Here is a 55,030-nt window from a genome sequence, read left to right as displayed (position 1 = left end):
GTATCAAACAAAAATGTGCTGCAACAGGAGTGCGTCTTTTAAGATGGGATACCATCTGTTTTATGAAACATTACTACAAAGTTCGTGTCCCAAAGAATGAACATATCCAGAACATCATTTCATCTGTCGATTTAAAAGAAGATGTTGTTTATTCATTTTTAAAAAGAATCGAATTCAACAGTCGCTTCAAATATTATTCTTTATACGTTAGATGATTTATATCATTCATTTTCAGAAAATATATGAAAACTATGGTATGATATTCATGAGGTGAACTAATGAATAAGTTAGAACAAGCACGTACACAAATTGATGCGATCGATCGTGAAATGGCCAAGCTGTATGAAGCACGATTGGATGCTGTTAAGGATGTGATTGCGTATAAAATAGAAAATGATTTACCAATTCTAGATTCGGGTAGAGAGCAGGTTGTGATTGAGAAGAATTTACAGTTTATTCAAAATCCGGATTATAAAGAATATTATGAGTCTTTTATAAAGTTCATTATGAAAGAATCGAAGGCCTATCAAAGAACGTTGCAGTCTCATGATAAAGTTGGATATTGTGGAGTTGAAGGTGCCTTTGGGCATATGGTGAGCGAGAAGTTGTTTCCTTCCAATCCAAAAGTGGGCGTTTCTAGTTTTGAGGAAGTCTTTCAAATGGTTGTCCATTCAGACGTACAATATGGTGTGATTCCTTTTGAGAATACGAATTCTGGATTGGTTGGAGAAGTCTTAGATTTATTAATGGAATATCCAGTGTATATTCAGTCAATTTATGATCAAAAGATTGAACAATGTTTACTTGGAATTCCGGGCAGTACATTAAAAGATGTGGAGTGGGTCTATTCGAAGGATCAAGCACTTTCACAGTCTAAAGAATTTTTAAAGGAATTAAATGTACAAACTGTGGCCTATCCAAATACGGCGATGGCAGCTCAATATATTTCAGCACAACAGGATGTGCATAAAGCAGCTATTGGTGCTAAGGAAAATGCAGAGTTGTATGGCTTAAAGGTGTTGGCTACAAACATTCAAGAAAATGCGACTAACACAACGCGATTCTTAGTAATTGGATTAAAGCCACAAATGCAGGGCAATCGCTTTAGTATGGTTCTATCGGTTAAACATGAGAGTGGCGCTTTGGCAAAGATCATTGATTGTATTGCCAAGAATGGATTGAATATGGAAAGTATTCAGTCTAGACCGATGAAAAATAAACCTTTTGAGTATTTCTTCTTTGTCGAAATTGAAGGGGATATGTCAAAGGCAAATGATTGTATTCGAGAGGTACAGTCTGTGTGTGAAAGTGTAAAAGTATTGGGAGCATATACTTTAAAGGAGGAAAAATAAGTATGAATTTTGTGAAGGAAAGTGTCAATCAAACACCAATCGTAGATACTGTATTCTCAATTGTTGCCAAGGCAAAAGAGGCTAAGGCTAAGGTGGGAAGTGAAAATGTTGTAGATGCGACAATCGGTTCTTTATATGATGAAGAGGGAACTTTGGTTGCCTTAGACAGTGTATTTAGTTCATTAAAAAACTTGGATAATAAGGTATTGGCAGCTTATGCAGCTAGTTTTACAGGAAATCCAGACTTTAGACAAAAAGTATATGACTGGGTATTGAATGGAAATTCACACTTAGAACATGAAGTTATCGCAACACCTGGAGGAACCGGTGCCGTTGGTATGACTTTACAAGAGTGTTTGGATGAGGGACAAACAGTTGTCTTGCCAGAAATCGCATGGGGATCTTATGCACTAATGGCGCAGATGCACAATTTGGATGTGGAAAAGTATAGTTTATTTGAAGAAGATCACTTTAATTTAAACTCTTTTAAATCGGCATGTAAAAATGTGATGGAAAAACAAAATCGTTTAGTCATTGTGATCAATGATCCTTGTCACAATCCAACTGGTTATTCTTTGAGTGAAGACGAATGGAAAGAAGTGATCTCTTTCTTGAATGAATGTTCAAAAACACATGCCGTAGTATTGTTGAATGATATTGCGTATATTGATTTCTCTTCTAGACAAGAAAAGGCGAAAGAATACTTTGCGCAGTTTGATCAAATTGAGAAAAATTTTGTCGTAATTGTCGCATTTAGTTTATCAAAATCAATGACAAGTTATGGCCTTCGTTGTGGAGCTGCCATTGTGTTAGGACAAGATAAAGAAGCAGTTCGACAAGTAAAGATCGTGTTTGAAAAGGATGCGCGTGCGACTTGGTCAAATATCAACAATGGAGCTATGGCTACATTTGTAGATGTATTAGACAATCATAAAGATGCGTATGATAAAGAAAGATTGCACTATGTAAATTTATTAAAAGAACGTGGAGATATCTTTGTCAAAGAAGCGAAGGAAGTGGGATTAAAACATTATCCTTACAAAGAAGGATTCTTCGTAACTTTATCTATGGATAATGAAACACGTGACAAATTCCATGAGGCATTAATGGAAAACAACATTTTTACCGTCAAAGTAAATTTGGGTATTCGTGTTGCGATTTGTTCTTTATCGGTTGAAAAGACAAAGGGACTCGCAAAAAAGATGAAGGATATTTTGGATACAGTAGCTTAATACTGTATCTTTTTTTTCATCCACATATGTGGGACTCCTTCATCATCATCGATTTGACCAAACGGAATATAGCCTTGTTTTTCATAGAATGGGCTGACACGAACTTGTGCGTGTACTACAATTAAGTCTCCGTTTAATTTTTTGATTTCATTTTCGGCACTTTCAAGTAGTAAATTACCAATATGCTGGTTCCGATATTCCTTTAATACAGCCACCCTTCCAATGGTGTAGTGATTGTTTTCTTTGAAGAATCGGCATGTTCCGATGGGTTTTCCTTCGGCAAAGACAACGATATGATGACTAATAGTGTCAATATCATCAAATTCATTTTCAAAGCCTTGTTCTTTCATGAATACTTCAATACGAATATTTTTGGCTTCTTGTGGCAAGGTTGTAAAAATTTTTGTGTACATATTATTCCTCTTTCTTTCTGATACATTAACAACTCAAAAATAGAAAGTCAAATTTGTGGTATAATAAGGAGAAAGTTAGGTGGGTTGCGTATGCATATTTTTGAAGAGTCTTTAAATCGTTTTATTAAAAATTCATGGATATATTATGAGGCAAATGATCCTTATTATGCAGGTAAGATTGAGCGTATTTCAATTGAAAGAGTGCATGATCGGATTTTATATTATGAAGTAAAGGCTATTATTCAAACACGTTGGAATGAGGAAATTATTAACTTTAGAGTGAATGAATATGGTACGATATTAACTACAAATTGTACTTGCTCACAAGAGACACATAAAGGGTGTGTGCATTTAGTAAGTGTAGTGCGTGCCATTAATGCGATCAATCCCCAGACTTTTCCGTTTTGCGTGGAGTATCAACAATATATTGAAGAAAAAAATCGTCAGGAAGAATTGGAAAGAAAGCGTCGTAGAATTCATAGTTTGAATCAGGCGGCATTTGATTTTCTGAAAGAAAAACAAGAAGATAAAGTTAACAATTTCTTTAAAGAAAACGAGAATCGAATTCGTTTGACGTTGCATCCTTCAAATTCGTATTATTATGATCAGACGGCATTTAAATTAAAGATTCAAGTGAATCGTGCATATACAGTAAAGAATATTCAAACTTTAATGCGAGGCTTTTTTGAAAAGAAATTGGAATCTTTTGGAAAAAACACACAGATTTATTTAAATCCAGAAGATTTGGATGAGCCAAGTCAAAAGATTTATTCATTTTTGATGAAATATACTTTTTCAAAAGATTGGCAAAAAGACGGGGAAATCTATTCGGAATGTCTGGATGATTTCTTTGATTTAAATGTATCTTTGCCTAATGACTATACCGAATTTAAAACGGATGAAAAAGATATAAAATTAGTTATAAAATTGGTTGAATATGATGATTGTTTCGAACTCAATGTAGATTTGGATGATAATTTTCTAATTGGTAATAAACATTTCTATGTAGTGGATTATAAAAATATTACGCGATATACATTGGATGCGGATGGCTTTTTAGCTTCACTTGCGTATAATGTTTCGCAAGAAGATGGTTGGTTGATTAAAAAAAGTGAATTTAGAGCTTTTTACTTACAATGCTTGCAACCATATATGGATTATATTCAATTAGAAACGAATGTAGATGTAGAAAAATATGCGACTGTAATTGAGAATATTCGTGTGTATTCAGATCTTGAAAATGCGAATATGATTGTATGGGGAAACTATCTAGAGAATAATCAAAAAAAGAGTTTCTTCACAAATACAGATTCCAACCAAATCGCTAGTATAGAAGCAATTATTTCGCATTATGCGGTCAAGATTGAAGATAATAAGGCTGTATTTAAAGGTCGAAGTGATGCGTTATATAATTTTTTGGATTATGGAATTCCTTTGATTCAAAAACAAGCGGATGTGTATGTGTCTGAGGAATTGAAACGTTTAAAGAATCGTCGCAGTATGAATTTAAGTGTAAAGGTCTATGTTCAAAATGATTTATTGAAGATGGAACTAGATAGTGATGTGAACGCAGATGAATTGTCGCATATTTTAAATGCGTATCGAAAGAAGAAAAAGTTTTATCAGTTAAAGAATGGTGAAATGATTGATTTGGAAGATACAGGTTTAGAACAGTTGAATGAATTGGCTTCTACAATGAATTTAACGACAAAGGATTTCAGGAAGGAAACAATTGAAAAACCAGCATATCAGGCTTTCCATTTAATGGATGTGGATTCAGAATTGGATGTTCGTAATGATGATTCGGTTACAGAATATACAGATCGATTAATGAAAGTGAAAGAACAAACGATTCAATTGAAGGATGAGTATAAATCTTTATTGCGCACGTATCAGCAGCAGGGCATTCAATGGTTGTATGATTTGAAAAACATGAATTTAAATGGAATTCTTGCCGATGATATGGGGCTTGGAAAAACCATTCAGGTATTGGTGTTTTATGAACAGTTTGTTTCAAAGGATAAACCGAGTTTGATTGTATGTCCAAGTAGTCTTATGTATAACTGGATGTCTGAAATTGAAAAGTTTAAGATTGGTGTGGACGCTGTTTGTGTTACGGGAACGCAAGAAGTTCGTAAAGAGATTATTCAGGAAAATCACGAACTCTATATTACGACATATGATTATTTGCGTAGGGACGTTGAATTGTATATGCCTATGGAATTTGAATATATTGTTCTAGATGAGGCACAGTTTATTAAGAATCCTAAGACAAAGAATGCGCAAAGTGTAAAGGTTTTAAAAAGTAAACATCGTTTGGCATTAACAGGAACGCCAATTGAGAACAGTTTAAGTGAATTATGGAGTATCTTTGATTTCTTGTTGCCAGGCTATCTATATAGTTTGAATTATTTCACAAAGAATTTTGAGAAACCCATTCAGATGGGGGATGATGACAGGCAGTCCAAACTTCAAAAGTTGGTGTCGCCATTTATTTTGCGTAGAACGAAAAAACAAGTGTTGAAGGATTTACCGGATAAGGTTGAGAAAGATATGTGGTTAAACTTTAGTCCGGAGGAAAAGCAGTTGTATCTTGCAAATCTTGCCCAAGTCAATGAGCAGCTTCAGCAACAATTAGAATTGGAACAAGTGGATTCGATTTTGATCATCGCGATGATGACGCGTCTTCGTCAGATTTGTTGCGAACCAAGAATGTTATATGAAAACTATAAGGGTGAGAGTACAAAGTTTACAATGTGTCTTGAATTGATTGAGACATTAAAAGAGAATGGTAAGAAAGTCTTGTTGTTTTCAAGTTTCACAAGTATTTTTGATTCCTTTATCGAAGAGTTTAATCAGCGAGGCATCAAATACCATATGATTACGGGTGCAGTTGATAAGAAGAAGCGTAAAGAAGAAGTAGATGCTTTTCAGAGTGATGATTCGGACGTATTCTTAATTTCATTAAAGGCTGGTGGAACTGGACTAAATCTGACTAAGGCACAAGCTGTGATTCATTATGATCCTTGGTGGAATGTGAGTGCGCAAAATCAAGCAACAGATCGTGCGTATCGTATTGGTCAGACAAAGAATGTGTTAGTGTATCAGTTGTTGATGAAGAACACAATAGAAGCGAAAATCTATGAGATGCAGAAGCGCAAAAAAGAGATGAGTGATATATTTGTCGAAAATTCAAATGGTGGCATTTCGACTTTATCCAAGGAAGAATTGAGGGATTTATTCTCTATGGAATAGGAACTATATAATTTTTTGAAATATATAGTTCTTTTTTATGAAAGTGTGTTAAAATAGAAGTAATGAAAGGGATTACAAAACGGTGATAAAATGAATAGAAGTGCAGGAATCTTATGTCCTGTTTTCTCTATCCCTGCAAATCAAGGGATTGGTGATTTAGGGCAAAAAACAATTCGAATGATAGATATTATTGCGGATGCAGGGTATACCATATGGCAAATCTTGCCTTTGCAGATGACAGGCCCCACTCATTCTCCATATCAGACATATTCTAGTTTTGCGGGGGATCCTATCTATATTAACTTGGATCGTTTGTGTGAAATGGGGTTGTTGACGCAAAGCTCAATTGTGAATTGTAATAAGTTTAAAGACTTTGTTGAATATGACAAGATTCGTGAATTCAAGGAATCTTATTTTCAAAAGGCCTTTAAAGTTTTTAAAAAGGAATTTGATTCATTTAAAGAAGATTTTGAAGCATTTAAGCGTGATGCGTTTTGGCTAGAGGATTGGTCTGCCTACTCTTTATTTAAGAGTTTTTATAATGGGGCTCCATGGTTTGAGTGGGAAGATGAATATAAGAACTGGCCAGAAAATCGTGATATTGATTTGGATGATTATAAAGATGAGATTTTTTATATTGAATTTTTACAGTTTGTTTTTTATAAACAATTGGATGAAATTCAAATGTATGCGCACGCAAGAAATCTTAAAATCATGGGAGATATGCCATTCTATGTAGATTTAGATAGTGCGGATGTATGGTGCAACCGTAAAGCTTTCTTATTGGATGAAGAAGGAAAACCAGAATATATTGCGGGTTGTCCACCAGATTATTTTAGTGAAACTGGGCAACGTTGGGGAATGCCAATTTATGATTTTGATGCGCAGGAAAAAAATGGATATCTTTTCTGGTGCAATCGTATGAGTTGGATGAATCGTTGTTACGACATGGTGAGAATCGATCATTTTAGAGCGTTTGATACATATTGGAAGATTCCAGAATCTTGTCCTACTGCCATTGAGGGAAAATGGATCTTGGGCCCTGCTCATAAATTGATGGATGCGATTTTAAAGGCATGCCCAAACATTGTCTTAGTGGCAGAAGATTTAGGTTTGATTCGTCCTGAGGTTATTGAACTTGAGGAAGATTATGGAATTCCAGGAATGGATGTTTTATTGTTTAGAATGGAAGCTAAACAATTAAAGAAAAAGGCAAAGAAAAACTCTGTATTATATACAGGAACACATGATAATGCGACATGCAATGAGGATTATCATACGTATGATTCAAATAAGCGTATTAGTTTGCGTCGTTTCTTTAAAAACCAAGGCTATTCAAGCCGTGCCTTTAATGAAATGTTGTGTCAGTTTGCGTTAGATAGTAATGCAGATACAGTAATTCTTCCTATTTGGGATATTTGTGGATATAAAGAAGAGGCTAGAATCAATACACCTGGAACAGTATCAAACAAAAACTGGACTTGGAAGTTAAAAGATTTTAAGACATTTCCAGATAAGGTAATGAAGACAAAAGAATGGATTGAAAAATCGAATCGCTAAGGGGCAGTCTTGCTCCTTTTCTTGTGTATTGTTAAAATAAGATGGAGGTGGAAACAATGAAAAAGTTAATAACGATTTTATGTTCGTTTGTTCTATGTATATCTTTGTTTGGGTGTCAAAAAGAGACAAAGGATTATATCGCAAAGATTGAAGTGAAGGACTATGGAACAATTACATTAAAGTTGGATGGGAAAACAGCTCCAATTACTGTACAAAACTTTGTAGATCTTGCCAAATCCGGCTTTTATGATGGATTGACATTCCATCGAATTATTGAAGGATTCATGATTCAGGGTGGTGATCCTAACGGAAATGGTACGGGAGGATCGGATAAAACCATTAAGGGTGAATTTAAGGATAATGGTGTAAAAAATAATATTAAACACAAGCGTGGTGTTATTTCTATGGCAAGAAGCTCAGATTATGATTCAGCCAGTTCACAATTCTTTATTATGCAAGAAGACAATGATTCATTAGATGGGCAATATGCTGCCTTTGGACATGTCACAAAGGGAATGAAGGTTGTGGACAAGATTTGTGAAGATGCAGATCCAATGGATGATAATGGAACAATTGCACAAAGTAAGCAGCCGGTTATTAAAACAATTACAGTATCTGAAATTAACGACTAGAGTAATCTAGTTGTTTTTTTTTGATTTGACATCTTGAGTTAGTCAGTGTAAACTCAATTTGTTTCAACTAACTGAGGTGCGTTATGATCAATAAAAAATTATTATTTTCAGTTAAGGAAAGTATTCCTTATATTAAAAAGAATGTTATGTATCAATGGATTGGACTTATTTGTAACGTATGTTCTACGGCCTGTTTATGTTTGATTATCACAAAACAAGATAATTATTTTCTTTATATTGGAATGATTTTAGTCTGTTTAATTATTCGATATATTGTAAATCAAAAGGCAATTGAGATGTCGTATTCATCGAGTCATATTGTAAAAGAAACATTGCGTACTCAATTGTATAAGAAGCTATCTAAAATTGGAATTGGATATACAAATAAATGGAGTACGGCAGAAATTGTGCAATTATCAACTGAAGGTATCGAACAATTAGAAACCTATTTTGCCAGTTATATTCCGCAATTCTTTTATTCTTTAATTGCACCAATGACTTTATTTATTGTCATTTCTTTTATGAATTTTAAAGCCGCTTTGGTTTTACTTGTTTGTGTTCCGCTAATTCCAATGTCGATTGTATTTGTACAAAAGTTTGCGAAAAGATTATTAAATCGTTATTGGGGGCAATACACAAAATTAGGGGATAGTTTTCTAGAAAATCTTCAAGGATTGACTACACTTAAAATATATGAAGCAGATGGTTATTATCATAAGAAGATGAATGTGGAAAGTGAAAATTTTCGTAAGATCACAATGCGTGTTTTGACAATGCAGTTAAATTCCATTACTGTCATGGATCTAGTTGCCTATGGAGGAAGTGCATTGGGCATTGTCTTTGCGTTAACGAGCTCGCAAGATTTATTTCAAACATTATTTATTATTTTGATTTCAGCAGAATTCTTTATTCCTATGCGCCAATTGGGGTCTTATTTTCATATTGCGATGAATGGTATGGCGGCTAGTGATAAATTGTTTGGAATATTAGAGATGGAAACAGAAGAGAAACAAGAAGTAGATTTAAAGGATTGTTTCCTTTCTGCATCCAATCTTCATTTTGGCTATACGGATCAGGAAGTTTTACATGGAATAAATTTTAAAGCTCATAATGGAATGATTGGTTTTGTGGGTGAGAGTGGTAGTGGAAAAAGTACGATTGCCTCTTTACTGATGGGACAATATTCGAATTATAGGGGTGAATTAAAGTTATCTGGCTATGAAATCAAAGATATAAACGTCTATCCATATATGACTTTAGTTTCTTTAGAAAGCTACTTGTTTAGTGGAAGTCTTAGAGATAATTTAGCTATGGCTAAAGATGTGTCTGATAAAGAAATGAATATAGTTTTAGAAAAAGTAGGTATCTTTGATTATGTGAATGAACAAGGTGGATTGGATATGCGTATTTTAGAGGGTGGTAAAAATCTATCTGGAGGACAAAGACAACGCTTAGTTTTGGCAAGAGCGTTATTGAAGGATTCACCCATCTATATTATGGATGAGGCAACAAGTAATATTGATGTAGAGAGCGAAAATAAAATCATGGAAGTATTATATGAATTGTCAAAAGAAAAGCTTGTGCTTTGTATTTCGCATCGTCTGGCAAATCTAATTCATGCAGATGCGATTTATTGTTTGAAAGATGGAGATATTGTAGAGAGTGGAACACATGAGGGGTTGCTTCAACAGAATGGTGTGTATTGTGAGTTGTTTAATACGCAAAAAGAATTAGAAAGATATGGTGCCTAATATGAGTACAATTCAAATATTTTCACGTTTAATTAAACTTGTATTTCCCTTAACAGGATTTATGATTTGTGCCATTTTAATGGGGGCTGCAGGCTTTTTATGTGCCATCTTTATTCCTGTTCTATCAAGTATGGCATTGGTGAAGGATCCTACGTTTAGTTTTCATACGATTGTGATCTTGTTGTTTGTGTGTGCCCTTTTAAGAGGAATCTTACGTTATGCAGAGCAGGCATGTAATCACTATATTGCGTTTAAATTACTAGCTCGAATTCGTGATCAGGTATTTGGGACATTAAGAAAGTTGTGCCCTGCAAAATTAGAAGTAAAAGATAAAGGAAGTTTAATTTCTTTGATTACTTCCGATATTGAATTGTTAGAAGTGTTCTATGCACATACGATTTCACCAATTTGTATTGCGTTTGTCACAAGCTTAGTTTGTATCATTATCCAAATACAGTTTGATTGGATCTATGGAATCTATTCGTTTTTAGCCTATGTTTTAGTGGGTATAGTTTTACCAATTTATATTTCCAAACATTCAAGACATATTGGTGTAGAATATCGAAAAGAAGCTGCCAATCTAAATAGTTATGTATTAGAGAGTATGCGTGGCTTAAAGGAAAGTATGCAGTATATGGATACGGATAGTCGTTTATTGGGCTTGAATGAGAGAACTTCTATTTTGGCTACACGCGAAAAGGAATTGAAGCATTTTCAGGCAAAGACAGTTTCATTAACGAACCTATGCGTTGTCTTATTATCTTTAGGTTTATGTCTGATTCATGTATCTATGAATAGTTCAATGGAATCCACAATTGTATCGAGTGTTCTTCAAATTTCTTCTTTTGGACCTGTCATCGCACTTGCAAATTTAGGTTCAACTTTATCACAGACAATTGGGGCTGGACAAAGAGTTATTTCTTTATTGGATGAAACACCTATGGTTGAAGAGGTAGTAAATGGTAATGAAGCTAAATTTAATAAATTAGATATTTCAAATGTAGATTTTGCGTATGACGAAGAACAAATCTTAAAAAATATGAATTTGAGTATTCGAGAAAATGAAGTGATTGGAATTCAAGGTAAGAGTGGTAGTGGAAAGAGTACTTTATTAAAATTGTTGATGCGTTTTTGGAATGTTTCAAAGGGAGAAATCTTAGTAGATGGGATTGATATTAAGAGTTTAAATACTTCTAATTTAAGAAAGAATGAAGGATATGTAACGCAGGAAACGATTCTTTTCCATGATACGATAGAAAATAATTTAAGAGTCGCTAAGCAAGATGCGACGATGGAAGAAGTTCAAGAGGCTTGCAAAAAAGCGAATATTCATGAGTATATTCAATCTTTGCCAAATGGCTATAAAACATTAGTGGAAGAACTTGGTAGTTCTTTATCGGGTGGAGAAAGACAAAGAATAGGCCTAGCACGTATGTTTTTACATGATGCGAAACTTGTTTTATTGGATGAGCCAACGAGTAATTTGGATAGCTTAAATGAGGGGGCTATCTTAAAATCAATTTATGAAGAAAGAAAAGATAAGACCATTGTTTTTGTATCACACCGTGAATCAACTCTTGCACATTGTGATCGTGTGATTCATATGGAATCTGAAAGGGTCAGCTAATGGATAAGCGTGAAAAAGAAATGCGTACAGTGTATGAGATGATACATTTGTATTGCAGAAAGAATCATAAAGATAAAGAGTTGTGTTCAGAGTGTTTGGCTTTGTATGAATACGCAAGAATGCGTATTGAAAAGTGTCCTTTTATGGAAACAAAGACGTTTTGTTCGCAATGCAAGGTGCATTGTTACAAGTTGGATAAAAGAGAAAAGATACGTAAGGTGATGCGTTTTTCTGGACCTAGAATGTTGTTTTATCATCCTATCATGGCGATTCGTCATTTGTACTACCAAATTACAGATAAATAGAAAAAATATGCATGTTGATCGAAAACATCTTCGAAAAATATGCATTTTTGTTTAAAATAACATCGAAAAATATGCATAAAAGTAAAAAAATATCCTCGAAAAATATGCAAAAATGATATAATGTGACTAGGAGGTATTTATGTTAAGAAGAAAGTTTTATGATACATTGTTGAAGTGGTCAAAAGAAAAAAATCAAGAGTGTTTATTGGTTCGTGGTGCAAGACAAATTGGTAAGACATATATTATTGATTATTTTGGAAAGAATAATTATAAGAGTTATATTTATTTAAATTTTATCGAGAATCCACAATTAAAGACTATATTTGAAAATTCATTATCAGCAGAAGAAATATTTTCGAGAATGACATTGGTGATGCCTCATATACGATTTATTGAAGGGGATACATTGATTTTCTTGGATGAAATTCAAGAATGTCCGAATGCACGTACGGCATTGAAATTTTTGGCATTAGATAACAGATATGATGTAATCGCAAGTGGTTCATTATTGGGTATCAGTTATAAAGAAGTAACGAGCATACCTGTTGGCTATGAGTTGTCGGTTACAATGTATGGTTTAGATTTTGAAGAGTTCTTGTGGGCAAAAGGATACAATGAAAATACGTTGGAGTTGTTAAAAAAATATTATGATTCAAAAGAGAGAATTCCTGAGGAAATACACAATCAATTCATGCGATTGATTCGTGAGTATATTGTCGTAGGTGGAATGCCTGCAGTTGTGCAAACATATTTAGACTCGAATCATTTTGGACAAGTACAAAAAGTTCAGGAACAAATTATTTCAAGCTATATGGATGATATTTCAAAATATGCTTCTTCATCTGAAAAGCCAAAGGTAAAAAATTGTTACATGTCGGTTACGAAGCAACTCGCAAAAGAGAATAAAAAATTTCAGTTTTCTGTTGTGGAATCTAAGGCTACCGCAAGAAAATTTGAAAATAGTATTGAGTGGTTAAGAGATGCTGGGCTTGTATGGCTTTGTAAAAATGTATCTGCCTGTCAATTTCCTTTAGTTGGATATGAAAATGATAAATTCTACAAGATGTATTTAACAGATTTAGGCTTGCTAGTGGCAATGTATGGTTTTGAAATGAAATCGGCTATATTAGATGATACTTTAACAGGGCCAGTAAAGGGTGGTATATATGAAAATCTAATAGCGGATATTTTAATGAAAAGTCGTCATTCGCTTCATTATTACCAAAATAAGAACCTAGAAATAGAATTCTTGATTGAACAAAACACAAAAGTAATTCCAGTCGAAGTAAAGGCAGGAAATAATCGTTCACAATCAATGGATCAATTGTTGAAAAATGAAAATATTCCTTATGGATATAAATTTGTGAATGGAAATTGTGGAATTAATGGTAAAAAAATAACTCTTCCATTATACTTAGCTATGTATGTAGATTAGGTTGGGGTAAAAAATGAGAGAAAATGTTGAAAAGTATATTGAGTTAATTATAGGAAGTATCTTACTTTCGTTAGGGATTTATTTGTTTGTGACACCGAATGGAATCAACTTTGGTGGTGCCATTGGTATTGCACAGATTATTGAGTATTTTATTGTAAAGATGGTGCCAAGTCTTGGACATATGAATTTGGTGGGTATCATTAACTTTATGATCAATATTCCTTTGTTCATTATGGGCTTTAAAATTATGAATAAAGAATTTTGTATCAAGACTGTCATTAGTTTAGTGGTTCAAACCATTACATTATCTATTTTGCCAAAACAATCTTTTGTGATTATGCCAGACATGCTTTCAAATTGTATCTTTGGAGCCTTAATGTGTGGTATTGGAGTAGGACTTGCTTTACAAAGTAGTGGATGTTGCGGTGGTATGGATATTGCCGGTGTATGTTTATCGAAGACAAAACCAGGCTTTTCTGTAGGCAAGCTATCGATTATTATTAATTCGATCTTATTTACAATTTGTGCCTTTATTTTTGATTTACAGACATCACTCTATTCCATTATCTTTGTGGCTATTCTTTATTTTATTAGTGATCGTATCCACTATCAAAATATCAATATGACTGTATTGATTTTTACAAAGAAAGAAAATATGAAGAATGTAATTATGGAAAGAACAGGACGCGGTGTAACGTACTGGATGGGTAAGGGTGCTTATACAGATACAGAACAGTATATTTTATTTTGTGCTGTCAATAAATATGAGATTCGTAACTTCAAAAAAATTGTCAATGAAATTGATCCAAAGGCCTTTGTGACAATTAGCGAGGATCAAGAAATTGATGGTGGATTTGAAAAGAGATTATGATGTAGTAAAAACTACCTACAAACCCTGCAAGAGTTGGTGTAGGTAGCTTTTTTGTTTTCCAAAGAAAAAGGAACGATTAGTTCGCTCCTTCATTGTATTTAGCTTCGATTTCTTTGGCAATCTTTTTACCTTCCATTACAGCACTACCAATTGTTTTTGGCCCTGTAAAGGCATCTCCAATAATGAATACATTATCTAATGTAGAGGCGTGTGTATCCGTTGTTTTTAAATTGTTATTTAATGGAGTGAAGTCTACTTTTTGACCAATAGCCATCGCAACTAGATCACAATCTATTGTGAATAATGAATCTTTTACTTCGTGGCAGCTTGCTCTTCCAGATTCATCCATTTCTCCAAGTTCCATTTTCGCAACTTGAACACCACAAACATTTCCGTTTTCATCCTTTAAAATGTCTTTGATGTTGTTTAAGAAGACAATCTTAACACCTTCTTTTTCACAGGCTTTGATTTCTGCAGGACTTGCAGGCATTTCCTGTAAAGATCTACGATATACGATTGTGACATCGTCAATGATACGAACTAATGATCTTGCACAATCCATCGCAACATTTCCACCACCCCAAACAATGGCCTTTTTATATTTTTTGAAGTCTTCTTGTTTGTGATTGATATTTAAATCGTAAAGTAATGTTAAGCCGGCAACGACGCCATTACCTGTTTCAAAACCAAAAGTATTTTCAATTTGGGCACCAATCGCTACAACCACATAATCATAGTTTGTTTGTAATTCTTTAAACATAGTTTGATCCACAAAAGTATTAAAATGGAATTTAACACCGGCTTCAATCAATCCGTTATAGGCTTTTTCTAAGAAAATTTTCGGCATACGATATTCAGGAATACCTGTATAAATGGCTCCACCAATTTCAGCTTCCTTATCAAAAATATCAATCTGGTACTCATTTTCTGTTTTAACTAATTCTTGAGCCAATGTATAGCCAGCAGGACCGGCTCCAATAATGGCAATCTTTCTTGTCATAAATTAAATTCCTCCATCTTTTTCGCTATTATATCATAAACTATTTCTTTAAGTACGAAAGAGCTCGTTTGTTTACGTTTTTTACGACAATCTCAAGTTCACGAGCTGAGATTCTTTTTGCACCATTGGCTAAGATCGCATTTTGAATCAAGCCATCACTTGTCGCAACTGATAATTCATATTTCTTTTTTAAGTCGTGTACAGCCTTTTCAATATAGCTGTCTGCTGTTTGATTATATCTCGTATAAATAATGTCTAGATTTCCTTGATTAAAATGTGAACCTGTATTGTTTTTTACGCGATATCCATCAAATACTAAGATGACTTTGATACGCTTATATCCTTGATAATTCGAGATTCGATTGATCAATTCATCACGTGCAGATTCAATGTTTACTTTGGCAATATCTTTTAAATCTTGCCAGTCATAAATCATATTGTAGCCGTCAATCATTAAACATTCTGGCTTTTTATTTTCGACATGAATCTGATTTAAATTCATATCAACCTTCGCTTTTTTCTTGATTGGCTTTTCAGCTTTCTTGTTGTTTCCACCAAGTGAATTAAATACTTTCTTTAATTCTTCTTCACGAACTGTATGTTTTACATAAGAAGTATAGGAAGTTGCGTTGGCTTCTTTAATTTGGATGTGCATATGCTCCTTGACTTCATCCCAAGGCACAAAATAACCTGCTCCATGTTCGCAGAATACAGATCCGGTTGGATTGTTTAAATCGGCTTCACTATCATAATTTGTTTCTTCAATGATCTTTTCTTGATCAAAACACTCATGATAGTCTTCTAATTCACAGATAAATTGGCCTTTTCCTTTTGTGTATGCGATGACATCTTTTTGATAGTCCATCAACTCACGAACGGGTCCCGTTCCTTTTATGTGGACAAGATTGTTCATGTCTTCTTCAATTTTAAATGAGCAATGCTTGTTTTCTAAATCAAACAAGGCTTTTGAAACATGTTGATTTTCAACGACTAATTCAAAACTATAATAAGGTTCTAATAATACAGATTCTGCTTCTTTTAGACCTTGTCTTATAGCACGATAGGTTGCTTGTCGAAAATCCCCACCTTCTGTATGTTTTAAATGGGCTTTACCGGCCACTAAAGTGATTTTTATATCGGTAATTGGCGATCCAGTTAATACACCTTTGTGTTGTTTCTCTTTTAAATGCGTTAAAATCAGATTTTGCCAATTTAAAGCTAAATCGTCATTGGAACAGTTTGATTCAAACACAAGTCCTTTACCTCTAGGTAATGGTTCAAGTTTTAAGTGTACTTCGGCATAGTGCCTTAAAGGCTCAAAGTGACCGACTCCAATAACTGTATTTTGAATGGTTTCTTTAAATAAGACTTTACCTGTTGTAAAACCAACTTTAACTTTAGATCTTTTCTCAATTTCTTTTTGAAGAATTTCCATTTGAATGGATCCCATTAGCCTTAAAAAGATTTGTTTCGTCTGCTCATCATATTCAATTTGTAGCTGCGGATCTTCTTGAGCAAGTACACTGCAGTAGCGCATCATAGTAAGTGCATCTACACCTTCGGGAAGTAGGAGTTGGTAATTCATATAGGCATTTAAGAGTGGTTTTGTCGTGTCAGATTCAAAGCCTAGCCCTTGACCTACTTCATACTTGTTCAATCCTTTTAGTGCACAAATCATTCCTGGATAAGCGGTTTGTACCATTTCAAATTGTTTTCCGTTATACAAACGAATTTGATCTACCTTTTCATCTGTACCAACTTTATCTTTGGCATTTAAAACACCACCCGTAATCTTTACGTGGGTTAAACGATTGCCTTGGTCATCACTTGAAATCTTGTATACACGAGCCCCAAAATCTTCAGGGTACTCTTGGATAAAAGATAAATCGATAATCGCATCCATTAAATCTTCAATGCCTTGGATTTTTAAGGCAGAACCAAAGAATACGGGGAAGCATTCTCTTTTAAAAATGGCTTGTTGAAGAAGTGATGAATCGACTTCTTCGGTTTCTAGATAGTGATTCATGATATCTTCATTCAACATGGACAGTTCATCTTCAGCATCTTTTGATTTAAAATTGATACAGTTGGATGAGAAATGCACTTTAAGATCATTCATAAGCTCTTCTTGTGTCTTATAGCTGATATCCATTTTATTAATAAAGATCAACGTAGGAATCTTATAGTGTTTTAAGCATTTCCAAATGGTAGAAGTGTGAGATTGAATACTGTCTTGTCCGTTGATTAAAAGAATGGCTAAATCTAATACTTGAAGACTTCTTTCCATTTCGCTTGAAAAATCGACATGGCCTGGTGTGTCAATCAAATAGATTTCACTATCTTTCCAATGAAAGTGAGCTTCTTTTGAATAAATTGTAATGCCTCTTTCTCTTTCTTGATTATCATAATCCAAATAGGCATCTTGATGGTCGACACGTCCTAATTTTCGGATTGTTTTTGATGTATAAAGCATACTTTCGATACAAGTAGTTTTTCCTGCATCGACATGTGCTAATATTCCAGTTACTATTCGTTTCATAAATATCATTTTATCATGTTGACGCAAATGATAAAATAGAGATAGATTTTTTCGGAGGAAAAATATGAAAGTCTTAATGTTGAATGGTAGTCCACATGACAGTGGAGTGAATGATTTGGCTTTGCGTGAAATGGAAGCTGTATTTAAAGAAAGTGGGGTTGAAACCGAAACTGTACAAGTTGGAAACTTAGCTGTTCGTGGTTGCTCAGCTTGTGGTGCTTGTACGAAACTTGGCAAGTGTGTATATGATGATATTGTCAATGAATTGTTACCCAAATTTGAAGAAGCGGATGGATTGGTTGTTTCAAGTCCTGTATATTATGCCAGCGCGAATGCGACATTGATTGCAGTATTGGATCGTTTGTTCTATATTTCTCGTTTTGATAAGACAATGAAGGTGGGGGCTAGTGTTGTTTCTTGTCGTCGTGGCGGAGCGAGTGCTACTTTTGATGAATTAAATAAGTATTTTACAATCAGTGGTATGCCTGTTGTATCGAGTCAATATTGGAATTCAATTCATGGAAATAATGCACAAGAAGCCAATCAGGATGAAGAGGGTAAACAAACAATGCGTGCTTTAGCTCGTAATATGACGTTCTTGATGAAAAGTATTGCCTTAGGTAAAGAGGCGTATGGTTTGCCTGAAAAAGAAATTAGAAAGGGTACGAATTTTATTCGTTAAAAGGTGATCGCATGGTGAATTTAAGACATCCAGATAATATATTTTATGATCGCGAAGGCGATTTATTCATAATCACAACGGATTTAGATGGTCGTCAGGAAGTGGTTTGTAAGACCAATCTTGAATGTGTGAGTGATGTTTTGGCAAGATTACTAGATATCAATTTTAAAAAGGTTCTAGACAGTGATGATCGTTTACGTATGTTAGGTGATTTAGAACAATTTGCGTGTGTATATGCACTGAAACTAATGACATATAAGACGGTAAAGGGACTTTATTTAGAGTTTCCTACTTTAGCTAAATATCAAGGTACAGCTCTAATTAGTCCACGCACAGTCATTGACAATCGTAATGATGGCTACAACAATAAGTATCACTTAATGTTGGTGAATGTTATCTATACATCTATGATTCATGCGACTGTTAAGTATGCAGGTTCAAATCAGGAGGCTGCACACATGAAAGAAGTGTTTGAAACGGTTTTACCAGATGATAAGGGTCTGATTGAAACGTTGAATGATTTCTATGATGGTGCTATCAATGAAGCGGATTTAACGGATATTATTAAGAATATTCAAAACGAAAACACGACAAAAGCTTAAAAAATCGTTTTCATCGACCGATTTTCGATTTTTGGTCGAGTACAAACACATAAAACATCTCTATGTTTAACGTGGAGGTGTTTTTTTTTATGAAACAAATTGTGCAATTCATTGAAGATAATAATATTTCAGAGGAAGAAGTTGCCAAAGCAGCCCATATGTCTTTGCGTAATTTTAGAAGGCAAATTCATTCCGAGGATCGTACGCAAACGCGTATTGTGCTTATTCTTGCAGATTATAATCATCAGTCCATTGATTCGATTTTCTTTGATCAAATGTATAATCAGCCCGTTAATTTAGAAGGCTTAACATGGACTCAGGTTCAAGATATTATGAAATTGATTCATCCCGAATTGTTTACAGATATTAAAAGAAGTTCGAAATTTAAGAATTTTGAATACAATTTAAAAAATGACATGGGTGATCGTATGCGTTTTATACGGGAAGTTGTTTTTTCACTTTCACAAACTCAATTTGGCAAATATATGGAAGTAACGAGAAATACTGCTAAGTATTGGGATGAGGGACAGATCAATGTGGATAAGATTTTAAAAATATCGCAAAGAACAAACATCAGTATGGACTTTATGATTCGTGATAATTATCCGTTGACTTTACAGACACAAGGTATGAGTGAGGCTTTATATTTGGCGGTTATGACAAATTGTGTATTGTATCGTTTGAGAAATATGAAACAGTAAAATTAATTTAACTTTAGAGCATGAAAAAAATGCTCTTTTTTTTCTTGCATAATTGAGGGTTTCCTATATAATAGATTTGTTCTTTTAATGAAACAAAAAGTTTAGTATAAAAAACAAATTAGGGGTGATTGAATGAAAATAGGCAAAAAACTAAAAGAGCTTCGAACCCAGAATGGGTTGACTTTGGAAGAACTTGCGAATCGTAGTGAATTAACGAAAGGCTTTTTATCGCAGTTAGAGCGCGACTTAACAAGTCCAAACATTTCTGCATTGGAGAATATATTGGAAGCTTTAGGTACCAATTTGGCAGATTTCTTTCAATCAAGCAAGGAAGAGCAGATTGTTTTCCATACGCAGGATTTTTTTGTGAATGAGCAAGATGATTTGGTTACGGAATATATTATTCCTAATGCCCAGAAGAATCAGATGGAACCTCTTTTATTGACTTTAAAACCGGGCGCAAAGTCACAGGAAGTCAAGGCTCATGAGGGAGAGGAATTTGGCTATATTTTAAAGGGCAGTGTTGTTTTAGTTGTTGGTAATAAAAGGTTAAAAGTTAAATCAAAAGAAACCTTCTATATTACAGGTAAGGAAGGGCATTATTTAGAAAACGTATCGAGTGTGGATGCCAAAGTATTATGGGTATCTACACCGCCTGTATTTTAATTGACAAGGAGAGAACATACATGGAACAGGAAAAGAATAAATTAATTCAATTTCGCCACATCGTAAAAGAATTTGATGGTCAAGTTGTGTTAAAGGGTATTGATTTAGATATATATGAAAATGAGTTTGTCACACTATTAGGGCCTAGTGGTTGTGGAAAAACAACTTTATTACGTATTTTAGGTGGTTTTTTAGAACCTAGCGAAGGACAAGTCATCTTAAATGGAGAAGATATTTGTGAAGTGCCAGCCTATAAGCGTGAGTTGAATACGGTTTTCCAAAAATATGCACTATTCCCTCATATGAATGTGTATGACAATATTGCGTTTGGATTGAAAATTAAAAAGATGAGTAAGGACGTTATTGATCAAAAGGTCATGAAAATGTTGAAGTTGATTGGTCTTGAAGGATTTGAAAATAAAGATGTTACTTTACTATCTGGTGGTCAGCAGCAGCGTGTTGCGATTGCGCGTGCCTTAGTTAATGAGCCAAGCGTATTATTGTTGGATGAACCTTTGAGTGCGTTGGATTTAAAGCTTCGTAAAGAAATGCAGTATGAATTAAAGAAGATTCAACAAGAAGTAGGAATCACATTTATCTTCGTTACGCATGATCAGGAAGAAGCACTAACAATGTCAGATAAGATTGTTATCATGAAGGATGGCGAGATTCAGCAGGTTGGTAGTCCAGAAGACATTTATAATGAACCAGTCAATCAATATGTTGCGAAGTTCATTGGGGAAAGTAATATTATTCCAGCACGTATGGTTTGCGATAAGAAAGTACGTTTTGATGATATTACATTTGACTGTGTCGATGTAGGATATAAAGAAAATGAACCAGTGGATGTCGTAATTCGCCCAGAAGATATTGATATTGTGGATGTGAAGGATGGCAAGATGACTGGTGAAGTTGAGAGCGTATTATTTAAGGGTGTTCACTATGAAATCATGGTGGAAACTGTTCCTGGTACGCATGTCACGGTAAATATGCACGTAAACAAGAACTATGCGATCACAAGCGAAGATGGAAAAGAAAAGATTTCTGCCAACGACTTCTATCTAGACTTAGAAGATATGAAGGATATTGATGATAAAGAAATCATTGCGCGTGCCGATGCACAGGCTTGGAATCCTGAAACAGATGAGTTTATTTCAATTCATGATATTGATACAGATTTAAAACAGGAAGTAGGAGAATATACTGTTACTTTCTCAACAAATAATAAAACTTCAATTACCCGTAAGATTTGGGTCGTAGATCAAAGAGTTGTTGAAAATAAGAAGGCCAATGAAGCCGTTTCTGCGTTTAACTTCTTTAAAACAGTGGATGAAATCAAGGAATCCATGGCTATTGATACAGACTTGAAGACTTGGGCAAATGCACAGGGCTGGAAGTTGGATGACGAAAATGAAACAGTAGATCTAGATGTAGATTATGATTTTGATCCTGAAACAATTAAGGAAGGTGTCTATAAGGTAACTTTCTGGACGACGGGTCGTGAATTCAAGATTCATACAACGGATTATGTAGAGGAAGGAAAAGAGGTCGGACTTACTTTCTTTGCGGAAGATATCCATGTTATGGAGAAAATGGGATTCTAGAAAATGAAAAAATTTCAACAATTAGCAATCCCTTATATTGTGTGGGCTTGCATCATGTTGTTGCTTCCGATGTTGCTGATTGCGTTTTATTCAATCATTCAGCAAGGCAACAGTATTGTGCACTTTAAGCTTACATTAGATAACTATGTTCGTTTCTTTACAGACAAAGATTTCTTGTTGATTTTATGGCGTTCTTTATGGATTGCCATTAAGACAACCATTATTTGTTTGTTGATCGGATATCCAATCGCATACTTTATTTCTAAGAATAGTCCTAAAGTTCAACAAATCTTAGTTCTTGCGATTACTCTTCCTACATGGATCAACATGCTTGTAAGAACATATGCATGGATTGGTATTTTATCAAGTGATGGAATTATTAGTAGCTTTTTAGGCTTGTTTGGAATTCATACAGAACTTTTATATACAGAAGCTGCTGTATTGATTGGTATGGTGTATAACTTCTTGCCATTTATGATTCTGCAGATCAACACGGCTTTAACGAAGATGGATAAATCTTTATTAGAGGCGGCTCAGGATTTGGGCGCTAATAAATTCCAGACGTTCTGGAAGGTTATTTTCCCACTTTCATTACCGGGCGTAGTTTCAGGTATCACATTAGTGTTCTTACCTGCCGTAAGTTCATTCTTCATTCCTAAATTATTGGGTGGAGGACAATTCTTCTTGATTGGTAACGTCATTGAAAATCAGTTCATTACTGTAGGAGAATGGAACTTTGGTTCAGCTATCTCAATGATCATGGCTATGATCATGATGCTTCTAATGATGCTTGTAAGGAAATTGGAAGAGCGTAATAAGGAGGAAAAATAGGCATGTCGAAAGATAAGAGAGTATTAGGTAAAGTAGGCATGGCTTTATTATTGGTGTTCTTTTATGCACCAATATTATTCATGATTATTTTTTCCTTCAATAGTTCAAAATCGTTAACACACTTTACAGGGTTCTCATTATGTTGGTATGAGGCTATGCTTAAAAACCACGGTATGATGGAATCTTTGTATGTCACAATTATTATTGCCTTATTGGCGACAATTATTTCTACGATCATTGGTACGATTACGGCGATTGGTTTATCAAAGTCAAAGAAAGTATTGCGTGCTTTTGTCAGTCAGGTCAATGATTTTCCAATCATGAACCCTGAAATTGTTACTGCCATTGGATTGATGCTTCTATTTATTACTTTCCAAATTGAAAAGGGATTTGTGACATTATTATTAGCACATATTGCTTTCTGTATTCCATATGTTATTTTGAGTATTATGCCTAAGATCAAATCATTAGATCCAAACTTGGCCGATGCTGCAATGGATTTAGGCGCTACGCCTTGGCAAGCTTTGGTGAAAGTTATTGTACCTCAAATTATGCCGGGTATTGTTTCGGGTGCTTTGATTGCGTTCACAATGTCATTTGATGATTTTGTTATTTCATATTTCGTGACGGGTCAAGGTGTAAAGAATTTGAGTATTATGGTGTATACAATGTCTAAGCGTATTAATCCAAGTGTAAATGCGATTAGTACATTGGTTGTATTGCTGATCACAATCACTCTAACAATCGTGAATATCTTGCCAATGATTCGTAAAAAGACAAGTCCTTCAAAACAAAATAAACCTTGGAAATGGGCTGTTGCAGGTGTTGTGGTAGTTGGTTTAGTGGCCTCTTTATTTGGCTTGAATAAATCAGCTGGTAGTCAGCCTTATGCAGGACAAACTTTACATGTATATAACTGGGGTGAATATACAGGTGAAAATATCATTTCAGGTTTTGAAGAGTTAACGGGAGCTAAGGTTATCATGGATAACTTTGATTCAAACGAACAGATGTATATTAAGGTTGCCAATGGCGATGCGTATGATGTATTGGTTCCAAGTGATTATATGATTCAAAGAATGATGCAGGAAAAAATGCTTCAAAAATTAGAGCCAGAAACTCGCAAAGAATGTTTAGGTGAATTGGTGGATGCGATCAAAGGTCTTCCGTATGATCCAAAGAATGAATATTCAATTCCTTATTTCTGGGGTACTGTTGGTATCGTATACGATAAGACAAAAGTATCTGAAGAAGATTTGGAAAAAGATGGATGGGATATTTTCTTAGATCAGAAATTTAAGGGAGATATCTATCTATATGATTCAGAAAGAGATTCATTTATGATGGCATTAAAAGCTCTTGGTTATTCAATGAATACGACAAGTCAAGATGAATTAAATGCAGCATATAACTGGTTGATTCAATGTGTTCAGACAATGGATCCAGAAATTGTAACAGATGAAATTATTGATAATATGGCACAAGCTAGAAAGGCTTTAGGACTTATTTATTCTGGAGATGCAGCTTATGTCATGTCAGAAAATGAAAATATGGGATTCTATATGCCAAAGAGTGGAACAAACTTATGGTCAGATGCGATGGTTATTCCTAAGAATGCGAAGAATCCTAAGCTTGCGAATGAGTTTATTCGTTATATTACAAGCTATGATGCAGCTATGGATAATTCGAGTTATGTTGGATATACTTCACCAAATAAAGAAGTTACGGAAGAACTTGGTGGTAAAGGCGGAGATTATGATGGTATCAACGCATATACACCTCGTGCTGGTTACGATAAAGATGAAGTATTCCAATATGATGAAACTACACGTAAGATCATTGCGGATTTGTGGTCTAGAGTAAAAGTTGCGGCAAGTAACGCACATTAGTCGAAGAAAATTTCTTCGACTTTTTTTCTTTCTTATAATAGAATGAATGCATGAATCCGATTATTTTTATTTTATTATGCTTTGCTGCTTTAGGCTTACTTGACAAGATGTTTAAGAATCGACTTGGACTAGCCACTTCTTTTGATCGAGGCATTATCACGATGGGTGATTTTATGATGAGCGTTGGGGGCTTTTATTGTATAGCGATTGCGTTTTTAAATGGTCATGCCACTCTTTTCAAAAATAAAGAAATGATTATTTCGAGTTTGTTGGCGCCAGATCTTGGAGGTTATTCCATTATAGAGTCTATGACACATTCTGAAAGTGTGCTTATCTTTTGCGGTGTATTATTAACGTCCACTTTAGGATGCTTAATTAGTTTTCAATTGCCAATCTTTTTAAAGGAACTGGATAAAGATGATTTGAATCACTATTTAAAAGGAGTTGTGTATGGTATTTTAGGTTTATTACCTATTCTTATTGGTTGTGGCTTTTTATTGCGTATTGATCATTTTTTGATTGTGTTTTTACCCGTAATTCTTATTTGTGCTATTTTGATAGGACTATTCTTTATTTCTTTTCAAACGTTGATTGTCGTATTGACATTATTTTCTAAGCTTGTACAATTCGTAGGATACATCTTCTTTTTTCTAGTTTGTTTGACTTTCTTTTTCAACATGAACTTCACAAATGCGACATTGATCAATGAAGCTTTGCGCATTGTATTTCAAATGAGTATTATTGTTTGTGGTTCTTTGGTGTTTTGTGAAATTATATTAAGAAAGTTTTCGAATCAGATTGAAAGAGTAGGTCAAATACTAAATATTGATAAATATTCAGTGATGGGAATTATCTTATCTTTTGGAACAAGTATTGCGATGTTACCATTATTTAGTAAAATGAACAGGAAGGGTAAGATTTTAAATGCTGCCTTTTCTTTGAGTGGGGCATTTGTGTTTGGTGGACAACTCGGTTTTATTGCCTCAGTCAATCCTGCAAGTGTGACTTGGTTTGTGGTTGTGAAACTGGTAGCTGGAATATTAGGTTTAGTTATAGCGAATGTAATGGAGGAATGATTATGAATTATATGGAATTGATGGAAAAAAGTCGTGAAGTGATGGGGACAAAATTATGTAAGTCTTGTCCTGTATGTGATGGAAGGGCATGTCGAAATACGATTCCGGGTCCTGGTGCTAAAGGAATTGGGGATGTTGCGATGCGTAACTATGATGCTTGGAAAAACATTCGTGTGAATATGGATACAATTACAGATAATGAGCCAGTAAGTACAGAATTAGAACTATTTGGTCATACATTTAAATATCCGATTTTTGCAGGTCCTGTAGGAGCTGTAGCCATGCACTATTCAGATGCATATGATGATAATGGATACAATGATATTTTAGTTCGAGGTTGTATGGATGCTGGTATTTGTGCGTTTACAGGAGATGGAAAAGATCCTAGTATAATGGAAAATGCGACACGAATTATTAAAGAGAATAATGGGTATGGTATTCCAACCGTTAAACCTTGGAGTTTAGAGACTTATTTGGAAAAGCTAAATTTAGCTTTAAACAGTAATGCCTTTGCGGTAGCTATGGATGTAGATGCAGCTGGACTTCCTTTCTTAAAGGGGTGTCAGCCTCCTGCAGGAAGAATGAATACAGAACAATTAAAGGCAATCATTTCAAATACACCAGTACCATTTATTGTGAAGGGTGTTATGAGTGTGAAGGGAGCTTTAAAGGCAAAAGAAGCAGGAGCTAGTGCAATTGTGGTTTCGAATCATGGTGGTCGAGTTCAAGATCAGACACCTGCAACGGCTGAAGTACTCGAAGAGATTGTAAAAGCTGTAGATGGCAGTATGAAAATCTTTGTGGATGGTGGACTTCGTAATGGTGTCGATATTTTTAAGGCTTTGGCATTAGGTGCGGATGCCGTTATTGTAGCTCGTCCATTTGTGAATGCGATTTATGGAGCAAAAGAAGAAGGCATTCAAGTCTTAGTGGATAAACTTGGCAGTGAACTTCAAGATACTATGGAGATGTGTGGGGCTAAAAGCTTAAAAGACATTACTCGTGATATGGTAAGATAGGCAGCTTAATTGCTGTCTTTTTTTGATGCTTCAGAAAAAATGTGTTAAACATGTGTCTAAAACTACAGAAAAATGTGTAAAAATATCCATTTACTTGATAAGTAAAGGTTTTTTAAAAGGTATCAGTTTTAATTTCTGATACCTTTTCTTAATGAAATGATTGCAAGTACTGCGTTGATCAAGCACCATGCTGACCAAATATATAGGTCTGAATAGTTTCCTGCAAGTACAAAGCCTGTTAATGTAGCTAAACCAAATAGAATAATAAGTGCAATGTTGGTTCCTTTTGAATTGTTCTTTCTAGATACAATCGATACAATTCCTCCACAAAGCATGCATATACTAACAACAAGTCCTGCACTTCCACTTACTTGTCCACTTTCTTCTAGGGCGTTGGCAAGGCCTGCTATCATACTTTGGAATACGACAAATACACTTAATACAATGGAAATGATTCCACTGACTAGTTTCCATGTTTTCATAAAAAAAATCCCCTTTCTTAAGTATATTTATAACTTAAAAATGGGGATAATTGGTATGCTCGTGGCATACATTAATGGCGAGTGATGTTTAAAATGTGATTTAAAAGTCGTGGGACTAAGAAAGAAATGTAGATTACGGATCCTATTGATAAAATTTCTAACATAAATAATCGCCTCTTTCTTACACCTTTATTGTAGAATTTTAAATGTTTAAACGGTGTTAAAGAATGAGGCGTCATGTTAAGATTTCATTAAAAACGAAGGAATTTTTGTACGTCTGAATTTTGCGCAAGAATAAGAATGTTTTCAGATTCCTGGAAAGTATGTTCAGCACTAGGAAGTGGGTCTAGAATTCCATTGATTTTTGTAGCTAGAATGTTGATATGGTATTTTCTACGAATATCGAGTTCTAACATGGTTTTTCCAATCCAAGCGGTTGGTACGGCAATTTCATAAATGGAATATTCTGGAGTAAGTTGTACGTAGTCAAAGATGTTTTCGCTTGAAAAACGTACGGCGGCCCAGTTACCAATTTGTTTTTCAGGATATACAACTTCATCGGCTCCATTGCGCAATAAGAATTTAGCGTGTACATCGCGCACGGCTCTTGCGACAACAAGTTTTGATCCGTGATCTTTTAATAGGGCTGTTGTTTCGAGTGAACTTTGAAAGTCATCTCCAATGGCTACAACGCAAAGATCAAAGTTCGATACGCCTAGTGAGTCAATAAAGCTTTCGTCGGTAGAATCTCCGATTTGTGCGTTTGTGACATAAGAAAGGACTTTGTTGATTTTTTCTTCATTTTTATCAATGGCCAAAACGTCATGTCCTAAATCATATAGTTTTTGTGCCATGTGACGTCCAAAACGTCCCATACCAATAATTAATACTGATTTCATATGTTCCTCCTGTTATCCAATTGTGATATTTTCTTGTGGTAAATTTGCGTTTGCGACAACTTGATGTTTAGAAATAGCTAAAAGTAAAGTTAAGCCTCCAATTCTTCCAAAGAACATCAAGAAAATTAAAATACAATGTGATGCACTTGATAATGTAGGTGTGATTCCTAATGTTAATCCGACTGTACCAATGGCAGAGGCCGCTTCAAATAGGGCATCAAGAATGGGTAATTGATCGAAGGCTGAAATAAGAAAAGCTCCTGTAAAGAATAATACCATAAACAACATAAATAGGGCAGTCGCATTGTTTAATGTGTCCATGGAAATGCGTCTTCCAAAACATTGAGGGTTTTGTTTATGATTGAATACAGCACGAATACTTAGAATCAATACGGCTAGTGTTGTTGTTTTAAATCCTCCGGCCGTACCTTGTGGACTTCCTCCTATTAACATTAATAATGTCATAAAGAAAATGCTGCTTTGATTCATTTTGTTTAAATCAATCGTATTAAATCCGGCTGTTCTTGGGGATACGGCTTGGAAAATGGAAACGTTGATTTGATCGGCTAGACGCATATTCCAATGGCTAAAGTCATTGATAAAGAAATAGAGTGTACTGATGATCAACAATGTTGCAGTAGTAAATAATACAACTTTGGATTGTAGTGAATATTTATGTAAATGATGTTTGTATTCAACAACATCTTTCCAGACAAAGAAGCCTAAACCACCAAGTACGATTAGTGCTGCAATGACGTTGGATACTAAAATATCGCCGGCATATCCTGTTAAAGATGAGTAGGCTTGGTTTGTACCCATTAGATCAAAGCCTGCGTTACAAAAGGCTGAGATGGAATGGAATATGGAATACCATAGGCCTTTGACAAGTCCAAAACGCGGTAAGAAGCGTATGCCTAATAAGATGGTACCTAGTGCTTCGACACATATTGTAGCTTTTAGAATCCATTTTGTGTTTCGGATAATACCCCCTAGTTTTGGGGCAGAAATAGATTGTTGCATAAAATATCTTTGTTTAAAACCAATTTTCTTGCCTCCAAGAACAAAGAGTAGAATGGCCATCGTAATGACGCCCATACCTCCAATTTGAATCAGAATCAAGATAATGAGTTGTCCAAAGGGGGACCAATATTGTGCTGTGTCATGCATAATCAGTCCGGTTACGCAGGAGGCACTGGTTGAAGTGAATAATGCATCTAAAAAGGGTGCGCCCTTACCATCGTTTGTGGAAAATGGAAGCATAAGCAGGCAGGCACCGATAAATATCATAGTCGCAAAACTGAGGATAATCATTTGTCCTGGGGTAATGCGTTTCATACGTTTTTTAAACATAAAACCACCTATCCTAATATCTTAAAACATTCTACACTAGTCTGTATTAAGATTACATAAAGTATTTTAACACTATGTTAAGACAATGTTAAGATGGACGATTCTTGATGATTCTTTGTGGGCTTGTGTTATACTAATTTTATGGCGAATGTATTAATATGTTTATCGGCTTCTAAATATAATTCTAGAGTTATTGATAAGGGAGCTCAAATTGCAAAAAGCAATCATGCAGTATTGAGTGCTATTTTTGTGCAAACTCCAAAATATGAGGGGATAAGTGCGGCATCAAAGAGTTGTTTACGTGAAAATATTAAGTATGCGGAGAGTAAAGGGGCAAAAGTAACGATTCTTTATGGACAGGATGTATTGCCTCAGCTTGTGGAATATGTGGGTGTTTCTCAGGTGGATTGTGTTGTTTTAGAAAAGAATTTGGCGAAACAAGCATTGTTTAAGTTGAAAGATATTGATGTATATTCTGTGAATTATCCGCAGGATTATCGTCGCATGTTTCATTTTAATTTTAATCTTTTGAGTTTTTCATTGAAAGATACATTAAAAATGATGGGGATTCTTTTTCTTTGTACGCTTATTGGCAAGGGATTTATGCACTTTCAATTCTTGATTACAACGCCTATTATGATCTATATCTTGGGCATTGTATTTGTATCCATTTGGACAAGTGGATATATCTATAGTTTATTGGCGTCTTTATTTTCAGTGTTATGCTTTAACTTTTTCTTTACATATCCCTACTTTTCTTTGCTGAGTGATCCAAGCTATATTACGACATACATTGTTATGTTTGTGGTGGCCATGTCATCTAGTTCATTAATGACAAGATTAAAGAAACAATCTTTCGAAAATGCCAAACAAGTGTATCGTACGCAAGTCTTATTGGAGATGAGCCAGATGCTTCAAAAGGCGAATGATATGAATGCAATCTATGCTTCGATGTTAAAACAGCTGCATAAATTATTGGATACGGATTTAGTGTTGTATCCACATAATGATGAGCCTATTCTATTAGGACAGTGTCCTGTAGAAACGGATATTGTGGCTTGGGTTTATAAAAATAGGCATGAGGCTGGAAAGACAACGAGTTATCATTCGGATTCGATGTGTTTATATTTGCCTATTAATGGAACGCACGAAGTATTAGGTGTGGTTGGAATTGTATTAAAAGATAAGATAGATTCTTTTGAAAAAAATTTGTGGCTTGCGATATTGGACGAGTGTGGTATGGCTTTAGAGAAGGAAATGATTCGTTTAGAAAATCTAAAGATTGAGCAGCAAGCCAAACAAGAGGCGTTGCGAGCCGATTTATTACGTATGATTTCGCATGATTTAAGAACGCCACTGACTAGTATTTCAGGTAATGCCGGTTTATTGTTGGAAAACGAGAATGCGTTCTCACAAGAAAAGAAGAAGGAATTGTATCAAGATATTTATAATGATGCGATGTGGTTGTATGATTTGGTGGAAAACTTATTGTTTATAACGAGAATTGAAAATGGTACGATGCAGTTGAATTTACAACCAGAAATGATTGAGGATATTTTTAGAGAGGCCATTCATCATTTGGGTCGTAATAAACGCAAACATAATATTTCTATGCATTTAGAGGATGATTTATTGATGGCTAATATGGATGCACGCTTGATTATTCAGGTTTTAGTGAATTTAATAAATAATGCGATCAAATATACGCCTGAAAATTCAAATATTACTTTGAATGCTAGGCGGGTTGAGGATAAAATTTTAATTGAAGTTCAAGATGATGGAAATGGTGTTTTACATCCAGATCAATTGTTTGAGATGTTCTATACGGAAAACAATCGAGGTGGAGATACAAGACGTGGCATGGGTCTAGGTCTATCTTTGTGTAAGTCAATTATTCAATCGCATGGTGGTACGATTTGGGTTGAGAATGTAACGCCTCATGGAGCTTGTTTTAAGTTTGTATTGGATGCAGTGGAGGTAAAGTTGTATGAATAAAGTTCAAATCTTAGTAATTGAAGATGATATTGCGGTTGGGAATTTGATTACGACAACTCTAGAGATGGAAAATTATCAGTTTCGTCTGGCAAAAACAGCGAAGCAAGGAATCATGAATGTGCTTTCTTATAATCCTGACATTATGCTTCTAGACTTAGGTTTACCGGATATGGATGGTTTGGAAGTTATAAAGAAGGTTCGTTCTTGGTCAAATATTCCAATTATTGTGGTTTCGGCAAGAAGTGAAGATCAAGATAAAGTGAAAGCTTTAGATTTAGGGGCCGATGATTATTTGACAAAACCATTTTCAGTGGATGAATTGTTGGCTAGACTTCGTGTAACGATTCGAAGATTGAATAATAGCCAGACGAAAAGTGTAAATGAGAGTGTATATGAAAATGGAAATTTGACAATCAACTATGCGCAGGGTTGTGTATATGAGAATGGGCATGAAATCCATTTAACACCGATTGAATATAAATTGTTGTGCGTTTTAGCTAAAAATACCGATAAGGTTTTAACACATAATTATATCATGCAAGAAGTGTGGGGAAGCGTTCAGGGTACAGAGACTCCAAGTCTTCGTGTGTTTATGGCTACATTGCGTAAAAAGATTGAGCCAGACACTTCAAATCCTAAATATATTCAGACGCATGTGGGGGTTGGATATCGCATGTTGCGGCAAACAGAAAAAGCAGATCAAACGAGCGAATCACTATCTTAATAATGGTAGGGTTCGCTTTTAATGTGTGCCGGGCACGGCATGAGTCCAGTTGGAGATAAACCAAGTAAAGTGAGCAATGATATATTTAAAGCAACTTAGAGAAGTATAGATAAAAAATGTTTATAATTATTCAAAAAATAAAAAGGAGAGTAAGACGATAAAATCAGAACTGTCTTACTCTTTAATGAAGTTTATTAGTGTCTTCGCATATTGAAATAGAGTGAAATAATAATTGTGATAACTCCAAATGTGATTAGTGCCATAATGGTTTTATTGATGCATAGAAGGATCAATATACTAAATAGGCTGACAATCGCAAATAGGAATAGTTCAATTTTTAATAGAATGGGATACATCAACAATGAATCGCGAAAACTGATTTTTTCGTATTGTGGTTCATTGTTTTTTAATAGTCTTTTTTCATATATAAATAGAATTTGGCTAAAGAGCACGACAAAAACAAGGTATATGATATTAAAAAAGATTTCTTTTGAGAAGAGTGCACTGCACGTTAAAAACATGACAAGAATGGTTCCAATTCTTGGCAGGTACACGTAATAATTATATTTCATAGAGTATTTTCCTTTCTTTTATTATGCCACAAATCATATCACTTGAAATATACCTATATGGGGTATATCATTATATCGAGGTGAGATTAATGAGTGAGTGTTGTCATAAAAAGCATAAGCCTAGAGATGAGAAAGAAATCAAACAATTGACGAATCGTCTTCATCGTATGGTAGGACAATTAAATGGAATTGAAAATATGTTGAAGGAGAATCGTTATTGTGGCGACATCTTAGTGCAGGTAGCGGCTGTAGAGAGTGCTTTGCAGGCATTTGGATACATTGTTTTGCAGGAACACTTAAATACTTGTGTTGTTGAGGATGTGCAAAATGGAAATACAGAAATCATGAGTGAGGTTATGGATTTAGTAAAGAAGTTAAAGTAGGTGGTTTTAATGGAAGAAAAATTTGATGTGACAGGCATGACATGTGCGGCTTGTCAGGCTAATGTAACTCGTGTTGTGAGTAAGTTAGATGGTGTGAGTCATTGTGATGTCTCTTTATTATCGAATTCAATGAAGGTTGAATTTGATCAAGATAAGGTGAATGAACAAATGATTTGTGAAGCTGTAAAACAGATTGGCTATGGAGCTAGTGTGCATGGTCAAAAGACAGAGGTTCGTAAAGAATGGCAGGATCGGCAAAATCGAGTGGAATCGGATCAAAGAAGTGCTAAACAAAGATTGATTTTGAGTTTAGTTTTGTTGATTCCTTTACTTCTGATTGCGATGGGTCCTATGGTGGGCCTTCCTATTTTAGAGGGTATGGAATGGATGATGGTTTCAGCCTTAACACAGCTGATTCTATGTCTATTTATATTGTTTATTCAAAGACATTTCTTTATTACAGGTTTTAAGGCTTTAATTAAAAAGTCGGCCAATATGGATTCTTTAGTTGCGATGGGTTCAGGTGCAAGCTTTGTGTATGGCTTAGTCGGTATTTATCAGATGGCCTATTATTTTGGCGTGCAGAATATAGAAATGGCCCATATGGCTATGCATTCTTTATACTTTGAGTCGGCCGCAACAATTGTGACTTTGGTTAGTGTTGGAAAGTATTTGGAGTCTAGATCCAAGGCGAAAACGAGTGATGCCTTAGATAAGTTGGTAGACTTAGCGCCAAAAAATGCGACGATCTTAAGGGATGGTAAAGAAATTGTTGTATCGAGTGAAAGTATTCGAATTCATGATATAGTTGTGATTCGTCCGGGACAAAGAATTCCGGTAGATGGTAAAGTCATTTCGGGTACAGGTTATGTGGATCAGTCGGCGATTACGGGTGAGAGTCTTCCGGTAGAAAAGAATGTAGGGGATTCAGTCATTTCAGCTACTATGAATGAGAATGGTACTTTTCAGTTTGAAGCTGAAAAAGTAGGTGAAGATACAACTTTGGCTAAGATCATTCAGCTAGTCGATGATGCAGGTAATTCAAAGGCCCCTATTGCTCGTTTGGCAGATAAAGTGAGTGGAGTGTTTGTTCCTGTTGTGATTGTCATCGCATTGATTACATTTGTCGCATGGTTAATAAGTGGTCAAACAATTCAATTTGCGTTATCCAATGCGATTAGTGTACTCGTAATTTCTTGTCCTTGTGCCTTAGGTTTAGCTACGCCAGTTGCGATTATGGTAGGTACGGGTAAGGCTGCGGAAAATGGGATTTTAATTAAGTCGGCTGCCATATTAGAACAGCTACATTCGATTGATACGATTGTATTGGATAAGACGGGTACGATTACTTCAGGAAAGCCAAGTGTTCAAGGTATTAAGGTATATACAAATATTAGTATGAATGACTTTATTTCAATGGCGGCAAGCTTAGAGAGTGGTTCTTTACATCCTTTGGGACAGGCCATTGTGGAGTATGCGAAAGATAAAAATATAAATCTTCAACAACCAGAAAATTTCACAAACATTTCGGGTCGTGGTATTCAGGCTAAGCTAAATGGACATGTGTATTTGGCAGGAAATAAAAGGTTATTAGAAGAGAAAAATATTCAAATAAATCAAAATGTTTTATCAGACTTAGATGCTTATGCAAGTTTAGGTCAAACTCCATTGATTTTTGTGGAAGATCAAAATGTGATCGGTTTAATTAGTGTGGCGGATACCATTCGTAGTACGAGTCAGGTTGCATTAGAACAATTTAAAAAGAAGAATATGCATGTGGTTATGTTGACTGGAGACAATCAAAAAACAGCGAATGCGATTGGTAAATCTTTAAGTGTGGATGAAGTGATTAGTGATGTGTTGCCACAAGATAAGGAGAGTGTAATTCGTAAACTTCAAGAACAAGGTAAGAAGGTTATGATGGTGGGTGATGGTATCAATGATGCGCCTGCATTAATGCGTGCAGATATTGGAGTAGCGATTGGTGCTGGAACCGATATTGCCTTGGATAGTGCGGATGTGATTTTGATGAAAAGCTCTTTATTGGATGTAGTGACGGCAATCGATTTATCAAATGACGTCATCAAGAATATCAAGATGAATTTATTCTGGGCTTTCTTCTATAACATTCTAGGAATTCCAGTTGCGGCAGGCCTATTGTATCCGGCATTTGGACTTCGATTATCACCAATGATTGGTTCTGCATGTATGTCTTTGAGTAGTGTTTGTGTTGTCACAAACGCATTGCGACTTCGTTATTTTAAGCCTAGCATTCAAAGTGAAGAAATAGAAACATACACAATGCATATTGATGGTATGTCTTGTGGACATTGTGCATGGTTAGTAGAGGATGCTTTAAAGAAGGTTCCAAATGTAAAAGAAGTTCGTGTGGATTATAATTTGGGTAAGGCCGATATTGACTATGTGCAACAAGTAAATAAGGTGGCTTTAAAACAAGCAGTTGAAGATGCGGGTTATATTCCCGTTGAATATAAGGAGGAAAAGAAAATGAAAAAAGTAGTAACAGTAGATGGTATGATGTGCATGCATTGTGTGGCACATGTAAAGGATGCTTTAAGTAAAGTAGAAGGTGTAAGTGATGTAGTGGTTAGTTTAGATGAAAAAACAGCTACATTAAACTGCACGGAGAATGTCACAGATCAGATGTTGAGTGATGCCGTGACAAATGCGGGATACACAGTTATTTCAGTAAAATAACGAATCATAAAAATAAATAAAGTCAAGACTTGTAAGCGGATTCAGAATATTCTATGATAAACGTCGAGGGAGACGCAAAATGGAATGTTTTATTGATGGAAAATCCACTTGCGAAAGAACTTTCTGGAATCGCTTGAATGTTTTGGCTAACTTTCAGCAGAAAGAAATGATAATGGATGGTTTGAAGGTTCGTGTCGCAGAAAGTATGTATTGGATTCAACCAAAGAAAGGATAGTTCGTTTGAATTATTCTTTTTTTGTCAGTTGGATGATATGAAAAGCTCAATATTTACTTTAAGTAAAGTGTAAATAGATATTTTTAACATAGATAAAATGTTGTATGGTATTTTGATTATATTGGGATTTATTTGACAGTTGGATTACATGAAAGTCTTAATATATACTTTATATAAAACTTAAATGACTGTTATTAGAACTAATAAATGTTGTTTGGGATTATAATATTTCTTTTGAGTTAACTTTTAAAAATCAAAGTATTCATTGATGTAACCATTTACAAATGACAGAAAATAAAACAAAAAGTGTGTTGACAAAACTGATTTTTTGATTATTATATAAGTGTACTTGGATTGTTACTGAGTTGAGATCAGGCAAGACCCCATAAGCTAGTGATTGAGTATTGCTAGTAGTGGGTCTTTTTTTGTTGGAGGAGATTAAAATGAAAATTGTTAAAATATTTAATAACAATGCGGTGGCCACCATCTCAAAAAACAAAGAAGATCTTATTTTAACGGGTTCGGGTATAGGTTTTCAAAAAAAATTGGGGACGAAGTAGATCCTGGTAAGATAGAAAAGAAGTATTATTACCAAGGTGGAGAAAATAATGCGATGTTTCAATTTTTTATGCGAACACCTGTTGAATATTTCAAGGTTTCACAAGAAATAATGGATATTGCAGCAAGACGTTTGAAGGTGGAATTAAAGCCACAAATTATTATTACTTTAACTGATCATATTGTTTTTGCAATTGAAAGATTAGAGAATAAAATTGAGCTTCCCAATTTAGTTCTTCCAGAAATAAAAACTTTGTATAAAGAAGAGTATAAGATTAGTTTAATTGGATTGGGAATTGTTAGAAGAAAAATTGGTGTGAATTTGCCCGAAGACGAAGCTGGCTATATTGCTTTACATATATTAAATGGTATAAAATCATATGACGATCAGTCTGTGTTAGAAACTTTACAAATGATTAATGGTTGTATTGAATTAATTCAGGATACGCTTCATACTCATTTTGACCAAGATTCAATGGATTATACACGCTTAACAACGCATTTAAAGTTTTTAGCGCAACGTGTATTCAAAAAAGAAATCCAAGATGATATTGATAATGATTTAGATATATATTATTTAATGATTAAAAAATATCCAGAGATATTTAATTGTGTAATTCGAATTAAAGATTATATTTCACAAGAATTTAAATATGAATTATCAGATAAAGAATTATGGTACTTGATGATTCATATTCATAAAATCACGAATTAGGATTGTTACTGGTAAGGCCAGGCAAGACCAGATAGTACGAATAAAATAGTTTTAGGTGGATTCGTATTGTTTGGTCTTTTTTTCTAAAAAGGAGAGAGAAAATGAAAGACGAATTTGTTACGGCAATGCAGACTTTTTCAAAAGCAATTGTCGTTCCGGTGTTATATTTACCGGCTATAGGTTTAATTTTAGTTATTTGTAATTTTATTACAAATCCAGCAATCGTTGGTGTTTTACCATTCCTAGGTGCACAACCTATTCAAGTGCTATTTAAAGTTTTATACAGTGGATTAATGTCTGTTTTTAACAACCTGGGACCTATATTTGCGATTGGTGTTGCATTTGGTTTAGCAAAAAAGAAAAAAGAGCATGCAGCATTAATTTCATTTTTATGTTTGTTTATTTTCTGCTCAGCTCAAAATGCATATTTAACACAAATGAATTTGTTAGATGAAGCTGTAGGAAATGGTCAAAATTTGATGTTGGGTTTTCAAATTGTTGACATGGGCGTATTCTTAGGAATCGTAATTGGTGTAGTTGTTGGACTATTATATAACAAATATTGTGATAAAGATTTGGGAGAGGTTTTATCAGTATATGGTGGTACAAAATTTGTATTCTTAATTAGTATTCCAATTATGCTAGCATTAGCAATATTGTTTGTATATATCTGGCCTCCTGTACAAAACTTGATTACATCTGTTGCAACTTTTATTTCTACATCTGGTGGAGTAGGATACTTTACATTTGGATTCTTAGAAAGATTATTAATCCCAACAGGTTTACATCATTTATTAGGAAGTGCTGTTTGGTATACTGATTTAGGTGGTGTAGCAACAGTAGCAGGTAAAGAGTATGTGGGATCATGGGCTATTGCCTTAGCACAATTGAGTGATCCAGGTACTGCTAAATTATCTTTAGTTACTATCTTTAACAATGTTACATTGTGCAAACTGTTTGGCTTAACTGGTGCTGGTTTAGCAATGTTGAGTTGTGCAAAACCATCTATGAAGAATAAAGCAAAAGCAATTTATATTCCAGCTATTCTTAGTTCTTGCTTAGCTGCAATAACAGAACCAATTGAATTTTCATTCTTATTCGTTTCACCGATTCTATTTTTAATTCATTCATTGTTAACAGGTATTTTCTTCTATTTATTATATTTCTTTAAGATTACTTGTTGTACTGCTGGTGGTATTTTTGAAACATTACTATATAACGTACCGGCAGGTGTTGCAAAAACTGGATGGCCTTGGTTTATCTTACTAGGTTTGGTTCAGTTGGTTGTATACTTTGTAGTTTTTAGATGGTTTATTTTAAAGTTTGATGTTAAGATTCCAGGTCGTGATGATTCTGAAGATGTTAAATTAATGACAAAGAAAGATTATGATTCAAAAAAATCAGCATCAAAAGAATCTTTGAACGCTCAATCAAATGATTTGGGTAAAAAAATTTATGAAGCAGTTGGTGGAATTGGTAATATGAATACTATTGATAACTGTTTTACACGTTTAAGAATTGTTGTAAATTCAATGGATACAATTAATGAAGAAGCTTTAAAAGAAACTGGCTCAAGAGGATTGGTAAAGCGTGGCAATGAGATACAAATTATTTATGGTACAAATGTAAATAAATTTAGAAAAGCTTTAGAAGATTATATGGAAGCAAATCATATTTCATTAGAAGGGTAGGTATAAAAAATGGAAGCTAAAATTATAACAATCGTTGGTGGAGGTAGTACATATACTCCAGGTGTAGTAAAGGCAATTTTATCAAAGAAGGATACTTTTACGGTAAAGGAAATTCGTGCGTATGATATCGATGAACAGCGTCAAGAGGATGTAGCAATTATTGTAAGAGAGGTTGTAAAAACTACTTGTCCTGAGTGTAAATTTATTACGACTACAGATCCAAAGGAAGCATTTACTGATTCAGATTTTATCTTTGCACAAATTCGTGTAGGAAAATATGCAATGCGTGAAAAGGATGAAAAAATTGCATTGAAACATGGAGCTGTTGGCCAGGAAACTTGTGGTTGTGGCGGATTAGCTTATGGTCTAAGAACAATTTACCCTATGGTTGAAATTTTAGATTATGTTGAAAAATATGCAAATCCTAAACATTGGATTTTAAATTATTCAAATCCTGCAGCTATCGTAGCTCTAGCTTTGAAGAAGTTGAGACCGAATGCCCGTATTATTAATATTTGTGACATGCCAGTAGCTATTATGAATACATTTGCGGATATTTTAAAATGTGATCCACACGAAATTAAACCATACTATTTTGGATTGAATCATTTTGGTTGGTTTACTGATGTTTGGGTGAATGGAGAAAGTCGTTTTGAAGAATTAAGACAACATGCAATTGCACATGGATATTTGGATGCAGCGTTAGATGAACAACATTGGGAACCATCTTGGGTACATACATATGGTAATGTAAAATTAATGATGGAAAGATTTCCTAAGTATCTACCTAATACTTACTTACAATATTATTTATTGAGTCAAGATGTAGTGGATGATGCAGATCCTGAGTATACTCGTGCGAATGAAGTAATGGATGGACGTGAAAAAACATTATTTGATGCTATAAATCATTATAAAGAAACAGGTGAATACGAGGATGACATGTTTGTTGTAGGTGCTCATGGAACATTCATTGTAGATTTAGCTGAGTCTTTATGTAAAGAAAACGGTGGACGTTACTTGTTAATTGTAAAGAATGAAGGTGCAGTTGCTGATCTTCCAGATGATGCTATGGTAGAAATTCCATGTTATGTTTCTCCTAGTGGTATCGAGAAAGTATCTGTTGGACATATCCCAACGTTCTATAAAGGGTTAATTGAGCAACAATATGCATCAGAAAAATGTCTTGTGGAAGGAGCTATTGAAAACTCTTATGATAAGGTTTTACAAGGCTTTGCATTAAATAAGACGGTAAAATCATCTACTCAGGCAAAGGCAATTTTAGATGAGATGATTGAGGCAAATAAAGAATATTGGCCAGAATTAAAATAGGAGGAAATGTAATATGTGGAACTTATTTAAAAAGGAGAAGAGCAAAAAGTTAGTTGCTCCAGTAGATGGAAAATTAATACCTTTATCTCAAGTGAAAGATGAAGCATTTGCGAGTGGTGCACTCGGAACAGGATATGCTGTAATGTTTGATGGAAACAAGGTAGTTGCTCCGGCAGATGGAACAATTGAAGCTTGTTTTCCAACTGGGCATGCGGTTGGTATTAAAACTAGCTTTTCAGAAATCATAGTACATATAGGTATTGATACTGTTCAAATGGAAGGCAAAGGGTTCCACGTATTAGTTAAAACTGGTGATGTTGTTAAAACTGGTGATGTGATAGTAGAAGTAGATTCTGATGTGATTAAAGAATGTGGCTTCGATCCAGTGACAATGGTTCTTTTGACAGAAGGAAAAGACATAAAATTGGAATCAGAAAATCAGATAGTAAAAGCGGGTGATGAAGTTGCAAAGTGTTTGGATTAATTGGATAACTAGTTCAAATAAAAATAAAATCATTTGTGCTTTAATAGCTTTGGTTAGTTATGCATGGCCTGTTTGTGGCATTTTAATTATTTACATGTCATCAAAAAAGTGTAAATACGATTACAAAGTGTTTGCGGAAATAGGTGTATTGATTTCAATTATTGTTTTTACGATTCGATATGTAATATATATTTTATAAGAAATAGGCCTGGATTCAGGCTTATTTTTTATATGTATATTTTTTGTACTTTGATAAGCAAAGGGATAGGACTGATTATAGAAATAAGATTGTATGAATTATTGGACAGTTGGATTGTATGAAAACTGGAGTATATGCTTTATATAAAGTACAAATAATTATTTTTGGAACTGATAAAATGTTGTATGGGATTTTTAGCTTTTCTTGTGGAATTACATTTGGTTTATCTGTATAATACATATAGAGAACGACTACTGGAAAAGCAGTGGTTACTCTGAAATAAAACTAATGCTGAAGCACTAATCTTTTTCCATTGTCGGTGGTGATTAGTGCTTTTTGCATTTTTCTATAATCATCAATGTTACTTTTAGTATTTCTACTATGGCAAATAAGCACATAGCAATATTAATATGTAGATATATATACATAAGCTTTCCTCCTGTAAAAAATAGAAGGATCTACTTACCTGGAATTCAAGATTCAAGGCTTCAAAACTCCTTAACAAGAGGTAACCACCAACCACATCCAGTAGCCAATTCCAATTATAAAACTTCAATGTGAAAACATTATTAATTCCTGTAAATTTGTTGATTATTTGACAGTTGGATTACATGAAAATCTCAATGTATACTTTATATAAAGTAAAAATAGATGCTTTTAGTATTGATAAAATGTTGTATGGGATTATAATATTTCTTTTAATTTAGCTATTAATCCTAAATCTGCAGGTAGCCAGTCTACTAAATCTAAAGTTTCTTTAGATAGCCATTTGGCGGATTCATGTTCTAATAGGGTTTGGTTTTCTTTAAAGATTGTGCAAATGAAGTTGTTCATGTATAGGTAAGATTATTTTGTTTTACCAGTATATTAAAATAATTAAAATTATAGTTGCATATCATAAAATTATTTGTTATGCTTTCGGTGTAGAGGTTAGTTCGTTAACTTAATGAGTTAATACTAGGCCACGTTGGTTTTTTCAGCGTGGTCTTTTTTGCGTATACTTGGATAAAGGAGAGTATAAAAAGGAGCGGAGTAACATTATGTTTAAATTTCTAAAAAATAAAAGTAATAAAAAAAAGATATTAGCACCTTCTGAGGGATATTTAATGGATTTGAAGAGTTCTAAAGATGAATTATTTAGTCAAAAGACATTAGGTGATGGTTTTTACATTAAGATGAGTGATGATAAAGTTTATTCTCCTATAAACGGAGTTGTTGTGAGTGTTTTTCCTACGAATCATGCATTTTGTATAAAAGGTCATAATGGTGAAGAAATCATGGTTCATATTGGGGTTGATACAAATCTTCTAAATAACGGAGTGATAGAGAGTAAATTTAAAAAAGGTGATGAAATCAGTGAAGGTGATCTGCTTGCTGAAATTAATTTGGAAGAATTTAAACGTTTAAGGATTGATGCTGAGGTATATGTATTTATCTTGAATAATCTAGAAATAGATAAGGATTATCGTAATGACAAAAGCTATGTATATGATGGAGATTGTATCTTAGAGATGAAGGAGTAACATTTTGATTTACAGATATATTAAAACGATTAATAACAATGCAATCGTGGCTAGTGACAAAAATAAACACGAAGTGGTTATTATGGGGAAAGCGATTGGAGTCAAATGTAATCGAATATTAGGTGCAAGAATTGATAATGAATTAATCGAAAGAGTGTTTGTGTCAAATAACAATCAAAATTATGTAGAAGCCATTATTGAAAAAATACCTTATAACATGTTTAAAGTAGTAGAACTAGTTATAAAACAAGCAGAACAAGACTTAAATACCAAATTTAAAGATGCTATATATCTAGCATTAGTTGATCACATTTATTTTTCATATAAAACAATTAAAGAAGGAGGGAAAATTGAAAATCCATTATTAAATGAAATTAAATTGTTTCATCCAAGTGAATTTATAGCTGCGATGAATTCAATAAACACTATTAATCGTTATTTAAATGCTGATTTTGATCAGCAGGAAGCTTCTTATATTGCCTTTCATTATATTAATGCATTATCAAATCTTAGTACAACAGAGCAAAAAAGTATCATGAAAGATTTAGAAGCTACTTTAAATTTTATTGACGATTTGACATCTAATTCTTTGAACAAGAATTCATATCAGTATGGTAGATTAATTATTCATTTAAAATGTTTATTTGGCCGCTTGATTGGTGATGATAGGACGGAAAGAGAGAGCGATATATTATTTGAAATGTCAGAAAATTTAAAAATGAGTATTCAAAAGAATGGGAATATTCAAATAAAATTGCTGATTTTATTCAAAATAATTTAAAGTACGATATCAATAGTAATGAAGTAACGTACTTAACACTACATATATCACCAATGCTTAAAGATGCGACTGATAAATAATATTTTCTGTAGAGAGAGAGGAGTGTAATAATGAAAGATTACAGAAAACTAAGTGAAGCGATAATTTTAAATGTTGGAGGAAAAGACAATATTAAAGATGTATCGCATTGCATGACTCGTCTAAGACTAGGCTTAAAAGATGAATCTAAGGTTAATAAGGATGAATTAGAAAAACTTGATGAAGTCATGCGAGTTGTTGTTATTGGAGGACAATATCAAGTAGTATTAGGTGGTATTGTTGATGATGTGTTTGATGAAACATGTAAACTGGTTGGAGATTCGGTTGTAATTAATGAGACGCAAATAGAAGAAAATTTAGACAATACAGAAACTTCAAATAAGAAAGCTAAACCAGTAGAAAAGTTGATTTCATTGCTTTCAGGTATTGTAAGTCCTATTATTCCTGCAATGCTTGCAGCAGGATTTATTACTGCTTTGGCTAAGTTATTAGTATTAGCAGGTATATCAGAAACAAATACTACTATTCAATTATTAACCGTTGCTGGTGATGTGTTATATGGTTTCTTCCCAATCTTTATTGGTTGGTCAGCTGCTAAATATTTTGGAGCTAATATCTCTATTGTATTGATGGTTGTAGGCTTATTGGTATATCCTAACTTTTCAAATGTGTTTAGTAATTTCGAGAGTGTAACATTCTTAGGATTACCAGTTACAAATGTATATTATGGTAGTTCGGTGCTTCCGGCTATATTAACAGCTTTTTTGATTGCTAAACTTGAAAAGATATTAAGAAAGATATTACCAAATGCTTTGAGAAGTATTTTCGTACCATTCTTAAGTGCTTTAATTACTATCCCTTTGTTAATTGTAGTTATTGGACCAATTGGTGTCTGGGGTGGTGAGTTATTTGCTAACTTATTTAGATCAACCTATGAATTAAGTCCAATTTTAGCTGGAGCAATTATTGGTGGTACTTGGCAAATTTTAATCATCTTCGGTATGCATATTGCTATTCTAGGATTGGTAAGTGCACCAAATATTGCAATGTATGGACGTGATACTATCATTATGACACATGCTCCGTCTTTAATCTGCCAGATTACAGCAGGTTTAGCAGTTGCTTTAAAAGCAAAAGATAAGAAAATTAAAAAGAATGCATTAACATTAAGTTTAACTTCATTCTTCTCAGGTAATGTCATTGAACCAGTTATGTATGGTGTCAATTTAAAATATAAGAAGCCTTTTATTGCGGTATGTATTGGTGGTGCTATTGGTGGTGCTATCACTGGTGCAGCGGGAGCCGGAACTGTTGCGGCAGTTGCATTTAGTTTATACACATTCCCGGTATATTTAGGTGTCGGTTTTGGTGGATTATTATTAGGCTGTTTAGTAGGTGGCTTGGTTACATTTGTATTAACTTATGTAATGGGAATTGATGAAAAGGATGTATAAAAATGATGAACACAAGAGTAAAAGATATTGATTTTAAAAGTGCAGATCATGTAATTGAAGAAATTAGAAACATGAACGTAAAAGGTGGTAGTCCTTTTGGTAGATCTGCAGCATGGGCTTTTAAATTGGCTATTGAACAAGAAGATTTAAATGATTTTGACACATTAAAAACACGTTTAGAAGATGTGGCTAAGCAAATGATTGGATTAAAACCAACAATGGCAACGATTCATAATAGTTGTGATATTGTTCTTTCCCTTTTGAATAAAGATAAAGATTTAGATGAACTAAAAAAACAAATAGTAAAAGTTTGTGAAAATATAATTGAACAGTCTTTTGTGGCAGTAGAAAAAGTCGCTGATTATGGTTCGAATTTAATTAAAGAAGGCGATACAGTATTAATGCATAGTTACAGTTCAACACTTATGGGAATATTTAAAGCAGCTAGAAATAAAGGGGTAAATTTTAAATTAATATGCACAGAATCTCGACCTTTAAGAGAATCTAGAAATGCTGTAAATGTTTTAACTGAAATTGGTGTTGATGTTACTTTTATATCTGATGCTTCAGTATTTGAATTTATGAAAACAGCAGATTTGATAATTATGGGTGCAGATACATTAAGTACAGATGGTTCTGTCGCTAATAAGATGGGTAGTGCGCAAATTGCTTGTCTTGCAAGATCTTGTAAGGTTCCAGTGTATTTTGCTAGTGAATTATACAAATTAGACTTAAGAACTCAATATGGATATAACATCCAGCTTGAAAGAAGAACACCGCTTGAACTTGTATGTAATGAGGATTTTAAAGATTTTGATAAAGTTAGAGTAATTAATCAATTCTTCGATATTACTCCTGCAAATGACATTAAAGGTATCATTACTGAATTTGGCGTTTTACACCCAGCACAAATGGTTTCGTATTGGAATAAATTAATAAAGAACATAATGGAGGATTAATAAAATGTATTTAGATATTAAAGATGAAGTAAAAGAAGCACTAGATAGTAATTTACCAGTAGTAGCTTTGGAGTCAACTATTATTTCACATGGTATGCCATATCCACAAAATGTTGAAATGGCAAAACATTGCGAAGAAATTATTCGTAGCTATGGTGTTGTGCCAGCAACAATTGCAATTATAAATGGGCGAATCAAAATTGGATTAACAGATGATGATTTATATTTGCTAGCTACAAGCAAGAATGTCGCAAAAGTATCACGTCGTGATTTAGCAAAAGTTATTTCTACTAAAGAAATGGGAGCAACAACTGTCGCATCAACAATGATTTGTGCAAGTATGGCTGGAATAAAATTCTTTGTAACAGGAGGAATTGGTGGTGTGCATCGTGGCTATGAAGAAGCTATGGATGTCTCAGCTGATCTTGATGAGTTGGCTAAAACTAATGTAAATGTTATATGTGCAGGGGCGAAATCAATTTTAGATTTACCTCGTACATTAGAGTATTTAGAGACTAAAGGTGTACCTGTTGTAGGATATCAAACTGATTATTTACCACAATTTTTTACAAGAGAAAGTGAATATAAGTTAAACTTAAGATTAGATTCACCTGAAGAAATAGCTAAGATGATTAAAACTAAAGAAGAGTTAAAATTAGATGGTGCAGTTCTAATCACTAATCCAATTCCTGAAGAATCATCAATGGATAAAAAATATATTGATGATTTGATTGATAAGGCAATTAATGAAGCTAATGAAAGACATATTACAGGAAAAGATGTAACTCCGTTCTTGTTGGCTAAAATTGTCGAAGAAAGCGAAGGAAAGAGTTTAAAAGCTAATATTGCGTTGGTATATAATAATGCGAAAGTAGGGGCGCAGATTGCTAAAGCTTACTCTAAGTTATAAGGAATAAGTATCAAATAAAAATGTAATTAAATAAATGAAAAAGAATCAGTTTAAACATGAATTAAAATGTTATACTGATTCTTTTGTTTTCAATTTCTTTGTATGTACTCACATCGAAATACTAATCTTTTTCCGTTGAGAGCTTGGTAAGAAAGGGTTCAATAGAAATCTGTTCTCAAGAATCTTGTTACTTCAGTGATGAGAGCTAACTATATAAAATAAATAATGGTATATTTAAAACACCTTAGAGAATTATAGGGTATTTTTGATGGTTATATGTCAAAAGCTTGTGAAGCTAAATTTGTATGAATTGTTTGACAGTTAAATCAAAGAAAAATGAGCATTTGTTCTTTATATAAAGATGAAATGCTCGTTTTTTGATACTTTAAAATGTTGTATGGGATTATAATATTTTCTTTAATTTAGCTATTAATCCTAAATCTGCAGGTAGCCAGTCTACTGAATCTAATGTTTCTTTAGATAGCCATTGGGCAGATTCATGTTCTAATAGGGTTAAGTTTCCTTTAAGGATTGTACAAATGAAGCAGTCCATGGATAGGTGGAAGTTTGGATAGTCGTATTCGACTGTATCAAAGTATTCTTGTACTTGAATAGTTGTATCTAATTCTTCTTTAATTTCACGAACAATAGCTTGTTTACTTGTTTCATTGGGTTCTACTTTTCCTCCTGGAAATTCCCATCCGTCTTTGAATTCGCCATAGCCTCTTTGGGTGGCGAATATTTTATTACCATCTTTAATAATGGCGGCTACTACATGTATTGTTTTCAAAAAATCACTCCTTTATTGTTGTAAATAATCGAAAATATCTTCTCGAATGGATTCATTCATTTTTAAAGTAACATCACAAATGGGTTGAAGAACTCCCTTATTGTTTTTCTTGGTTGTACCTTTAATATTGTCAATCTCAAAGGTTCCCATGTAGTAGAAATCGGTTCCTTCTCCATCACTTTTTTTAACGAATAATCTCTTTGTTTCACCTGATGTGAATTCCTTCATATATTTACTTTCAGGACCGTTCCCTATTTTAGAATTCCACATAAATGTTTGAGAATCCATGAAGGAATCAGAATAGTTAGGCTTTCCATCCAAATATTCAGCTCCATTTATTCCATCTGCCTTATGATATGTTACGAATATACATGTATTTTTGTTTAATTGTTTCATTCCATACATTGTTGATGCATCGTCTTTAATATGATTCAACAGCTGACATACATCTCTTCGAGAATACTTTTCATACATGATAAAGCCAAATGTGTCTTTCTTTTTGTTCCTAAGCGATTTATTTTTCTCAATACATACATCAATTAAATCTTGAATGTATTCCTTGAATTGAGTGTTTGTGAGGATGTTCTTAAAATCATTAGAAATAGATAGCTTGTCATCATTGTGTAGAATAACGGAGTTTAATAGTGTGTTTTTATCTTTTTCTGCTGAGGTTTTAATAAAATTTCCTGTAATATTAGATAATGCAGAATTAAGATGATTCATATTAAATTGGGTGTTATACTTCGAGTTAATTTGATTCAGTAAATCGAATGGTTCTATTGTATACAAGTTTATAATTTGATTTAATAACTCGGCTTCAATAGGTCGTCTTGAATTTGCGATAATACTAGAATAGTATTCTAACACGGTTAGTTCTTTATCGTTTAATGGCTTTTCTATACTAGAGGCATCTATACTTTCTAAAAGTTTATAATAGGTTTTATATTCTTTTAAAATCACAAGTGGATCAACTTCATGGTTGCTTAAAAAGTCCATAAGAAGGGGTGTTCGATTCAGTTTATATTTAAGATTTTTATAACTTTCTTTAATAAAAGTTTTAATACCTGATAATTTGTCAATCGACGCAAAAATTTGTTTCTTACTGATTTCATCAAAGTGAATCGTACTCGATCCTGGAATAATTCTTTCACCCTCAAGAACATATCGTCTTATATTGTCTTTGTTGTAAGAACGATCTCCAGATAGGGCGATTGGAATCATGAAGTTGTTTTTGTAGTTTCCAATGAAGTCTAGAATGACAACATATTCTTTGTCTTTTGATTTTCTTAGGCCTCGACCTAATTGTTGGACAAAGACAATGGGCGATTGTGTGGGTCTTAATAGTACAACTTGATTGATTTCAGGAATGTCGACACCTTCATTAAAAATATCTACAGTTAAAATGTATTGTAGATAGTCACTTCTTGTATCGGATACTAAGCGATCAATCGCATCTTCTCTTTTTTCTTGAGAATCCTCTCCACTTAAAGCGATGGTTCGATATCCTCTTAGATTTAATCTTTCACTAAGGGCAGCCGCTTCTTTTTTGGAGCTGCAAAACATGAGTCCTTTGACTCTTTCTCCACTGTATCCATAGTAATTGGTTTGTTCGATAATGTAGTCGACTCTTTGGTTCGATGTAAGGTAGTTGAAATCTGTAAAATCGGTTTCGTTTCCGTTTGTTAAAAAGTCGGTAATGCCAAAATAGTGGAATGGACATAATAAGTTTTCTTCTAGAGCTTGTTGAAGACGAATTTCATAGGCAATATTATGGTCGAAGGCTGCATATACATCAAAGTCATCGGTTCTTTCTGGGCTTGCGCTCATTCCTAGCCAAAACTTTGGATTAAAGTAGTCCATGATTTCTTGATAGCTTTTAGCTCCAATGCGATGTGCCTCATCAATGATGATGGTATCGAATGTATCAGGGGCAAAACTTGAATACACTTCTTTTTTAGACATCGTTTGCATGGTTGCGAACAAGCAGTCTACATCAGTATCTTTGCTGTTTCCAGATAAAAGTCCAAATGTCTTTGTATCTCCAAAGACGTTTCTATAGCTTTGAAGAGCTTGTTTGGCGATTTGTTCTCTATGCACTAAAAATAGGGCTTTCTTTGGATTTTGGTCTTGTAAGGCAAAGGCAGACGCATATGTTTTGCCGGTTCCTGTGGCTGAAATCAACAAACTCTTTGATTCATTCTCATTGCGAAGCTTTCTAAGATTGGAAATAAAAGCCTGTTGCATAGAATTTGGGATCAGTTGTTTAGAAGGTAATTTAATGTCTTCTTTTTGTTTCACCTTTTTGTATTCTTCATAATGCACTCTATATGCACCAATAAATGCATTGTAGGAATATGTATTTGGATGATTCCATAATTCTTCAAATTCATCTAACATTTCAGATACAAACTCACCGGATTTTGTGGATACAATTTTTGTATTCCATTCTCGATTTGTAGTAAGTGCTGTATTTGTCATATTACTAGAACCTATAAGTATCTTATAGATTTCATTTGATTGAAAGATATATCCCTTGGTATGAAAACCATTCTTTGAGTCGGGTACTAGATACATTTTAAGTTCAATATTCGAAAATGTAGCGAGTTTATCTAACGCTTTAGGATCACTAAATGCCAAATAGTCCGTTGTTAGAATCTTTCCATGAATGCCTTTATCTTCTAAAGTACGAAGCGTTTGAAGTAAGGGGGTGATACCTCCCATCGTAATGAAGGCTACACTGATTAAAAAAGAGTCGCAGTGTAATAATTCATCTTCAATGGTGCTTAGTACTTTTCTTCCATTCTTATAGTCGTTTGAAATAAATTGAGGTCGATATAATACGTTGGAAGATATATTTTTGTCTAGAAATGCGGTAGATAGGCCGCTTTGTATATTTTGATAGTTCATACCTAACATTATACCAGCATTAAAATGAAATCATAGATCGAAAAGGTTATAATATTTGGTGGAAAGAACATGGGTATGAATATGGAATTTATAAAGAACGATGCGTATTCTGGAGAACTGGATTATCGAGCTTTTGGGAGTATGTTGGATCATCCTACGCAGTGCTACAAATTTTATTGGTTAGAAGCCATTATGAATTTGATGCTGAAAAAATATCGTTTTTCATTTGACGAAATCTTTGATGAGATGATTGTGTCGGCTTGGTATACGGTAACACAGTATCATTTGTTTTTGGGTCCAATGATCGAAGGAGAAAGAAGAGATGCGATCAATCGTGCTATTGATGTGTTGATTGAAAATACGTCTTTAAATGAGTGTTCAAGGCCAGATGAAATTCGTAGTGTATTAAAAGAACAGAATCATTTGGTTTTGGAATATAAGCGAAAGTTGGCAAAGAATGTTCCCTATAAATTGTTGAGTAGTTTTTCGTTCGAACTTACTAAGGATAAAGGGGATGAGTATCGTATTGAATATATTCAAATGTTGAATCAAGAAATTCATCTGCCTTATATTATTGAGAATGGAGTGGGGATTGGTAAGTGTGTTATTTTGCAGAAAGCTTGGATTCCTTTCTTAATGGATAATTATTTGATCATTAAAAATTGGATTCAGTATAATAAGATTCAATTTCTTCAAATGATCAATCCGGGTGTGCCTGGAATTATTAATAAACTGGATGATGAAAGGAATAATGTAAGACATTTAGAAAGAGTGCGTGATTTGTGGAATGCGTATATTGAAGTGTCGAATAAAGAAATTGTGGATATATATACAGGTAATAAATTAGAACCCGCATTTGATGTGGATCACTTCATTCCGTGGTCTTATGTAGCACATGATGAAATGTGGAATTTAATACCAAGCAATGCGAGCGCAAATCGTTCAAAGAGTAATCATTTACCAGAGTGGGATTTGTACTTTAATAAGATGGCGAATATGGAGTATGACTTATATAAGAGTGTTGTAGAATATGATTCAATTCATAAGCTATTTGAGAAGTGCTATGCCAAGAATCTCCAGTCTTTGTGGGCCTTAGAAGAATTGTATGTCAAGGAAAATACGGAATATGAGTTTAAGCATAAGTTAGAAGCGCATATGCATCCTTTGTATGAGGCGGCTAGAATGCAGGGGTATAGTGAATGGAAAATATAATAATTTCAAAAGAGTTTCTAGATTGGTATGAATATTATAATGATTGTAAAGAAAAGTATTCAAGTTTAGTAAATGATGTAGAGGATAAACTGATTCGTGGTGAATATAAAGATATTGAACTTCCTTTTTCAAATATGAATACCGCAAATTTAAATCGTGATATTTCAAGTCTTGAAAAGATTCATATGTTCATGATGCAAGGAAGTACATCGCAATTGGAAGTTGAAGTTGAATTAGTGAAAGATAAGATGTTAGAGTCTTGTTTAAATGTGAACTTTGGCATATTGTGCAATCCATTGGCAAGTTTTCTATATCGTATGATTTTAGATTCGAGTCGGGTTAAGAAACATGTAGAGACTATTTCTAAACAATGTAAAGAAAATGATTTCTATACGTCTGTATTTATTCCTGCTTACTTAAGACATTTCTATGCATCTATTTGCGAAGAGTGTATTAAAGGATATAGTTTGTATGGCTTTATGGAATCGGTCACTGCTTTAGTGAAGCAAAATAAGTTTAGTGAAGCTTGTAGTCTTTGTCCTATCTATGAAGATATTTATATTCAGGCTAATAAGAAGGGTTTACTTACAAATGAGTTAATACAGGTAATGCAGCAGTATGGTGTGGATGTACCTGTTTCCAAGAAGAAGGAGACAAAGCAGCCTCAGGTACCTGTTTTTGAAAAGAAGAAAGAAACACCGAAAAAGTCAAAATTAGATATAGAAACGCGTAAAAAGACTGTGGGAGATGGCGTTAAGGAAATCTTGGATATGAGTGATGATGAGCTGATTCGTAGATATGATGGTAAGTCAGAGGATGAAATTAAGACAATGTTAAAGAATGATCCTCGTTTTGATTCTACCTTAATGGATAAAGCAATGTTTGAGTTTCTTAGTCTACTAACTTGTTTTAGTATTGAATTTGAGGAGGCATTTATTAATTGGATAACTGGTTTTATACTTAGAAGATTATATGAGATACATTTAAAGTTTTCGGTGAATAGCCCACCAAAAGTTCAAACAACAAAAAAACAATTTGATTATTCAAATAAGGGAAAAGTATTGCCTGGAGTTGATCTTAGTAAAAATGATCAAGGAATAGAAGTCATTCAACCAAATAATGAATCAAAGGGTAAGGGTGGAATTATTTTCTTGATTATTCTTGGGATTTTATTTGGATCTGGATATATATCTTTGAAAAAGGAAGAGGCAGAATGGGAAGCGCAAATGGAACAGTATCGTCTCGAGAGTAGGCGTCGTACGGAATTGAGTGAGTTTAAGGCTAGAGAAGAGAAACGTAAAAAGAAAGAAGGACAAGATTCGAATCCTTCATCTTATCCATCATCATCATCGTCATCATCTTCTTCTTATGATGAAGGAAGTGATGATGCATATTCTGGTGATTATGATGAGAATCGTTATGATAATGATGAAAGTTATCGTGATGGTGTGGATGATATGTTGGATGAACTGGGAGAATAAAGAAAAATACAGTGAAAGAATCGTTGAATATTTGTATACTTTAGAGTATACTACTCGTAAGTATACAAATATAAAGGATGTGATTTGATGTTAGGAAGAAAAGAAGAATTAAATCATTTGAATGAATTATATAATAGTGATTGTTTTGAATATTTAGTAATGTATGGTCGAAGAAGAGTTGGTAAAACAACGATTCTACAGGAATTTGCCGAACATTCGAACGCAATCTTTTTTCCTGCTCGAGAAAAAAATGATGCGCTAAACTTAGAGGACTTTTCTAAAGTGATTCAATATCATTTTGATAAGAATTTTATAGCTTCATTTATAAGTTGGGAGGATGCGTTCAATTATATTGGAGAGAAGGCTACAGAAAAAATTGCCGTGATAATTGATGAATTTCCTTATATTATTGATGAGAATCCTTCGGTAAAGTCAATATTGCAGCATGTGATTGACCATAATTGGAAAAAGAAGAATATCTTTTTAATTTTGTGTGGTTCTTCTGTAAGTATTATGGAAAGTGATGTTATGGGTAGAAAAAGTCCGCTTCATGATCGACAAACATCGACTTTAGAAATAAAGCCATTTGATTATCTAGAGAGTAGTGCATTTTTTCCAGAATATAGTAATGAAGATAAATTGTTGGCGTATGGAATATTGGGTGGGATTCCAAGATATTTAGAGGCTTTTGATCCCAATCTAACTATTGAAAAAAATATAGCGAATAAAATTATTCGTAATGGAGCTTATCTTTATGAAGAACCAGATAATTTATTGAAGGCGGAATTAAGAGAAACTAATGTGTATAGTAGTATATTAGCTGCCATTGCGAATGGAAGAAATAAAGTGGTTGATATTGCGGATTATATTCATGAGGAGCGTACAAAAGTATCTAAATATTTGATTACGCTACAAACACTTCGTTTGATTGAAAAGAGGATTCCTTGTGGTGATAAAGAAACGAGCAAGAAGTCGATTTATGTGATTAAGGATAATTTCTTTAAATTTTGGTTTCGCTATGAATTCACAAACAATTCTTACTATGCCATGTTAGGAGCAAATGATGCATCTAAGGAAATCATGGAGGATATAAGCAATCTAATGGGGGATGTGTTTGAGGATATTTGTAAAGAATATTTGATTCGTTTGGCTAAATGTAGAAAGCTTCCTTTCATACCTTATCATTTGGGGAAATGGTGGGGGACAAATCCAACTTTAAAAGCACAGGACGATGTAGATTTGCTTGCGTTGGATCGTACTGGTAAAAAAGGTGTTTTTGTGGAGTGCAAATTTACTTCCCAGCCAATGCCATATGATGAGTATGAAGATTTAGTAATGGCTACTCAAGCATTTCCAAATCTAGAAGAGAAATATTTGTGGTTTATTAGTAAGTCTGGCTATTCGGATTCAGTCGTAAGACAAGCAAAAGAAGATGGAGCTGTATTACTAACGATTGATGATTTATTTGAATTTTAGGCATCTGTTTTATGCAGATGCTTTTTATTTTTGTTTAGAAAAATTAGATAATAAAAATCAAGCCTAATTCATAAAATTTTGTGTCTTTCCATGAAGGACACATTTTTTGATGATTTTCC

Annotated in this window: 48 protein-coding genes; 39 read left to right on the top strand and 9 right to left on the bottom strand. The window is 33.9% G+C overall.

The genetic code is table 11. The annotated features are described in order from the left end of the window. The 3 genes from NE544_RS04585 to NE544_RS04575 form a co-directional block, all read left to right on the top strand. Positions 1–215 (top strand): hypothetical protein (locus tag NE544_RS04585; RefSeq protein ID WP_256268485.1); only part of this gene is annotated, 215 nt, incomplete at its 5' end. Positions 216–278: 63 nt separating this feature from the next. Beyond that, a complete protein-coding gene (locus NE544_RS04580; RefSeq protein ID WP_118114575.1) occupies positions 279–1,352 on the top strand; it encodes a chorismate mutase in 1,074 nt (357 codons plus the stop codon). Between the two features lie 2 nt (positions 1,353–1,354). Then, complete coding sequence (locus tag NE544_RS04575) at positions 1,355–2,584, top strand: pyridoxal phosphate-dependent aminotransferase (protein ID WP_256268484.1); 1,230 nt, start codon at positions 1,355–1,357, stop codon at positions 2,582–2,584. Here the strand turns inward: NE544_RS04575 and NE544_RS04570 are convergent. Then, complete coding sequence (locus NE544_RS04570) at positions 2,581–2,997, bottom strand: GNAT family N-acetyltransferase (protein ID WP_256268483.1); 417 nt, start codon at positions 2,995–2,997, stop codon at positions 2,581–2,583. The genes NE544_RS04575 and NE544_RS04570 overlap by 4 nt on opposite strands. Before the next feature lie 90 nt (positions 2,998–3,087). On the opposite strand from NE544_RS04570, the gene NE544_RS04565 reads away from it, so the two are divergent. The 8 genes from NE544_RS04565 to NE544_RS04530 all read left to right on the top strand — a co-directional run bounded on the left by NE544_RS04565 (position 3,088) and on the right by NE544_RS04530 (position 14,433). After that, positions 3,088–6,252: a DEAD/DEAH box helicase gene (locus NE544_RS04565; RefSeq protein WP_256268482.1), complete on the top strand. Its 3,165-nt coding sequence runs from the start codon at positions 3,088–3,090 to the stop codon at positions 6,250–6,252. Positions 6,253–6,342: 90 nt separating this feature from the next. Continuing rightward, the gene (malQ, locus tag NE544_RS04560; RefSeq protein ID WP_118114579.1) at positions 6,343–7,812 is read left to right on the top strand and encodes a 4-alpha-glucanotransferase; all 1,470 of its coding nucleotides are present in this window, start codon (positions 6,343–6,345) and stop codon (positions 7,810–7,812) included. 56 nt (positions 7,813–7,868) lie between these two features. Continuing rightward, positions 7,869–8,444 carry a peptidylprolyl isomerase gene (locus NE544_RS04555; protein WP_118114580.1) on the top strand — a complete coding sequence of 192 codons (576 nt, stop codon included), beginning with the start codon at positions 7,869–7,871 and terminating at the stop codon, positions 8,442–8,444. 83 nt (positions 8,445–8,527) lie between these two features. Further along, complete coding sequence (locus tag NE544_RS04550; protein ID WP_256268481.1) at positions 8,528–10,195, top strand: ABC transporter ATP-binding protein/permease; 1,668 nt, start codon at positions 8,528–8,530, stop codon at positions 10,193–10,195. Between the two features lies 1 nt (position 10,196). After that, positions 10,197–11,822, top strand: a complete 1,626-nt coding sequence (locus NE544_RS04545) for an amino acid ABC transporter ATP-binding/permease protein (RefSeq protein ID WP_256268480.1) — start codon at positions 10,197–10,199, stop codon at positions 11,820–11,822. Next, complete coding sequence (locus tag NE544_RS04540; protein WP_256268479.1) at positions 11,822–12,127, top strand: nitrous oxide-stimulated promoter family protein; 306 nt, start codon at positions 11,822–11,824, stop codon at positions 12,125–12,127. Before NE544_RS04545 ends, NE544_RS04540 begins: the two co-directional genes overlap by 1 nt. 139 nt (positions 12,128–12,266) lie before the next feature. Beyond that, on the top strand, positions 12,267–13,562 hold the full coding sequence (locus NE544_RS04535) for an ATP-binding protein (protein WP_118114583.1): 1,296 nt from the start codon (positions 12,267–12,269) through the stop codon (positions 13,560–13,562). A gap of 13 nt (positions 13,563–13,575) precedes the next feature. Further along, positions 13,576–14,433 carry a YitT family protein gene (locus tag NE544_RS04530; RefSeq protein ID WP_118114584.1) on the top strand — a complete coding sequence of 286 codons (858 nt, stop codon included), beginning with the start codon at positions 13,576–13,578 and terminating at the stop codon, positions 14,431–14,433. A 76-nt stretch (positions 14,434–14,509) separates the two neighbouring features. Here NE544_RS04530 and NE544_RS04525 read toward each other — a convergent pair whose 3' ends face one another. Together NE544_RS04525 and NE544_RS04520 are read right to left on the bottom strand one after the other, a co-directional pair. Then, on the bottom strand, positions 14,510–15,433 hold the full coding sequence (locus NE544_RS04525) for an FAD-dependent oxidoreductase (protein ID WP_256268478.1): 924 nt from the start codon (positions 15,431–15,433) through the stop codon (positions 14,510–14,512). Between the two features lie 40 nt (positions 15,434–15,473). Continuing rightward, positions 15,474–17,972 carry a translation factor GTPase family protein gene (locus NE544_RS04520; protein WP_118114586.1) on the bottom strand — a complete coding sequence of 833 codons (2,499 nt, stop codon included), beginning with the start codon at positions 17,970–17,972 and terminating at the stop codon, positions 15,474–15,476. A gap of 64 nt (positions 17,973–18,036) precedes the next feature. On the opposite strand from NE544_RS04520, the gene NE544_RS04515 reads away from it, so the two are divergent. The 9 genes from NE544_RS04515 (at position 18,037) to NE544_RS04475 (ending at position 27,042) form a co-directional block, all read left to right on the top strand. Then, positions 18,037–18,654 (top strand): flavodoxin family protein, encoded by a 618-nt coding sequence (locus NE544_RS04515; RefSeq protein WP_118114587.1) that lies wholly within the window; start codon positions 18,037–18,039, stop codon positions 18,652–18,654. An 11-nt stretch (positions 18,655–18,665) separates the two neighbouring features. Then, a complete protein-coding gene (locus NE544_RS04510; protein WP_118114588.1) occupies positions 18,666–19,256 on the top strand; it encodes a hypothetical protein in 591 nt (196 codons plus the stop codon). Between the two features lie 89 nt (positions 19,257–19,345). Further along, on the top strand, positions 19,346–19,957 hold the full coding sequence (locus tag NE544_RS04505) for a hypothetical protein (RefSeq protein WP_256268477.1): 612 nt from the start codon (positions 19,346–19,348) through the stop codon (positions 19,955–19,957). A 132-nt stretch (positions 19,958–20,089) separates the two neighbouring features. After that, the gene (locus NE544_RS04500) at positions 20,090–20,623 is read left to right on the top strand and encodes a cupin domain-containing protein (protein WP_118114590.1); all 534 of its coding nucleotides are present in this window, start codon (positions 20,090–20,092) and stop codon (positions 20,621–20,623) included. A gap of 20 nt (positions 20,624–20,643) precedes the next feature. Then, positions 20,644–22,227, top strand: a complete 1,584-nt coding sequence (locus NE544_RS04495) for an ABC transporter ATP-binding protein (protein ID WP_118114591.1) — start codon at positions 20,644–20,646, stop codon at positions 22,225–22,227. Positions 22,228–22,230: 3 nt separating this feature from the next. Then, the gene (locus NE544_RS04490) at positions 22,231–23,058 is read left to right on the top strand and encodes an ABC transporter permease (RefSeq protein WP_117925107.1); all 828 of its coding nucleotides are present in this window, start codon (positions 22,231–22,233) and stop codon (positions 23,056–23,058) included. A gap of 2 nt (positions 23,059–23,060) precedes the next feature. Then, a complete protein-coding gene (locus NE544_RS04485; RefSeq protein ID WP_256268476.1) occupies positions 23,061–24,947 on the top strand; it encodes an extracellular solute-binding protein in 1,887 nt (628 codons plus the stop codon). Between the two features lie 50 nt (positions 24,948–24,997). Next, on the top strand, positions 24,998–26,023 hold the full coding sequence (gene eutH / locus NE544_RS04480; protein WP_256268475.1) for an ethanolamine utilization protein EutH: 1,026 nt from the start codon (positions 24,998–25,000) through the stop codon (positions 26,021–26,023). 2 nt (positions 26,024–26,025) lie between these two features. Continuing rightward, positions 26,026–27,042, top strand: a complete 1,017-nt coding sequence (locus tag NE544_RS04475; RefSeq protein WP_256268474.1) for an alpha-hydroxy-acid oxidizing protein — start codon at positions 26,026–26,028, stop codon at positions 27,040–27,042. A gap of 128 nt (positions 27,043–27,170) precedes the next feature. Here NE544_RS04475 and NE544_RS04470 read toward each other — a convergent pair whose 3' ends face one another. From NE544_RS04470 to NE544_RS04460, 3 genes are all read right to left on the bottom strand, one after another. After that, the gene (locus NE544_RS04470) at positions 27,171–27,524 is read right to left on the bottom strand and encodes a hypothetical protein (RefSeq protein WP_256268473.1); all 354 of its coding nucleotides are present in this window, start codon (positions 27,522–27,524) and stop codon (positions 27,171–27,173) included. 251 nt (positions 27,525–27,775) lie between these two features. Beyond that, a complete protein-coding gene (locus NE544_RS04465; protein ID WP_118114595.1) occupies positions 27,776–28,423 on the bottom strand; it encodes a TrkA family potassium uptake protein in 648 nt (215 codons plus the stop codon). Between the two features lie 12 nt (positions 28,424–28,435). Continuing rightward, on the bottom strand, positions 28,436–29,773 hold the full coding sequence (locus NE544_RS04460) for a TrkH family potassium uptake protein (RefSeq protein ID WP_256268472.1): 1,338 nt from the start codon (positions 29,771–29,773) through the stop codon (positions 28,436–28,438). Between the two features lie 141 nt (positions 29,774–29,914). On the opposite strand from NE544_RS04460, the gene NE544_RS04455 reads away from it, so the two are divergent. The 10 genes from NE544_RS04455 (at position 29,915) to NE544_RS04415 (ending at position 41,180) form a co-directional block, all read left to right on the top strand. Then, positions 29,915–31,768: a DUF4118 domain-containing protein gene (locus NE544_RS04455; RefSeq protein WP_256268471.1), complete on the top strand. Its 1,854-nt coding sequence runs from the start codon at positions 29,915–29,917 to the stop codon at positions 31,766–31,768. Continuing rightward, positions 31,761–32,492 (top strand): response regulator, encoded by a 732-nt coding sequence (locus tag NE544_RS04450; protein ID WP_256268470.1) that lies wholly within the window; start codon positions 31,761–31,763, stop codon positions 32,490–32,492. The genes NE544_RS04455 and NE544_RS04450 overlap by 8 nt, the downstream gene beginning before the upstream one ends. A 661-nt stretch (positions 32,493–33,153) precedes the next feature. Further along, complete coding sequence (locus NE544_RS04445; RefSeq protein WP_118114599.1) at positions 33,154–33,447, top strand: metal-sensing transcriptional repressor; 294 nt, start codon at positions 33,154–33,156, stop codon at positions 33,445–33,447. A gap of 9 nt (positions 33,448–33,456) precedes the next feature. Further along, positions 33,457–36,165, top strand: a complete 2,709-nt coding sequence (locus NE544_RS04440; RefSeq protein ID WP_256268469.1) for a heavy metal translocating P-type ATPase — start codon at positions 33,457–33,459, stop codon at positions 36,163–36,165. 79 nt (positions 36,166–36,244) lie between these two features. Further along, positions 36,245–36,400, top strand: a complete 156-nt coding sequence (locus tag NE544_RS04435; RefSeq protein WP_158567598.1) for a hypothetical protein — start codon at positions 36,245–36,247, stop codon at positions 36,398–36,400. 443 nt (positions 36,401–36,843) lie between these two features. Further along, positions 36,844–36,960, top strand: coding sequence for a CAT RNA binding domain-containing protein (locus tag NE544_RS12215; protein ID WP_305145702.1), 117 nt, complete (start codon positions 36,844–36,846; stop codon positions 36,958–36,960). 53 nt (positions 36,961–37,013) lie between these two features. Beyond that, positions 37,014–37,673, top strand: a complete 660-nt coding sequence (locus NE544_RS04430; protein ID WP_256268468.1) for a PRD domain-containing protein — start codon at positions 37,014–37,016, stop codon at positions 37,671–37,673. 101 nt (positions 37,674–37,774) lie between these two features. After that, the gene (locus NE544_RS04425; protein WP_256268467.1) at positions 37,775–39,364 is read left to right on the top strand and encodes a PTS transporter subunit EIIC; all 1,590 of its coding nucleotides are present in this window, start codon (positions 37,775–37,777) and stop codon (positions 39,362–39,364) included. A 9-nt stretch (positions 39,365–39,373) separates the two neighbouring features. Continuing rightward, complete coding sequence (locus NE544_RS04420; RefSeq protein WP_256268466.1) at positions 39,374–40,696, top strand: 6-phospho-alpha-glucosidase; 1,323 nt, start codon at positions 39,374–39,376, stop codon at positions 40,694–40,696. A gap of 13 nt (positions 40,697–40,709) precedes the next feature. Then, positions 40,710–41,180 (top strand): PTS glucose transporter subunit IIA, encoded by a 471-nt coding sequence (locus NE544_RS04415; RefSeq protein ID WP_256268465.1) that lies wholly within the window; start codon positions 40,710–40,712, stop codon positions 41,178–41,180. A gap of 883 nt (positions 41,181–42,063) precedes the next feature. Here the strand turns inward: NE544_RS04415 and NE544_RS04410 are convergent. Continuing rightward, on the bottom strand, positions 42,064–42,213 hold the full coding sequence (locus NE544_RS04410) for a hypothetical protein (protein ID WP_256268464.1): 150 nt from the start codon (positions 42,211–42,213) through the stop codon (positions 42,064–42,066). Positions 42,214–42,419: 206 nt separating this feature from the next. Here NE544_RS04410 and NE544_RS04405 point away from each other — a divergent pair, with 206 nt between their 5' ends. Genes NE544_RS04405 through NE544_RS04385 form a run of 6 tightly spaced genes read left to right on the top strand, consistent with a single transcriptional unit; the run spans position 42,420 to position 47,045 of the window. Next, complete coding sequence (locus NE544_RS04405) at positions 42,420–42,902, top strand: PTS glucose transporter subunit IIA (RefSeq protein ID WP_118357555.1); 483 nt, start codon at positions 42,420–42,422, stop codon at positions 42,900–42,902. 4 nt (positions 42,903–42,906) lie between these two features. Further along, on the top strand, positions 42,907–43,683 hold the full coding sequence (locus NE544_RS04400) for a PRD domain-containing protein (protein WP_256268463.1): 777 nt from the start codon (positions 42,907–42,909) through the stop codon (positions 43,681–43,683). Further along, positions 43,656–43,763, top strand: a complete 108-nt coding sequence (locus tag NE544_RS12210; protein WP_370866040.1) for a hypothetical protein — start codon at positions 43,656–43,658, stop codon at positions 43,761–43,763. The genes NE544_RS04400 and NE544_RS12210 overlap by 28 nt, the downstream gene beginning before the upstream one ends. A 30-nt stretch (positions 43,764–43,793) precedes the next feature. Continuing rightward, positions 43,794–45,176, top strand: coding sequence for a PTS transporter subunit EIIC (locus NE544_RS04395; RefSeq protein WP_118011889.1), 1,383 nt, complete (start codon positions 43,794–43,796; stop codon positions 45,174–45,176). A gap of 2 nt (positions 45,177–45,178) precedes the next feature. After that, positions 45,179–46,135: a translation initiation factor eIF-2B gene (locus NE544_RS04390; protein ID WP_256268462.1), complete on the top strand. Its 957-nt coding sequence runs from the start codon at positions 45,179–45,181 to the stop codon at positions 46,133–46,135. A gap of 4 nt (positions 46,136–46,139) precedes the next feature. Continuing rightward, positions 46,140–47,045 carry a pseudouridine-5'-phosphate glycosidase gene (locus NE544_RS04385; protein ID WP_256268461.1) on the top strand — a complete coding sequence of 302 codons (906 nt, stop codon included), beginning with the start codon at positions 46,140–46,142 and terminating at the stop codon, positions 47,043–47,045. Positions 47,046–47,448: 403 nt separating this feature from the next. Here NE544_RS04385 and mutT read toward each other — a convergent pair whose 3' ends face one another. Both mutT and NE544_RS04375 read right to left on the bottom strand, forming a co-directional pair. Beyond that, positions 47,449–47,835, bottom strand: a complete 387-nt coding sequence (mutT, locus tag NE544_RS04380; RefSeq protein WP_256268460.1) for an 8-oxo-dGTP diphosphatase MutT — start codon at positions 47,833–47,835, stop codon at positions 47,449–47,451. A 12-nt stretch (positions 47,836–47,847) separates the two neighbouring features. Next, positions 47,848–50,742, bottom strand: a complete 2,895-nt coding sequence (locus NE544_RS04375) for a DUF3427 domain-containing protein (RefSeq protein WP_256268459.1) — start codon at positions 50,740–50,742, stop codon at positions 47,848–47,850. 69 nt (positions 50,743–50,811) lie between these two features. Between NE544_RS04375 and NE544_RS04370 the strand changes: the two genes are divergently transcribed. The 3 genes from NE544_RS04370 to NE544_RS04360 all read left to right on the top strand — a co-directional run bounded on the left by NE544_RS04370 (position 50,812) and on the right by NE544_RS04360 (position 54,911). Next, the gene (locus tag NE544_RS04370) at positions 50,812–51,954 is read left to right on the top strand and encodes an HNH endonuclease domain-containing protein (protein WP_256268458.1); all 1,143 of its coding nucleotides are present in this window, start codon (positions 50,812–50,814) and stop codon (positions 51,952–51,954) included. Then, positions 51,942–53,435: a hypothetical protein gene (locus tag NE544_RS04365; RefSeq protein ID WP_256268457.1), complete on the top strand. Its 1,494-nt coding sequence runs from the start codon at positions 51,942–51,944 to the stop codon at positions 53,433–53,435. Before NE544_RS04370 ends, NE544_RS04365 begins: the two co-directional genes overlap by 13 nt. Before the next feature lie 87 nt (positions 53,436–53,522). Beyond that, positions 53,523–54,911 (top strand): ATP-binding protein, encoded by a 1,389-nt coding sequence (locus NE544_RS04360; protein WP_256268456.1) that lies wholly within the window; start codon positions 53,523–53,525, stop codon positions 54,909–54,911. Positions 54,912–55,030: the final 119 nt, after the last annotated feature.

It is taken from the genome of Holdemanella sp. MSK.7.32, from assembly GCF_024460475.1.
In the GTDB taxonomy this organism is placed as follows: domain Bacteria; phylum Bacillota_I; class Bacilli_A; order Erysipelotrichales; family Erysipelotrichaceae; genus Holdemanella.
This window is presented reverse-complemented; position numbering and strand designations above follow the sequence as displayed.

Bases quoted from the DNA above. Each gene is read 5' to 3' on its own strand.
- NE544_RS04580 (WP_118114575.1), top strand. From the start codon at position 279: ATGAATAAGTTAGAACAAGCACGTACACAAATTGATGCGATCGATCGT.
- NE544_RS04575 (WP_256268484.1), top strand. From the start codon at position 1,355: ATGAATTTTGTGAAGGAAAGTGTCAATCAAACACCAATCGTAGATACT.
- NE544_RS04570 (WP_256268483.1), bottom strand. From the start codon at position 2,997: ATGTACACAAAAATTTTTACAACCTTGCCACAAGAAGCCAAAAATATT.
- NE544_RS04565 (WP_256268482.1), top strand. From the start codon at position 3,088: ATGCATATTTTTGAAGAGTCTTTAAATCGTTTTATTAAAAATTCATGG.
- malQ (WP_118114579.1), top strand. From the start codon at position 6,343: ATGAATAGAAGTGCAGGAATCTTATGTCCTGTTTTCTCTATCCCTGCA.
- NE544_RS04555 (WP_118114580.1), top strand. From the start codon at position 7,869: ATGAAAAAGTTAATAACGATTTTATGTTCGTTTGTTCTATGTATATCT.
- NE544_RS04550 (WP_256268481.1), top strand. From the start codon at position 8,528: ATGATCAATAAAAAATTATTATTTTCAGTTAAGGAAAGTATTCCTTAT.
- NE544_RS04545 (WP_256268480.1), top strand. From the start codon at position 10,197: ATGAGTACAATTCAAATATTTTCACGTTTAATTAAACTTGTATTTCCC.
- NE544_RS04540 (WP_256268479.1), top strand. From the start codon at position 11,822: ATGGATAAGCGTGAAAAAGAAATGCGTACAGTGTATGAGATGATACAT.
- NE544_RS04535 (WP_118114583.1), top strand. From the start codon at position 12,267: ATGTTAAGAAGAAAGTTTTATGATACATTGTTGAAGTGGTCAAAAGAA.
- NE544_RS04530 (WP_118114584.1), top strand. From the start codon at position 13,576: ATGAGAGAAAATGTTGAAAAGTATATTGAGTTAATTATAGGAAGTATC.
- NE544_RS04525 (WP_256268478.1), bottom strand. From the start codon at position 15,433: ATGACAAGAAAGATTGCCATTATTGGAGCCGGTCCTGCTGGCTATACA.
- NE544_RS04520 (WP_118114586.1), bottom strand. From the start codon at position 17,972: ATGAAACGAATAGTAACTGGAATATTAGCACATGTCGATGCAGGAAAA.
- NE544_RS04515 (WP_118114587.1), top strand. From the start codon at position 18,037: ATGAAAGTCTTAATGTTGAATGGTAGTCCACATGACAGTGGAGTGAAT.
- NE544_RS04510 (WP_118114588.1), top strand. From the start codon at position 18,666: ATGGTGAATTTAAGACATCCAGATAATATATTTTATGATCGCGAAGGC.
- NE544_RS04505 (WP_256268477.1), top strand. From the start codon at position 19,346: ATGAAACAAATTGTGCAATTCATTGAAGATAATAATATTTCAGAGGAA.
- NE544_RS04500 (WP_118114590.1), top strand. From the start codon at position 20,090: ATGAAAATAGGCAAAAAACTAAAAGAGCTTCGAACCCAGAATGGGTTG.
- NE544_RS04495 (WP_118114591.1), top strand. From the start codon at position 20,644: ATGGAACAGGAAAAGAATAAATTAATTCAATTTCGCCACATCGTAAAA.
- NE544_RS04490 (WP_117925107.1), top strand. From the start codon at position 22,231: ATGAAAAAATTTCAACAATTAGCAATCCCTTATATTGTGTGGGCTTGC.
- NE544_RS04485 (WP_256268476.1), top strand. From the start codon at position 23,061: ATGTCGAAAGATAAGAGAGTATTAGGTAAAGTAGGCATGGCTTTATTA.
- eutH (WP_256268475.1), top strand. From the start codon at position 24,998: ATGAATCCGATTATTTTTATTTTATTATGCTTTGCTGCTTTAGGCTTA.
- NE544_RS04475 (WP_256268474.1), top strand. From the start codon at position 26,026: ATGAATTATATGGAATTGATGGAAAAAAGTCGTGAAGTGATGGGGACA.
- NE544_RS04470 (WP_256268473.1), bottom strand. From the start codon at position 27,524: ATGAAAACATGGAAACTAGTCAGTGGAATCATTTCCATTGTATTAAGT.
- NE544_RS04465 (WP_118114595.1), bottom strand. From the start codon at position 28,423: ATGAAATCAGTATTAATTATTGGTATGGGACGTTTTGGACGTCACATG.
- NE544_RS04460 (WP_256268472.1), bottom strand. From the start codon at position 29,773: ATGTTTAAAAAACGTATGAAACGCATTACCCCAGGACAAATGATTATC.
- NE544_RS04455 (WP_256268471.1), top strand. From the start codon at position 29,915: ATGGCGAATGTATTAATATGTTTATCGGCTTCTAAATATAATTCTAGA.
- NE544_RS04450 (WP_256268470.1), top strand. From the start codon at position 31,761: ATGAATAAAGTTCAAATCTTAGTAATTGAAGATGATATTGCGGTTGGG.
- NE544_RS04445 (WP_118114599.1), top strand. From the start codon at position 33,154: ATGAGTGAGTGTTGTCATAAAAAGCATAAGCCTAGAGATGAGAAAGAA.
- NE544_RS04440 (WP_256268469.1), top strand. From the start codon at position 33,457: ATGGAAGAAAAATTTGATGTGACAGGCATGACATGTGCGGCTTGTCAG.
- NE544_RS04435 (WP_158567598.1), top strand. From the start codon at position 36,245: ATGGAATGTTTTATTGATGGAAAATCCACTTGCGAAAGAACTTTCTGG.
- NE544_RS12215 (WP_305145702.1), top strand. From the start codon at position 36,844: ATGAAAATTGTTAAAATATTTAATAACAATGCGGTGGCCACCATCTCA.
- NE544_RS04430 (WP_256268468.1), top strand. From the start codon at position 37,014: ATGTTTCAATTTTTTATGCGAACACCTGTTGAATATTTCAAGGTTTCA.
- NE544_RS04425 (WP_256268467.1), top strand. From the start codon at position 37,775: ATGAAAGACGAATTTGTTACGGCAATGCAGACTTTTTCAAAAGCAATT.
- NE544_RS04420 (WP_256268466.1), top strand. From the start codon at position 39,374: ATGGAAGCTAAAATTATAACAATCGTTGGTGGAGGTAGTACATATACT.
- NE544_RS04415 (WP_256268465.1), top strand. From the start codon at position 40,710: ATGTGGAACTTATTTAAAAAGGAGAAGAGCAAAAAGTTAGTTGCTCCA.
- NE544_RS04410 (WP_256268464.1), bottom strand. From the start codon at position 42,213: ATGAACAACTTCATTTGCACAATCTTTAAAGAAAACCAAACCCTATTA.
- NE544_RS04405 (WP_118357555.1), top strand. From the start codon at position 42,420: ATGTTTAAATTTCTAAAAAATAAAAGTAATAAAAAAAAGATATTAGCA.
- NE544_RS04395 (WP_118011889.1), top strand. From the start codon at position 43,794: ATGAAAGATTACAGAAAACTAAGTGAAGCGATAATTTTAAATGTTGGA.
- NE544_RS04390 (WP_256268462.1), top strand. From the start codon at position 45,179: ATGATGAACACAAGAGTAAAAGATATTGATTTTAAAAGTGCAGATCAT.
- NE544_RS04385 (WP_256268461.1), top strand. From the start codon at position 46,140: ATGTATTTAGATATTAAAGATGAAGTAAAAGAAGCACTAGATAGTAAT.
- NE544_RS04375 (WP_256268459.1), bottom strand. From the start codon at position 50,742: ATGAACTATCAAAATATACAAAGCGGCCTATCTACCGCATTTCTAGAC.
- NE544_RS04370 (WP_256268458.1), top strand. From the start codon at position 50,812: ATGGGTATGAATATGGAATTTATAAAGAACGATGCGTATTCTGGAGAA.
- NE544_RS04365 (WP_256268457.1), top strand. From the start codon at position 51,942: ATGGAAAATATAATAATTTCAAAAGAGTTTCTAGATTGGTATGAATAT.
- NE544_RS04360 (WP_256268456.1), top strand. From the start codon at position 53,523: ATGTTAGGAAGAAAAGAAGAATTAAATCATTTGAATGAATTATATAAT.